This is a genomic window from Mesorhizobium sp. AR02 (genome assembly GCF_024746835.1).
In the GTDB taxonomy this organism is placed as follows: Bacteria; Pseudomonadota; Alphaproteobacteria; order Rhizobiales; family Rhizobiaceae; genus Mesorhizobium.
Genome location: NZ_CP080531.1, coordinates 3121687 through 3179357 on the forward strand (window position 1 = coordinate 3121687; position 57671 = coordinate 3179357).

A 57671-nucleotide genomic window follows, 5' to 3' on the forward strand; every position below is an offset into this window, starting at 1 on the left:
CAATGAAGCCCTGGACGCCCTTCTGGTCGATGCGCTTGCACTGCACTTGCTGCGGGCCGCCGATCAGCGGCGAACCGAGCAGGTCGTTGACGCGCAGCGAATGGCTGAAGCGTGCCGAAGAAGTGTCGTTGATGGTGGCGGTCGAGTGCGCGGCGGTGGCTCGGGCCAGCGGCCGGAATTCGGCGGCGCCATAGGTGTCGATGCCGGCATTGACGATGTAGTGCTGGCGGCCGGACGACAGTTCGAAGGCGAGGCAGCCGGCATGTGCGGCGTTGGAAACGTCGACCGGCGGCGGCAGGCCGGTGTCGGCGATGACGGTGACGCCGCCCATCGACAGCCGCTCATAGCCCGAATGCGGCGCGTGTAGCAGCGGCGCGCCGGCGGTGTCGTCATGGCGCAATATGGTGGCGATGCGGTCATGGATGGTGGCGCCCATGCCGTTGAAGCGGGCGAGGCTGCCGTCCTGGTGGCGGAAGAAGCGCAGCGCCGGCAGCATGCGGTCGATGGCGCCGATCAGCGCCTGCGGCGGGGTTTCCGCCTGGTTGGCATAGGTCTGGCGCAGCGGCAAAAGGTCGGCGAGGATTTCCAGCACCGCCATCGGATTGCGTGAGATATGGCCGCCATCGGCGAGAATCTGGCGGTTGAGTTCCTCGGCCAGGTTGCGGGTGGCACCGCGCAGCGCCGAAGCCGGCGCCGGCAGGGACAGGGCGGCGAAGGCCAGTGCGATGCGGGCACGCAGCCGGTCCTTGCCGTCCGGCATTTCGCGCGCCATCGACCTGAGGTAGCGGATCTGGACGGCCAGCGATTTCAGGAAGGCGCGATAGAAGGGGAACTCGGCGCCCTGCAGCACGACGGAGGAATGCTGCAGCCAGGCGATGATGCGCTTGGCCGTCGTGCCAGGTTCCCAGCCGATGCCGGCAATGTTGTTGCCATGCATGGCGATCCAGTCCGAAACCAGGGCACGCGCATTGGCGGCGGCAAGCTCGGTGCCGGCGGCGCGCATGTGACGCAGCCAGCGGAAGCCGTGCAGCGTCTTCTGCCAGCCATGATTGGGGACGTTGATCTGGAACGGCGACTTGCCACCGGTTTCGACCAGGTGCCCCGACAGGGGATAGCGGCCGTAATAGATCTCGAGCGCGATCTGCGGGTCGGCGAGGCGCAGGTCCGGCGGTGCGATCAGCACACGTTCCGGCGTGCGGCCGGAATAGCGCCAGCGGTAGACCGGCCCGGCACGCAGGCGCCGGCGCGTCTTGCGCCAGAACTCCTTCGCGACAAGCGTCCACAGACGCGTCGTGTTGCTGGCAGCCAGTGCCAAAAGCCCTCCTGGTCGTCCTCTACCCCGGCGCAGAGTTTACATGATTGAACGAGTCGTGCGAAGGCGAATTCCTGGGAATGGGTCCGGTGCCCCATACCCTCCCTAAAAAAGTCAGCAAATCCGGGTGGTTAAGTCAAATAGCGCCGCACCGGCCGGTCGGATGCGACGCGATTTGTTTTTGTTCTATGCATGTCGTTACCCCAAAACCGCTACGCACTTTTGGGCGACATGCATTAGCCGGCTCGGCGCATGCGGGCGGCGAAGAAGCCGTCCAGGCCCGAGCGCTCCGGCGCGCCGAGGTCGAGATCGGTGGGCGTGGTGCGCAGCGTGCCTTGTTGCGTCAGGAACGAATCGATGCCGGCGATCTCGCCTTGCCGCAGCGGATCGTCGACGGCATCAGGCGTTTCCTTCAGAAAAGCGCGATAGAGATCCTCGCCTTCGAGCGGGTCGAGCGAACAGTTGGAAAAGACGATCCGGCCGCCAGGTTTGACCAGCGTGATGGCGCGGGCGAGCAACCGCCTTTGCAGGTCGGCGAGCTTTTCGACATCGGCGGCCGTCTTGGTCCATGGCACGTCGGGATGCCGGCGCACCGTGCCGGTCGACGAGCACGGTGCGTCGAGCAGCACGGCGTCGAACAGTTCTTCCGGCTCGTATTTGATGAGGTCGGCCTGGACGATGTTGGCCGACAGGCCGAGGCGGTCGAGATTCTGCGCCAGCCGCGCCAGCCGGTTCTTCGAGGTGTCGACGGCGGTGACCCTGGCGCCGGCCAGGATCAGCTGGGCGGTCTTGCCGCCGGGCGCGGCGCAGAGATCGGCAACACGCAATCCGCTGACATCGCCGAACAGCCGAGCCGGCAAGCTGGCCGCGGCATCCTGGACCCACCAGGCGCCTTCCGCGAAGCCGGGCAGTTCGGTAACGGCACCGACAAGGTTTTCCACGCGCACCGTGCCGGTGGGCAGGACGATGCCGCCGAGCTTTTCGGCCCAGAGTTCGGGATCGGCCTTGACCGAGAAGTCGACGGGCGCCTCAACGCGATGGGCTTCGAGGATCTGTCGGGCCTTGTCAGCGCCATAGGCGGCCTTCAGCCGGTCGGAAAACCATTTTGGCGCTTCGTCGGTGGCGGCAAGGGCGGCGGGCAGTTCTGTGTCCTTGGCGCGCGCCAGCGTGCGCAGCACGCCATTGACCAGTCCGGAAAAGCGCTGGGTGCGCGGATCGGACTTGGCGTGGGTGACCGCCAGGTCGACAGCGGCGCTGTCGGGAATATCGAGGAACAGGATTTGCGCCGCCGCCACATGCAGTATGTGGGACAAAGCGGTGGCGTTGGGCGGCAGCGGCTTTTCCAGGCGCCGCGCCAGCAGCCCAGTAATGGTCATGCGGAAGCGCAGCGCGGTGACCAGGATGGCCCGCACCAGGCCTCGGTCGCGCAAATCGAGTGCCTTGTATTGCGGGTGGCCGTTCTCGTGGTCGGTCAAACCGTCGAGCGGCGTACGGGCGTCGATGACCGCGGCAAGCAGGCGCGCCGCCGCCTTGCGGGCGGCGAGACCGGCGACGAATTCGCCGCCGTCTTTATGATCCTGATCGCCTGAACCTGTGCGCCGAGGTGCTGCCACGCTCACGACCATCGGCCCTTGGGCCCGGTCGGGTTACGACCCCATGGATTGGACTTCGGCTTCTCAGGCTCCGCCGGTAACTCAGGTTGCGCGACCTGGCCCCACGGGCCGGACGGCTGTTGGCCCTCGGCCTGCCGAGGCGCCGGTGCCTGGTGTGGCGCAGCCTGGGTGTCGCCGCCTGCCATCTGCCGTGCCATCTCTTGCAACGCGGCGATGCGGTTGTCGGTGCTCGGGTGGGTGGAGAACAGATTGTCCATGCGCTCGCCGTGCAGGGGATTGATGATGAAGAGATGCGCCATCGCCGGATTGCGCTCCGCATCGGGGTTGGGGATGCGTTCTGCTCCACGGGCGATCTTGTCAAGCGCGGATGCCAGCCACAGCGGGTGTCCACAGATTTCGGCGCCGCGCCGGTCGGCCTCGTATTCGCGGGTGCGGCTGACCGCCATCTGCACGATCATGGCGGCAAACGGCGCCACGATCATCGCCGCCAGCACGCCGACAAAGCCGAACGGGTTGTTGTTGCGGTTGCCGCCGAGGAAAAAAGCGAAATTGCCGAGCATCGAGATGGCGCCGGCAAAGGTGGCGACGATGGTCATGGTCAGCGTGTCGCGGTGCTGGACGTGCGCGAGCTCGTGCGCCATGACAGCCGCGACTTCTTCATGGGTCAGCCGCTGCAACAGGCCGGTGGAGGCGGCGACCGCCGCGTTCTGTGGGTTGCGGCCGGTGGCGAAGGCGTTCGGCTGCGGATTGTCGATCAGATAGGTTTTCGGCATCGGCAGCCCGGCCTGCTTGGCCAGCGCCTGGACGATGGCGTAATATTCCGGCGCATTCTTCTCGTCGACCTCGACGGCACGGTTCATCGACAGCACCATCTTGTCGGCGTTCCAGTAGCTGAACAGATTGGTGCCAGCGGCGATCACAAAGGCGATCATCATGCCGCCCGAACCGCCGATCAGGAAGCCGACGCCCATGAACAGTGCCGTCATCGCGGCAAGAAGCATGGCGGTGCGAATGGTGTTCATCGTCTGCTCCTATCGTGTCGCTGGCAAAAAGGGGTCGATCGTCTTGGTTTCATGGCTATATGATGGGAAACGCCTGCCGCTGTTTCAATCCGCGGGGAATATCGCATGACCGACGAAACCAGTAAAACGCCCGCCGGCCCGGATGACGATGCGCCGCCGAAAGAACTGACGCCTGCCGCGCGGCGGGCACTGGCCGAGGCCGAGGCGCGGCGCACCGAATATCGCGAGAAGGAAGCCGCGCTGCCTCGGGAAATCGGTGGCCGCGGCGGCAAGGAACCCGGCCGCTATGGCGACTGGGAAGTCAAAGGCCTGACCAGCGACTTCTAGATCATGACCTACGCGGCGCTGCGTTGCGCCTCAAGCGCCAGCCAGCCGCGCTCGTCGATGGTGATGCCGACAGTGTCGTAGCTCGCAATCGCGGCATGCTGTGTCGGCAACGGATGCGCGTGTGTGGCGTTGATCACCATGACCGAAGCTTGCGCCGCCTCGGCCGCCGCGATGCCGGCCGGGGCATCCTCGAACACCAGGCAGTCGCGCGCATCGACGCCGAGTCGTTCCGCGCCAAGCCGAAAACAATCGGGCGCCGGCTTGCCACGGGAAACGTCTTCGGCCGCAACGATGACCGCGGGGACAGGAATGCCAGCAGCCTGCATGCGTGCAAGCGCCAAAGAGCGTGGCGCCGAGGTGACGATCGCCCAGCTCTCGCCTGGCAGCGCCTTGAGAAAGGCCACGGCGCCGGGGATCGGGACGATGCCGTCCAGATCGGCGGCCTCGACCTTCAGCAGCAAGTCGGCCTCATGCGCCGGATCGACGCCTGGAAGGGCAAGGTTGGTGATGGTCTCGATCGCCCGCACGCCGTGGATCGTCGGCAGGAAGGCGGCGACGTCGAGGCCGTGCCGGCGTGCCCAATCGCTCCACACCCGCTCCGCCGAGGCGATGGAATTGATGAGGGTGCCGTCCATGTCGAAAAGGAAGGCGGCGAATTTTCTGCCAGCAAACATGATTTTCCTTGAAATCCGGGGAGCGTATCGAGGGAGGGCGCAACCGTAACGTCAAGGCGCGGACATGGAAAGGCACGAGGGTGTATTTTGGAGCGGTCCAGGGAACCACAGCCACCTTGCGACGTTTCAACGGCATTGTTTTTCACGACGATCAAAGGGGACCTGCGATGCTGATCCGGCTCGGCTACGAAATCTCCATTGAATGCATCGAGGCCACTCCGGTGATTTCGCTGCTCGAGATCCACAAGGACAGGCAGGCCGACATCAAGCGGCAGACGCGGGTGCTGACATCGCCTTCGGTGCCGACCAAGCTCTACCATGACCTGCATGGCAATGGTTGCCGCCGCTTCACCGCGCCAGCCGGCACCTTTCGCATCCTCTACGATGCGGTCATCGAGGACAGCGGCGAGACGGACGAGGTCAATACGCTGGCGAGGGAAGTGCCGGTGGCCGAATTGCCGGACGAGGTGCTCGGTTACCTCCTTGGCAGCCGCTATTGCGAGACCGATCACCTCAGCAACCTCGCCTGGCAGCTGTTCGGTCATCTTCCCTCCGGCTGGGCGCGGGTGCAGGCGATCGTCGACTATGTCCACAACCGGCTGTCGTTCGGCTACGGCTATGCGCGTTCGACCCGCACGGCGGCGCAGGCGCATGAGGAACGGGTCGGCGTCTGCCGCGACTTCGCCCATCTGGCGATCACGCTCTGCCGCTGCATGAACATTCCGGCGCGTTATGTGAACGGCTATCTCGGCGACATCGGCGTGCCGGTCGATCCGGCGCCGATGGATTTCTCGGCCTGGATGGAAGTGTTCCTCGACGGCAAGTGGTACACGTTCGATCCACGCCACAACCGGCCCCGGACCGGCCGCGTCGTCATCGCGCGCGGCCGCGACGCCACCGACGTGCCCTTGCTGCACAGCTTTGGCCCGCACCGGCTCAGCCTGTTCAAGGTGTGGACCTATGAACAGGAAGGCAATCTGTTCAATCCGCCCTATCACGGCATCGACAGGACGGTCAGCGCGCAGATGCTTGCCTAGTCCTCGATGGCGTTTTGCGTCCGCAATCTCGGAACAGTTGCTCCGCTTCGGCACATAGACCCTGTGCCGCAACAGGACGGCGCGGAGCATTCCCCGATTGCCTGGATTTGAGCATGGTAAGCGGTCCGTAAACACGGCCGAAGCCGCGTTTTCCCGTTTACCGGTCGTTCACCTTTGCAAAGGGCGAAATCCAACAAAAACAACAGGTTGATGGTTCGCGACTCGGTTTTGGCGCTCGACGAGCGGCTTCCGGCTGGAATCCTGCATTGCCCTCATTGCGGCGACGAGGCCGAGGCATGCGGAGGCTGTTGGATGCGAAATTACGGGGGTCTTGTTCACGCGGTCGGCGGGTTCGCCAGACATCGCGGTGGAAATTTCGCGGTCCTGTTCGGCTTTGCTGCCTCGGTCTTGGCGCTAGCGGGCGGCTTCTCGGTCAACATCTCGCAGCTCTACAACGCCAGATCGAGCCTGCAGGGCGTGGTCGACGCCGCGGTGACATCGACGGCGCGCGACCTGACGACCGGGGTCATCAAGGAAGCCGATGCCAACAAGGCGGTGAAAGCTTTTCTCGACGCCAACGGCACCGCCGGAATTCTGCAGGCGGGCCAGGTCGCCCTTGACCGGCTGATCGTCGACAAGACCGCTAAAACGGTCCAGGTGGACGCCCACGTCGATGTCGCCTTGTTCTTCCCGGTTTTCGGCATGGGCGACACGAAACGCGTCACAGCGTCTACGACATCGCTCTATTCGGACAAGACCATCGAAGTGGCGATGATGCTCGATGTGACCGGATCGATGGCCGGTCAGAAAATCAAGGACCTGAAGACCGCCGCGGCCAATGCGGTGGACAGTTTCCTGGGTAGCCAGGATCCGAACAGGCCACGGGTGCGCGTTTCGATCGTGCCCTATGCCAATTCGGTCAATGCCGGTCAGCTTGCCGCCAGCAGCGTCTACGTCGAAGCCAATGCCAGTGAGCGCAAGCAGGCGCCCGGCAATGCAAGCGCTCAGTCTGCCTCGGCATCGCCGCGCCCGGACAATTGCGCCACCGAACGCAAAGGGGCCGATCAGTACTCGGACGCGGGTCCTGACTCCAGTATGGTCAACCGCGACTATCTGCTGTCGGGCTTTGCAGCGAACACACGCACCGCCGCTTGCCCGGTCGCGGCGCTCGTGCCTTTGACGGCCGACGCCGCCACGCTCAAGAATGTCATCAAAGATCTTGTCGCCTCGGGCGGCACCGCCGGCCATATCGGCGTCCAGTGGACGTGGTACATGCTTTCGGAAAGCTGGGGCAGCGTGCTCAATGCTTCGCAGCGGCCTGCCAGGTTCGATCCGAAGAAAGTTGGCAAGTACGCAATCCTTATGACGGACGGCGAATTCAACCTGTCCTATTTCGACGCCACCGGCGTTGACGGGGTTTACAACGACGCCGGCAAGGAAACGACCCGCACGGCGGCGACAAAACTCTGCGCGGCGATGCGCAACAAAGGCATAGAAATCTTCACGATCGGCTTCAAACTCGATGAGGCGAATGCAGTCACGACGCTGCAGACCTGTGCCAGCCCCGATACGGGTTCAGTCAAGCACTTCTACCAGGCCGCCGACGGCATCGAATTGGATACGGCCTTTCAGACGATCGCCCGCAACATCGAAACCCTTGCGTTGACGAAATAGGGGCTCGGCCCAAAAGGAAAAGGCCGCCGCTTCTTTCGAAGCCGGCGGCCTTCCGTGTTTCCGTCCATGGCGCGGCCTGTGGCGGCAACCTATGAGGTCGCCAGCCGCGCATCTCGCGCCTTAACGGGAAGACTGCTTCCCGAAAGTGCAATCCGCTGAGGCCACGTTCTGGAAAACGAAATCACTCGACATCGGATCACCTCCTTTCGATTTGTTGAACACATCCTCATGATGGGGTGCGTTGCAGCAAATGACAAGTGCCATGCTGAAAAAGGCGCCAAGCCGGGAAAAGCCGCCTAATGCGCGTCGCGTTGAAACGGATTCATACGATGCGCTTTAAGCTTCTGTCGTTATGCATGTCGTCTCCCCAAAACCGAGGTTCACTTTTAGGCGACATATATTAGCAGATCAGCGGGCTTCGGCTTGCGATCCACGGCCCAAACGGACAACATGGCGTTATCGGGTCACGGGAGGGGACCATGGATGCCACCGAAAGAGCCGCGCGCATCGTTCGAACGGTGATCGAGGCGCTGAAGCCGGGCTTTGCCGTCAGGCTGTGGACCGGGGAACGGATTGGTCCCGCCAGCGGTCCGGTGCTTGCCATCAACGATCAGGACATCGTCTGGCAGTTGGCCCGCCGGCCGAATTTCTCGACGCTGCTGGAGATGTGGATTTCCAGGACCATCGACGTCGAGGATGGATCGCTGTTCGATCTCTACGCGTTGCCTTCAAAGGGCAAGCTGAGGTTGAAGGCGCTGCCGAAGCTGGCGATCCTGCGCGACCTGCCCGCCGTCCTGTTCTCGCGACGACAGATGACGAAACGGGCCGATCTGGCCGGGCGCAATCCTTTCGTCAGCGGCTCGAACAAGCAGGCGATCGAACATCACTACGACATTTCGAACGCCTTCTACCGGCTCTTCCTCGACGAGCGCATGGTCTACACCTGCGCCTATTTCACCGATTTCGCCAATGGCATCGACCAGGCGCAGCAGGACAAGCTCGACCATATCTGCCGCAAGCTCAGGCTGAAGCCCGGCGACCGGCTGCTCGACATTGGTTGCGGCTGGGGCGCGATGCTGATCCATGCCGCCAAGCACTATGGCGCCATCGGCCATGGCGTCTCGCTGTCCGAGGAGCAGACCCGGCTGGCGCGCGAGCGCATCCGCGCCGAGGGGCTGGAGGACAAGATCACCATCGACATCAAGTCCTACACCGAACTCGACGGCAGTTACGACAAGATCTCGTCCATCGGCATGTTCGAGGCCGTCGGCCTCGCCAACCACGCCACCTACTTCTCGACCGTCCACCGGCTGCTGAAGCCGGGCGGCATCTATCTGCACCACGCCATCACAAGGCGCGGCAAGGGCGGCACGCGCAAGACGCTGCGCAAGGGTGCGGAATACAAGGCGCTGATCAAATACATCTTTCCCGGCGGCGAGGTCGACACGATCGGCATGACGCTCGGCAATCTCGAGGCGCATGGTTTTCTCGTCGCCGACGTCGAGAATCTGCGCGAGCACTATGCCCGCACCTGCTGGCTATGGGCCGAGCGCCTGCAGGCCCGCTTCGACGAGGCGATCGCCGAGGTCGGCGAACCCAAGGCGCGGCTCTGGCTGCTTTACCTCACCGGCTGTTCGATCACCTTCGATCGCGGCTCGGCGCAGATTTTTCAGACCGTCGTCACCAAGCGCGCGCGGGGGCCAAGCGGCCTGCCGCCGACGCGGGCGGATCTTTATCGGTAGCGCGAGCCGCTCGCGCCTTACTCGGCGATGCCAAGCGAGGCGATGTAAGCCGCCGAGGCGGGGATCTTGGACTTGTCCCTGATCTCGATGATGAGGCGCGGATTGCTTTCGAGTTTCGCCAGCGCGGCAAAGACCGAGCGCCATTGGATCGTGCCTTCACCCAGGCTCCAGTGACGATCGGCGTAGCCGTCGGCATCCTGCAGGTGGATGTGCTGCAGGCGGTTGCCGGCAGCATGCACATAATAATCGACCGGCGGAGCACCGGTCGAGCCATGGGCATAGTAGGCGTGGCCAGTGTCTATCGAGACGGCGACCGCGGGGGAGTTGAAGCTGTTGGCCAACGCCACGCGGATATGCGGATCCTTGTCCTCGATATTCTCCAGGACCATCGTGCAACCGATGTCCTCGGCCCGCCTGACGGCGTCGCGTAAGGTGAGCTGGCAATACCCGACGATTTTCTCGCGCTCGCCGGGATTGTTGTCGAGATTGTTATAGGACCAGGTCGTATAGGGGCTGTGAACAACCATCTGCGTCGCACCGATGGCGGCGCAGACCTCGATACCCTGGACCAGCCGTTTGCTCACGACATCGCGAATATCGGGGTCCTGCGAGGCAATGGTGAAACCCCAGAAAGGCCCGTGAATTCCGAGGCGCCCCTTATGTCCGTCGAGAAGTTTTCTGGCGCGGGCGGCGAGTGGTGCCCAGTCGCCGTTGAGAACACTGGCCTCGGCAAAGCTCTGCAATTCCAGGTCACGCTGTTTTTCGAAGAGCCAGTCGCGATGGATTTCGAGGTCGGCGAGCGTCATGGCAGCGCCAAGAACGGGTAAGGAAGTCATCGGTACTCCGATCGGTGAGATTTCAAGGTGTCGGGCAGCAAGACGGATCGCGCCGAGGGGTTGTATGACGCCGTTTTCTGTCATGCGTATTACACGCTGCGCCAAGCCTGCCGCGAGGTGCCAGGATTATGCGGCCGCCATGTGGCCTGGCGTTGGTGGTATGATCTAGACGAAGCGCATCGGCGCGCCGATCTCGACGCGGGCCGGCTGGTCGACCGTGCAATAGACGCCGAGATTATGGGCGTTGTGGCGGACCAGGTTGCGCAGGATACCGGGATCGTGCTCGAAGCCGTCCTGGGCGATGATGGTGAAGCCGCAGCGGCGGCACGGTTCGGAAATCGTCAGCAGCAATTCGCCGATTGCCAGCTTGCGGCCGATCCATTCCGTTTCGGGAAACGAGCCTTCGACCGCCGCCATGTCGACGACGATGTTGGGGCGGAAACGGCGCGGGTCAGCGGCACCATCCGGATGCAGCGCCTTCAGCCGCGCCAGCGAGGCCGTGGTCAAGAGATGGATCGGCGCCTTGGTATAGCGGGCCGCGGTGACCGGACCGGCATAGGCCGGTGGCGCATTCTCCCGGCCGAACGGCCGGATAGAGGCAGCGAAGCCGAGATAGGCCGATATGGCGCGGTCGCATTCCACACTGGGTGCGCTCAGCCAGTCGCCGTCAGGGACGGCGACCTCCAGGTCGCGATCATTGGCCAGGCGGGTACGAATGCGCGGCACCTTGTGCCATTTCGCCTCGCGATCGGGCCGCGCAATCTCGTTGTCCGAGATATCTACGAGGCCGAACATGCGATCGCCCGCCATGCCCGCCGGCCCGACCAGGATGGCGTCCAGGCGCTCGCCGGCGAGCGAACTCGCCGGATAGCGCCAGAGCTGGCTGACAGAACCCATTGCCGCTTCGCCTGCCATCAGCCCTTCTTGTTCTGCCGGTTGGCGATGAGGTCATCGACCACCGCCGGGTCGGCCAGCGTCGAGGTGTCGCCAAGGGTGGCGAAATCGTCCTCGGCGATCTTGCGCAAGATGCGGCGCATGATCTTGCCGGAACGGGTCTTGGGCAGGCCCGGCGAGAACTGGATCTTGTCGGGTGAGGCGATGGCGCCGATTTCCTTGCGGACATGGGCGATGAGCTCCTTGCGCAGTTCCTCGGTCGACTCGACGCCCTTCATCAAGGTGACGTAGCTGTAGATGCCCTGGCCCTTGATGTCGTGGGGATAGCCGACGACGGCGGCCTCCGAGACCTTGTCATGGCTGACCAGCGCCGATTCGACTTCGGCCGTGCCCATGCGGTGGCCGGAGACGTTGATGACGTCGTCGACGCGGCCGGTGATCCAGTAATAGCCGTCGGCGTCGCGGCGGCAGCCATCGCCGGTGAAGTACTTGCCCTTGTAGGTGGAGAAATAGGTCTGCACGAAACGGTCATGGTCGCCATAGACGGTGCGCATCTGGCCGGGCCAGGAATCGGTGATGCAGAGATTGCCGTCGGCCGCACCCTCCAGCACCTTGCCTTCGCCGTCGACCAGCTGCGGCTTGACGCCGAAGAAGGGGCGCGTCGCCGAGCCTGCCTTGAGATCAGTGGCGCCCGGCAGCGGCGTGATCAGGATGCCGCCGGTCTCGGTCTGCCACCATGTGTCGACGATCGGCACCTTGCCGTTGCCGACGACGTTGAAATACCACTCCCAGGCCTCCGGGTTGATCGGCTCGCCGACCGAGCCCAGCACCCGCAGCGACTTGCGCGAGGTCTTCTTCACCGGGTCGTTGCCGGCGCCCATCAGCGCCCGCAGCGCCGTCGGTGCGGTGTAGAAGATGTTGACCTTGTGCTTGTCGATGACTTCCCAGAAGCGCGACTGCGACGGGTAGTTGGGCACGCCCTCGAACATCAGCGTGGTGGCGCCATTGGTGAGCGGGCCATAGACGATGTAGCTGTGGCCGGTGACCCAGCCGACATCGGCGGTGCACCAGTAGATGTCGCCGTCATGGTAGTCGAAGACATATTGGTGCGTCATCGAGGCGTAGACGAGGTAGCCGGCGGTGGTGTGCAGCACGCCCTTCGGCTTGCCGGTCGAGCCTGAGGTGTAGAGGATGAACAGCGGATCCTCCGCCTTCATCTTTTCAGGCTTGCACTCGGCCTTCACCGTCGCGACTTCATCGTGGTACCAGAGGTCGCGGCCGGGCGCCCGGCCGATCTTGCCGCCGGTGCGGCGCACGACAATGACGTTCTTGACCATCACATGTTGCCTGGCGGCGATGTCGATGGCCTTGTCGGTGTTCTCCTTCAGCGGGATCGGCTTGCCGCCGCGTAGGCCCTCATCTGCGGTGATGACGAAGGTCGATTCGCAGTCGACGATGCGTCCGGCCAGTGCATCGGGCGAGAAGCCGCCGAAGACGATCGAATGGATGGCGCCGATACGCGTGCAGGCGAGCATCGCATAGGCGGCTTCCGGGATCATCGGCATGTAGATGGTGACGCGGTCGCCTTTCTTGACGCCGTGCTTCTTCATCACATTGGCAAGCCGGCAGACATGCTCGTAGAGCTCGTTGTAGCTGATCTTCTTGTCGTCGTAGGGGTTGTCGCCTTCCCAGATGATGGCGGTCTGGTCGCCACGCTTCTTCAGGTGGCGATCGATGCAGTTGTAGGAAACATTGGTCAGCCCGTCCTCGAACCATTTGATCGAGACCTTGCCGTCGAAGGAGGTGTTCTTGACCTTGCTGAAGGGCTTGAACCAGTCGATGCGCTTGCCGTGCTTGCCCCAGAATTTGTCCGGGTTCTTGATGCTGTCGGCATACCATTTGAGATAGGTGTCATTGTCGATCAGCGCGTTTTTCTTCCACGCCGGCTGGACGCGATGGACATGAACCTCGGACATTCCTGACTTTCCTCCCGAACCAATCCGTCGGCTTGAAACGCCGGCGGGATCGCGGCGAAGCAGCCGCGAATTCGGCGGCATTATTACCAGTTCCGCCGAGACGGCAACATTAGACGTTGGATTCGCGCGGCTGGATGCCGCAGGGGCACCGCCAAGTGCTGTCAGCACTCGGGCAGGTCCGCTGCTAACTGTATGTTTTCGCGTCGAAAAGCCTATTTCGATCAGGAAAAATCAATAGACAGTTAAGCAACCGCGCGCACACTCTGACGTTGGGAGGACAGGAGAATCAATTTGGGGACCGCCATGCGCGACCATTCCGAAATGGACCTGATGCTCAAAGGGTATGGCCTGACCACGGCCAAGATTCTGTATCACTTTCCCGACCACCCGCATCTGCTGCAGAGCTTCATCTGGCAGGACTACGATCTGGCCCCGAAGTTTCCGGTGCTGATCAAATTCATCGAATTCTGGAAGGCCGAGCTCGACGGGCCGCTGCACTCGGTTGTCTACACGCACCAGAAGCTGATCGCGCCGAATGAATGGCGCAAGGTGGACGGCGAGTTCGTCCTGCACTGACGCTGCTGCAGACGATCTGTTTCCATTCTTGTGCGGCGACAGCAATGCGGCCGTCGGCTATCCTTTGCGGGCGGCGCGGCAAGGCAGGGTGCCCAGGGCGGCGTCCGCGATCGGGAGAACGGACATGACCGCTTTCGACTATGCCGCGCTGCTGCTTCGTCTCAGTGTCGGCGGCCTGTTTCTTGCCCATGCCTATCTGAAATACGCCATCTTCACGCCGAAAGGCACAACCGACTATTTCCAGTCGCTCGGCGTGCCCGGTTATTTCGGCTTGATCGCCATCGCCGCCGAAACGGCCGGCGGTCTCGGCCTGATCTTCGGCGTCGCCACGCGGCTGGCGGCGATCTTGCTCATTCCCCTGATGCTGGGCACGATCGTGCTCGTGCACGGCAAGAATGGTTTCTGGTTCACCAATGCAGGCGGTGGCTGGGAATATCCGGCGCTGTGGATCGTCTGCCTGATCGTCATCGCTCTGATCGGCAGCGGCCAGCCGGCACTTTGGCCGATCTGGGGATAGGGCACTCCGGGGCCTGGGCCGTGCGCCGCACGACCCAGGCGGGAGATGTCACACCGCCGGCGGGTTGAGCCTGGCGAAACCTTCCTGGCGGCGATAGGGGAAATACGGGTAGGGCGCGGTGACTTCGCTTGCCGCGTCGAGTTTTTTCACCTGTTCCGGCGTCAGCGACCAGCCGACGGCGCCGAGGTTCTGGCGCAATTGTTCCTCGTTGCGGGCGCCGATGATGACGGAGGAAACGGTTGGGCGTTGCAACAGCCAGTTGATGGCGATCTGCGGCACGGTCTTGCCGGTTTCCCCGGCCACCGCGTCAAGCGCATCCATCACCCGGTAGAGATGCTCGTCCTCGACCGGCGGGCCGAAGCTTGCCGTGTCATGCAGCCGGCTCTTTTCCGGCAGAGGCTGGCCACGGCGGATCTTGCCGGTCAGGCGACCCCAGCCGAGTGGGCTCCACACCAGCGCGCCAACGCCCTGGTCGAGGCCGAGCGGCATAAGTTCCCACTCATAGTCGCGGCCAAGCAGCGAGTAGTAGACCTGATGCGCAGCGTAGCGCGGGTAGCCGTGCTTGTCGGCTTCCGCCAGCGACTTCATCACTTGCCAGCCGGAGAAGTTGGAGACGCCGACATAGCGCAGCTTGCCGGCGCGCACGAGCTCGCCCAGCGTCGACAAAACCTCCTCGATCGGGGTGCCGGCATCGAAGGCGTGCAGCTGCAACAGGTCGATGTAGTCGGTGCCGAGGCGCTTCAGCGCGGCGTCGACGGATTTGATCAGCCGTGAACGCGATGAGCCGTAGTCGGCCGGGCCGTCACCCATCGGCAGCGAGGTCTTGGTCGAGATCAGCACGGCGTCGCGGCGGCCTTTTATCGCTTCGCCGAGCACCTCTTCCGAAGCGCCGTTCGAATAGACGTCGGCGGTGTCGAAGAGATTGACGCCGGCTTCAAGGCAAATGTCGATCAGCCGCCGCGCTTCGACGGCGTCGCTGTTGCCCCAGGCGCCGAACAGCGGGCCGGAGCCGCCAAAGGTTCCCGCGCCGAATGAGAGTGCGGGCACTTTCAGGCCCGAAGTGCCGAGACGTCGATAATCCATGGTTTTATCCTTTCAATTGCAATTCTAAGTCAGGTGCCGGTCTGCTCAGTTCCCGATCCGTTGGCCAAGATCGATGGCCTCGGCCATGGCCCGGTTTCCCTTGTCACCGGGATGCAGATGGTCGCCGGAATCGAATTCCGGCAGCAGGCGTGCCGGATGTGCGGGATCGCGGAGCAACGCATCGAAGTCGACGACGGCGTCAAAGGCGCCACTGGTTCTGATCCAGTCGTTGACTTTCTGGCGCAACGCCTCCTTCTCCGGCGTGTAGTAACCCTCGAGCGGCGTGCCGCTCAGCGCGCCCTCGAAAGGTGTCAGCGTACCGCCGAGGATGATGAGATTGTGGGCGTGCGCCTGGGCGGCGAGCTGCAGATAGCCGTCGGTGAGTGCCGCCAACGATGGCAGGGATTTTCCAGACACAAAGGGCGTGCCTGGCCAGCTGATGTCGTTGATGCCGATAAGCAGCACCACAGCCTTGGCGCCGGGCTGGGCCAGCACGTCACGGTCGAAGCGCGCCGATGCTTTGACGCCCATCGCGTCATCCGGGAGCCTGGCTCCGGATATGCCCGCATTGAGCACCGCAATATGGTTCGAAGCGAGACGCTTTGCCAGGAAGTCCGGCCAGCGATTGTCGGCGTCCAGCGTGGCGCCATTGCCGTCGGTGATCGAATCGCCGATCGCGATCACCGCGCCATGATTTGCCGGCGCGTCGATGAGAACTTCGCTGACCAGGATGCGCGCATCGGTGGTTTGCGCGGCGGCGATTGTGTCGGAAGCCGTCTGATTGCCGTCGCCGATATAGGCGGTCTGTTTGCCGTCCCAATGGAAGGTGGAGATCGGCGTCGCCCGAGGCAGATAGATCGATATGGACAGGTGACTCAAGGCGTCGAGGGGCAGGTCCACCGGATCGCTGACCAGAGGCGCGCCCGCCGGAACTATCGCCTTGGTCTGGCCGCCGAAGGTAACGACGTGGTCGGTGCCGGCGACGATTTTGGAACCCTCGCCAGCAATCGCGGCATGCGCTTCACCGATCTGAATCGGTGCGTTGGTATATTCGTTCGACAGCACGATGCGGAATTGCTTGCCGCCAATGCTGGTGCGGATCGTCTGGCGTATCGTCTGGTTCTCGAGCTTCGGCGCTATCTTCACCGGCAAGGCGAAGTCGGGACCCCATGTCGGTTGCGGGCTGGCAGTCCAGGTGCCGACCCAGTCCTGCTTCTCGCCTGACATCGCGGGGTTGACGATCAACGTAGCCGCCAAGGCGAGCGCGGCGAGGGTCAGGCGCTTTGTCGCAAGGGCGACGATGGTGCGGCGGACAAGATGTGGCATAGGTGTCTCCTCTCTGGTTTTGATCTCATGGCGTCTGTCGGGATGGATTCCGAAGGTCACTCTATGGATGCGGGGCGCGCGGCAGCCGGGACCAGCCGCTCTTCATGTCTGTCGAGACGCAGTGCCAATCCCGCCACGCCGAGCGCTGCGACCGGCAGCAAGGCGGCGACCCAGGTGAGTGAACCCAGCCCCAGGCCATGGGCGATGACCGCGCCACCAAGCCAGGCACCGGCGGCGTTGCCGAGATTGAAGGCGGCGATGTTGAAGGACGAGGCAAGGCTCTGGCCGGCGCCTTGCGCCTTGTCCAGCACCCACATCTGCAGCGGAGCCACGGTAGCGAAGGCGGCGGCCCCGAGCAGGCCGACATAGATGACGGCCATGACCTGGCTGTGGATGGCGAAGCTCATGGTGGCGAGCACCAGCACTAGCACCACAAGGCTGCCCAGCACGGCCGGCACCAGCCAGCGGTCGGCGACCTTGCCGCCGGCGAGATTGCCGGCGATGAGACCGCCACCGAAGACGAGCAGGATCGGCGACACGGCGGCTTCCTTGAAGCCGCTGATCTCCGTCAGCAGCGGGGCAATGTAGGTGAAGACGGCGAAGACGCCGGCATAGCCGAGCACGGTGGTGGCGAGGCCGAGCAGGACGGGCGTACGGCGCAGCACGGCGAGATCGGCGCGCAAATCGCTCTTCTCGGGTGCCTCTTGGCTGCGTGGCACCAGAGCCAGGATGACGGCGAAGGCCGCCAGGCCGACCAGGGTCACTGCCCAGAAGGTGGCGCGCCAGCCAAAGGCCTGGCCGAGCCAGGTGCCGAAGGGCACGCCGAGGATGTTGGCGATGGTGAGCCCGGTGAACATCAATGCGATCGCCGAAGCCTTCTTGTTGGGCGCGACCAGGCCGGTGGCGACCACCGAGCCGACGCCGAAGAAAGTACCGTGGGCAAAGGCGGTGATGATGCGGGCGCCCATCAGCGTCCAGTAGTCGGGCGCCAGCGCACAGGCGAGATTGCCAAGCGTGAAGATCGCCATCAGCACCAGAAGCACGGTCTTGCGCGGCCAGCTGCCGGTGGCGATGGTCAGCAGCGGCGCGCCAATGACGACGCCCAGCGCATAGCCCGAAATCAGCTGGCCGGCGGCCGAGATCGAGACGCCGAGATCCTTGCTGACATCGAGCAGCAGACCCATGATGACGAATTCGGTGACACCGATGCCGAAGGCGCCGGCGGCGAGGGCGTAGAGACCAAGAGGCATGGCGGTTTCCACTTCCAAGACGGGCCGTTAAGGCGACGAGCGCCTTGTCCAACCCGCGCCCCGACCCGAAAGATCGTGTCGCCATGCACTGTGAACCAGACTTGCGCCGGGCACATTGTCTGTGAAATAGATTCACAGATGGCCAGACCCGACATCAATCGCTCCGGCGAGATCGAAGTCTTCGTGCGCGTCGTCGAGGCGGGCAGCTTTTCGGCCGCGGCACGCGCGTTGCGCATGACCCCGTCGGCCGTCAGCAAGCTGATCGCGAGGCTGGAAGCCCGGCTTGGCGCGCGGCTGGTCAGCCGGTCGACACGCAAGCTGCAGCTGACACCGGAAGGAACAGCATTCTACGACAGCGGGCTGCGCATCCTCGCCGACATGGCGGCGGCCGAGCGCGAGGCAGCGGCGGGTGCCGCACCGCGCGGGCGGCTGCGCGTCAACACCTATGTGCCGTTCGGGGTGCACCGGCTGATCCCGCTGCTGCCGCGCTTCCTCGAACGCTACCCCGAGATCTCGGTCGATCTGGTGCTGACCGATAGCGTCATCGACCTAATGGCCGAGCGTGCCGATGTCGCCATCCGGGCTGGGCCGCTCGGCGAATCACGGCTAGTGGCGCGCAAGCTCGGGCAGAGCCCGGTGGTGGTGGTTGCGGCTCCCTCCTATCTCGAAACGCAGGGCATACCGTTGACGCCAGCCGATCTCGAAAGCCACAATCGCATGGGCTTCGGCTTCGTCAGGCATATCGACGGCTGGCCGTTCCGCGACGCCGAGGGCCGCGCCATCATGATCCCGATCACCGGCAACACGCTGGTCAGCGACGGCGAAGCGATGCGGCTGATGACGCTGGCCGGGGCCGGTATCTCCAGGCTGGCGCGCTGGCACGTGGCGGCCGATATTGCCGCCGGCCGCTTGGTGGCGCTGCTGGAGGATTTCAATCCGGGCGATGAAGAGGCCACGCACGCCGTCTATGTCGGCCAGGGCCGCCATCTGCCGGCGCGGGTGCGGGCTTTTCTCGATTTCCTGGCCGAGACTGTGCGGCTCTGACGAAGCGCGGCTTTCAAGGTCTGTTCGACAACCCAGCGGGGGCAGGATATGAAATCCCATCCGTCGTCGCAGGCGCCTCGCGCCAAGGCACCCGGAGCGTTGGCAATTCAGGAGGCGTGAATTGGTCCGCTTGTCCTTGGCCACGGCATCGCTGCTTGCCATCGCGACATTGCTGCATGCTCCAACGATCTCCGAGGCAGCCGAGGTCTCGACGGCTGCGGTGCCCGCTCCAAACGCCCAACCGGATGACGTCAAGCAGCTCCTTTCCGTGGCTTTGGCTGAAACCGAGGATTTCTGGGGCGCCACCTTCAAAGCCGGCGGATTGAAATATGAGGAGCCCAAGCTGGTGCTGTATACCGGCACTATCGCCACCGCATGCGGCCCTGTTGCAGGGACATCATACTGCGCGAGCGACCATAGAATTTATCTCGATCCGGCGTTCCCCGAGCTTCGAGAGATTGGCTTGACCGGCGATTTCGCCAAGGCGTTGATTGTCGCCCGAGAGGTTGGGCACCATGTGCAGAACATCTCGGACGTTCCGCACCCTGATGTAACCGACGGGAACCAGGAAGCCGCTATCATCCGATCGGAACAGGTGGAGCTCCAGGCCGATTGTTTTGCCGGCCTATGGAGCCGCTATGTTCAGGACAAGGGGTTGCTGGAAGACACCGATCTGACTGAGGCCAGGCAACTGCTTCGATCTCTCGGAGATGATCAGGCGGCAAATGCCTCCAAAGACCCGAACGCAAAAAGGTACGGCACATCGCAACAGCGTATCCGCTGGTTTGACCGGGGCCTTGCTGGAAAGACGATCGCGGATTGCGATACCTCCAGCAATCCGCTTTGATGCCGAGCCCGGCCTGTCGGATGAGTGATTACTCGCCGATAGACTTCAGTGCTTTCCTGATCTGTTCAATGACGGTGCCGATGTCCGATCGCCCGGATGTGTATTCTCCATCCGGGTCATAATATGCGTCCCGCAGCCGCTCCAAACGAGAAATGACGGCGGCTGCGTAGTCATGCGCCGTACCAGCGACGACGACCTTTTCGAATTCGGCTTGCGCGGCACTGACCGCACCGACGCAGACTTTCCAATCGTAAGGGCTGGCAGAAGCCGCAGCTTGGCGATCAGCCATGATCGCGACAATCCGGTCTCGAAATTCATCGGCGGATGATGCCATCATCGCCCCTGACATCCCGGTATGTTGCTCCGTCGTCATGATGGTAGCTGTGAACACGCGTCCGGTTCAAGGCGACCCGTGCGGCCTTGTCGAAGCGAGAAAAAGCCGCACGCTCTAGAGCCCCATCCCGATTGAATCGGGATGGGGCTCTATCTCTTTGTTTGAGCATGATCTTTTCCGAAAACCGGCACCCACTTTTCGGGATCATGCTCTAAGGGACACGCGGCTTTCCGGAAAATCGCGTGGAGCCCGTTAGGCCTTCGGCGTGAACGGCGCCGGGCGCCGGCCTGCCGCCTGGCGCTCCAGCATCCAGCCGGGGTATTCGGCCGGCAGCGCGCTGACCTCGTCCAGTTTGGCGAGATCGTCGGTGTCTAGCTTCACTTCAGTCGCGGCAAGGTTCTGTTCGAGCTGCTCCATGCGGCTGGCGCCGATGATGACGCTCATCACGAAAGGCTTGGCCAGGACATAGCCAAGCGCCACCGTGGCGACGCTGACATCATGCTTCTTGGCGATCTCGCGCATGACGGCGACGGCCGCCCAGGCACGATCCTCGTTGACCGGCGGGAAGTTGAAGGAAGCGCGGCGGCCCTCGCCATTGCCGGGCGCGCCGGGGCCGTATTTGCCGGAGAGCAGGCCGCCGGCCATCGGCGACCACACCATCAGCCCGAGTTTCTCCTCGTTGATGAGCGGTACGATCTCGCGTTCGAGGCCGCGGCCGGCGATCGAATAATAGGACTGGATGGTCTCGAAACGGGCAAAGCCCTTGCGGTCGGCAATGCCGAGCGCCTTGGCGATGCGCCATGCTGCCCAGTTGGAGACGCCGACGTAACGAACCTTGCCGCTGGCAACCAGATCATCGAGCGCCCGCTGCGTCTCGTCGATCGGCGTCACCGTGTCGGTGCCGTGCAGCTGATAGAGATCGATATGGTCGAGCTGCAGCCGTTCGAGGCTGGCATCGACCGAATCCATGATGTGGCCGCGCGACGAGCCGCGCTGGTTCGGCCCTTCGCCCATGGCGCCGTGCACCTTGGTGGCGATGACCACGTTCTGCCTGTCGACGCCGAGGTCTTTCAGCGACTGGCCGAGCAGCCGTTCGGATTGGCCAAAGGAATAGACGTCGGCCGTGTCGAAGAAATTGACGCCGGCGGCGAGCGAGCGGCCGACGATCTCGTTGACGCCCTTCTGATCGAGGCTGGCGATCAGGCCCCATTGGGCATTCTGGCCGGCGGCGCCGAAGGTCATGGTGCCGAGGCACAGTTCGGAGACGAACATCCCCGTATTGCCAAGCTGGTTGTAGCGCATGGTGAAGGCTCCAGGAGAATTGTGATGACACAAAACAAATAGGAACGGAACGTTTCGTTTCCAGTGGTGGTGCAATGATGGACCAGTGCTGGCTCAAAACCGTCGCCAATCCCCAACACCGGGTCACCAGCATCGTTGCGGTAGGGGCAGGCTTCCCAGGGATTAGGATCGAGTGTCGAAGGTGTCGAGTTTCAGCCGCGCGGCATGGTTTTCAGACCAACGAATAATCTCGTCGAAAACGGGGCGAAGGGCGAGTGCAACGGATGTGAGTTCATACTCCACACGCGGCGGCACTTCGGCGTAGCAGGTGCGGATCAAAAGACCGTTTTGCTCGAGATCGCGCAACTGTGCGGTGAGCATGTGTTGCGTGATGCCTGGTATTGCTCGTCGCAACTCGCCGAAGCGCCGCTTGCCGTGAACGAGCTGCCAGAGAATCTCGCCTTTCCACTTCCCCGTCAGAATCCGCATCGCGACGTGGAAGCGCTCCATTGGCTGTCCGCGACACTCTTCGGCAGGCGCTGAAGCCTTCATTTCCTTAATAGTCTGCATTTTCATCCTATACCATAAAAATCATCCTACTTGCCAATTCAATATTAGATCACAAAATTTGCAGCGGTAAAGGGATTGGCCCTGCCGTCCTCATTTAACGAGCGAACAGGTGAAAGACGTGAGCGTGGAAGTGGCAAACGAAGAGCGTGTCGGGGAGCGAAAGGTTGGTGACGTCGTCATTTACGGGGGCGGCATTGCCGGAGCTCTCCTCGCGCGGCAATTGTCCGCCACTGCCAAGGTGATCCTGGTCGATCCGCTCGATTATTTCGAAGTGTCGATGGCTGCACCGCGCAATCTGGTAAAGCCCGACTTCTCCAGGCAGTCCATCATGCCCTTTGCAAAGGCTCTTCCTCGAGTCGATCATGTCGCCGCTCGCCTGACGGAGCTTACCAGCGAGGGCGGTATCGTCGAAGACGCTTCCGGCCGGAGGCTTCTCGTCACTGGGAAGGCTGCCGTCCTGGCCACGGGGAACCGCTTCGCCAACGAACTGGTGCGCGGCCAGGAGGGGAGCGGCGCTGACCGCCATGCGTTCTATCAGCGGTTCCATGACCGCCTTGCAGGCGCCGAGCGCATTCTTCTAATCGGCGGCGGGCCTATTGGTGTCGAAGTCGCCGGTGAGATTACCGAAGCATGGCCGCACAAGCATGTCACATTGGTCGAGTCCCAGCCACGCATCTTGCGAGGCACTTCCGAAGCCGCCGCTGCTCGCGCCGCTTCAATTCTGGAAAAGCGGGGTGTGACGATCCTGACCGGACAGCGCATCGATGGGCTTTTGTCCAATTTGCAAGACGTGTTTGCTGGCAGTGGCGAGGTTACCACCGACGCCGGTCAGGTCATCGCTTACGACCTCGCAATACTATGCATTGGAGGGCGGCCGAACACCGCCTTCATGAAGCAAAACTTTGCCAGCCGGCTCACACCAGACGGCCATGTCAAGGTGGCAGCGGACCTCCGGGTGAAAGGAGAAAGAACCATCTTTGCGCTCGGCGACATTACCGATCTTGCTGAAAACAAGATGGCGTTTCACATCAGGGGACACGTCAAGGTCGCAGCCACCAATATTCGCTCCATTCTGGCTGGCAAGTCACCCTCTCTGTCCTACAAACCACGAACCGGCGATCCGACGATGGTAGTAACGCGAGGTAGCCGAACCGGCGTTGCGCACCTTCCCCTGTTTGGCCACACGCGGTGGTCATGGCTTGTCCGCAAAGTAAAAGCCGAGCACATGCTGGTGCCGAATTATGCGAAAATATTCTCGCTCTAACGCGATCTACCGACTACCAAAAATCGCCGAGCCGACGCGGACGCTGGTGGCGCCGAAGGCGATGGCCGTCTCGTAGTCGCCGGACATGCCCATCGACAGTTTTGCGACGCCGGCCTCGTGCCCAAGCTTTTCCAGCAAGGCGAAGTGCGGGCCGGGGTTTTCATCGGCCGGCGGGATGCACATCAGGCCTTCGATGGCGAGGCCATGGACATCGCGGCAGCGGGCGACAAAACCCACCGCGTCGCGCGGCTCGATGCCGGCCTTCTGCGGCTCGGAGCCGGTGTTGACCTGGACATAGAGTTTTGGGGCGCGGCCTTGCCTTGAGATTTCCTTGGCGAGTTCGGCGGCGATCTTGTCGCGGTCGACCGTCTCGATGACGTCGAACAGCGCCACCGCCTCCTTCGCCTTGTTCGATTGCAGCGGGCCGATCAAATGCAGTTCGATATCGGCAAAGGCCTGCTTCAGATCAGGCCATTTGCCTTGCGCCTCCTGCACGCGGTTCTCGCCGAAGACGCGTTGGCCGGCCTCGATCACCGGCTGGATGTCGGCGGCGTCAAAAGTCTTGGAGACGGCCACCAGCGTCACCGCGCCAGCCGCACGGCGGGCTTCCTGCTCTACGGCGGCGATCTTCGCCTTGACCGCGAAAAACTGCTGAACGGTGTCACCCATATGCAAATCCCGCTGTTTTGACTCGCGTTTTTAGCCGCCGCGATGCCCATATGGTTGACGGGTTTGCCAAACCATGGTGAACACCCGGACCACATTCCCTGAACCGCCGAGCCAGTCGCCCGCGGTTCGCGCCTGCTTTTAAGTGAAAAACGTCCCATGGCAACCGAACGATACAATCCGCGCGCGTCAGAGCCCAAATGGCAGAAGGCCTGGGCCGACAAGAAGCTGTTCGAAGCGCACAATGACGATCCGAAGCCGAAATACTACGTACTTGAGATGTTTCCCTACCCGTCGGGGCGCATCCATATCGGCCATACCCGTAACTACACGATGGGCGACGTGGTGGCGCGCTACAAGCGGGCCAAGGGGTTCAATGTGCTGCACCCGATGGGCTGGGACGCCTTCGGCATGCCGGCAGAGAACGCGGCGATGCAAAACAAGGTCCATCCCAAGGAATGGACTTATCAGAACATCGCCACCATGCGCGAGCAGCTCAAGGTCATGGGCCTGTCGCTGGATTGGGCGCGCGAATTCGCCACCTGCGATGTCGATTACTACCACCGCCAGCAGATGCTGTTCCTCGATTTCGTCGAGAAGGGGCTGGTGACGCGCAAATCCTCCAAGGTCAACTGGGATCCGGAGGACATGACGGTGCTCGCCAACGAGCAGGTCATCGACGGGCGCGGCTGGCGCTCGGGCGCGCTGGTCGAACAGCGTGAGCTGACGCAGTGGTTCTTCAAGATCACCGATTTTGCGCAGGACCTGCTGGATTCACTCGACGGCCTCGACGAATGGCCCGAAAAAGTGAAGCTGATGCAGCAGAACTGGATCGGCCGTTCGGAAGGCCTGCTGATCCGCTGGCCGCTGGCCTCGGACATTGCTGGCGAGCATGAGCTGGAAGTCTACACGACGCGGCCCGACACCATTTTCGGCGCGTCCTTCATGGCGATCGCCGCCGACCACCCGCTGGCCAAGAAAGCCGCCGAGACCAATCCGGCGCTGGCGAAGTTCATCGACGAGGTGCGCCATATGGGCACCTCGGTGGCGGCGCTGGAGACGGCCGAGAAGAAGGGTTTCGACACCGGCATTCGCGTCGTTCATCCGTTCGACGACAGCTGGACGCTGCCTGTCTATGTCGCCAATTTCGTGCTGATGGAATACGGCACCGGCGCCATTTTCGGCTGCCCGGCGCACGACCAGCGCGACCTCGACTTCGCCAACAAATACGGCCTGACGGTGGTGCCGGTGGTGATGCCGGAGGGCGAGAATCAAGCGACCTTCCAGATCATCGACGTGGCGTATGGCGACGATGGCGCGATGATCAATTCGCGTTTCCTCGATGGCATGAAGCCGACCCAGGCTTTCGACGAGGTGGCGAAGCTGCTGGAGCAGAAGACGATCGGCAACCGGCCGATGGCCGAGCGCAAGGTGAATTTCCGCCTGCGCGACTGGGGCATTTCGCGCCAGCGCTACTGGGGCTGCCCGATCCCGATGATCCATTGCGAGGCTTGCGGCGTGGTGCCGGTGCCGAAGGCCGACCTGCCGGTCAAGCTGCCCGACGACGTCGATTTCGACCGGCCGGGCAATCCGCTCGACCGGCATCCGACCTGGCGGCATGTGAAGTGCCCGCAATGCGGTGGCGATGCGCGGCGCGAAACCGACACCATGGACACGTTCGTCGATTCGTCGTGGTATTTCGCCCGCTTCACCGCACCTCATGCGCATGAGCCGACCGATCCCAAGGCGGCCAATGAATGGCTGCCGGTCGACCAGTATATTGGCGGCATCGAGCACGCGATCCTGCATCTGCTCTATTCGCGCTTCTTCACCCGCGCCATGCGCGAGACCGGCCATGTCGACCTGGCCGAGCCGTTCAAGGGCCTGTTCACGCAAGGCATGGTGGTGCACGAGACGTATCGCGTCGGCGGCGCGTCGAACAATGGCCGCTGGCTGTCGCCGGCTGAGGTCAGGATCGAGGATGCCGGCGGCAAGCGCCGCGCCATCGAGATTGCCACCGGCGAAGAGGCGGCGATCGGTTCGCTCGAAAAGATGTCGAAATCGAAGAAGAACACGGTGAGCCCGGAAGACATCACCGATGGCTATGGCGCCGACACGGCGCGCTGGTGCATGCTGTCGGATTCGCCGCCCGAGGGCGACGTCGAATGGACCGACGATGGCGCCGCCGGCGCGCATCGCTTCATCCAGCGCATCTGGCGCCTGGTGTCGATCGCCGCCGAGACACTGGCAGGCGTCAAGCCGGTCGCGGCCGACGCCGGTGAGGCGGGAGCGGTGTCGAAGGCCACGCACAAGATCCTGAAGGCGATCGGCGAGGACATCGAAAAACTCGGCTTCAACCGCGCCATCGCCCGCATCTATGAACTGGCCAACGTGCTGACCACGCCGCTCAACGCGGTGGCGGAAGGCAAGGCCGATCCAGCACTCAAAGGCGCCTGCCGCCAGGCAGTGGAGATGCTGGTGCATCTGGTCGCACCGGTCATGCCGCATCTGGCCGAAGAGTGTTGGGAGACGCTCGGCGGCACCGATCTGGTCGCCGAACGGCCGTGGCCGGTCTTCGATCCGGCACTGGTCGTCGACAATGAAGTGACCTATCCGGTGCAGGTCAACGGCAAGAAGCGGGGGGATTTGACAATTGCCCGCGACGCGGACCAAGGTGCGGTCGAAAAAGCGGTATTGGCTCTCGACTTCGTGCAGAAAGCGCTCGAAGGTAAGGCTCCGCGCAAGGTGATCATCGTGCCGCAGAGGATCGTCAATGTCGTTGCCTGATCGGGAAAAGACAGAGCTGAGCCGTTTGCTGCGCCGCGCCGCGCTTGCCGGCCTTGTCGGCTCGCTGGCGCTGGTTTCGGCCTGCACGGTGCGGCCGCTCTATTCCAACGCGCCGTTGTCGACGGGCTCGACCGCCAATGCCGAACTGGCGTCGATCGCCATCAAGCCGGTCAAGACGCGGTATGCCCAGCAGGTGCGCAACAATCTGATCTTCGGCTTTGGGCGCGGTGCCGGCGAACCGGCCTCGCCGCTTTATTCGCTCGATCTCACCGTGACCGAAGCCGTCGATTCGGCGGCGCTCGTGCAGGTTGGAACCGACGAAGACGAGCCGACCGCCGGTTCGGTGACGCTGAACGCCAGCTATACGCTGACCGATATGAAAACCGGCGCCGTCATCACGGTCGGCAAGCGCGCGATCACCTCGTCCTTCGACAGGCCGCGCCAGGAATTCGCTTCGTACCGGGCGCAGATCGACGCTGAAAATCGCGCCGCGCGCGAACTGGCCGAAGCCCTGCAACTGTCCGTAGCCCAGGATCTGGTCCGGCACGGCAAGGCGGCTGGCTAGCGCCGTTTTTCGTTTCACGGAAGACGCCCTCTCGATCGTTGCGTCCGGCCGCCTCGCAGCGGTCGGGTACCCTATTTTCAGCTCACCTTTTTAGCTCGACGCATTGGATGTGCGGGTGATCGCCGAATGACGATCAGCTGCTCGAATCCGGATCCCACACATCGCTGCGAAAGATACATTTCGGTCGCTCCAACGGCGCTGACGGGAAGCAACTGTTAACCACTCGCTCCCTATTGCTCAACTGACGGTTCAGCGTGAGTCTTGAGAATGGAATCCAAGCGTTTTCCTCGGGTCAATTCATTGACAGTTTCGCCCGATAATCCCGAGGGTGAGCGTTTGAACAACAAGGCGGATGGCCAGCGGGCCGGCGCGGCCAGGCCCGGCAATTCCCCGCCATCCGTCGATCTCGGTGGCAACGAAAGCCCGGCCTGGCAGGACTATTTCTTCCTGGCGCCCAATGTGCGGTTTACGCGCACGCCGGACTATGAAGCCAGCACGCGCCATCCGCGCCAGATCACCCCCGAGCAAGGCGAACCGCCGGCGCCGCCGGCGCGGCAAGCAGTCGCACAGCCTGCCGCGGCTGCGACGTCGTCTGGAGTCTCGTCCTCGTCATTGTCGGCGGCGATGAAAAGCCGGAGCGCCGCTTCGCACACCGCGCTGCCGCCCGCCGGCAACAAAGCCGTGACGCATGAAAGATCGCCGGCCTCGGCATCGGTTCCGCCAAGGCATGCCAGCGAAACGGCGCGGGCTGTTGCGCCGGCGGGTCCGAGGACAGCAGTGACAGCACGCGCATCCACACCGGCAGCGTCTGCCAAGGCAATGGCGGCGCCGGTCAAAACACCAGGCCGCGACACTGTGCGCTGGCCCTATCTGTCGGATCACGTCTTCTTCGAACTCATGGCGCCCTACATGATCGAAGCTCCATCGCCGGCGCCGCGGGCCGTCGCGGCTCCGCGCGCCGTCGCGCCGGTTGCCACCGGGAGGGTCGATGTCCGCGCCGCGCCTACGGCCGATCCCACCGCATTGTTCCGTGTGATCGACTGCCTTCCAGGCCAGCAGGCTCCGTCGGCTCTGCCGGAAGTCCGGCCGGCCAACTCGAACGAAGCCGTGGTTCAGCCGGCGGCGAGCAGCGCACCGCAACGGGCCCAGGCGCGGGTTGCAGTCCCTGCCGCTGTGGGCAATGCCGCTCCGGCCCAGATCGGGCAAGGCGCGGAGGAGACCGCGCAGGTTCCGGCCATGCGCGTGTCTTCGCCACTGCCTCTGGTCGGCAAGATCGTGCCGGCCACGACAGGCGAGGCGTATGAACTTCCCTCGGAAGAGCTGCTGCAGCAGCCGCCGGAAGGGCAGGGCTTCTACATGTCGCAGGAGCGGCTCGAGCAGAATGCCGATCTCCTGGAAAGCGTGCTCGAGGATTTCGGCGTGCGCGGCGAGATCATCCACGTCCGCCCGGGTCCGGTCGTCACGCTCTATGAGTTCGAGCCGGCGCCGGGCGTCAAATCCTCTCGCGTCATCGGCCTTGCCGACGACATCGCCCGCTCCATGTCGGCGATCTCGGCGCGCGTTGCCGTCGTGCCCGGCCGCAACGTCATCGGCATCGAGCTTCCGAACGAGACCCGCGAGACCGTCTATTTCCGTGAGCTGATCGAATCGCAGGGTTTTCGCAAGACCAGCTGCAAGCTGGCGCTTTGCCTCGGCAAGACGATCGGCGGCGAGCCTGTCATCGCCGAACTGGCGAAGATGCCGCATCTGCTCGTCGCAGGCACCACCGGCTCCGGCAAGTCGGTCGCCATCAACACGATGATCCTGTCGCTGCTCTACCGGCTGAAGCCGGAAGAGTGCCGGCTGATCATGGTCGATCCCAAGATGCTCGAGCTCTCCGTCTATGACGGCATCCCGCATCTTCTGACCCCCGTCGTTACCGATCCCAAGAAAGCGGTCACCGCGCTCAAATGGGCGGTGCGCGAGATGGAGGACCGCTATCGCAAGATGGCGCGGCTCGGCGTGCGCAACATCGACGGCTACAATGAGCGCGCCGCCCAAGCCCGCGACAAGGGCGAGGCGGTGGTCATGACGGTGCAGGCCGGTTTCGAAAAGGGCACTGGCGAGCCGCTGTTCGAGCAGCAGGAAATCGATCTTGCGCCGATGCCCTATATCGTCGTCATCGTCGACGAGATGGCCGACCTGATGATGGTCGCCGGCAAGGAGATCGAAGGCGCCATCCAGCGCCTGGCGCAGATGGCGCGCGCGGCCGGCATCCACCTGATCATGGCGACGCAGCGCCCTTCGGTCGATGTCATCACCGGTACGATCAAGGCCAACTTCCCGACCCGCATCTCCTTCCAGGTCACTTCCAAGATCGACAGCCGCACCATCCTGGGCGAGCAGGGCGCCGAACAGCTGCTTGGCCAGGGCGACATGCTGCACATGATGGGTGGCGGACGCATTTCGCGCGTGCACGGCCCCTTCGTGTCGGATGCGGAGGTGGAGCATGTCGTGGCGCATCTGAAGGCGCAGGGCCGTCCGGAATACCTGGAAACCGTGACAGCCGACGAGGACGAGGAAGAGGTCGAAGACGACCAGGGCGCGGTCTTCGACAAGGGATCGGTCGCGGCCGAGGACAGCGATTCCAGCTATGACGAAGCGGTCAAGGTGGTGGTGCGCGACAAGAAGTGTTCGACGTCCTACATCCAGCGCCGCCTAGGCATTGGCTACAACCGCGCCGCTTCCCTGGTCGAACGCATGGAGAAGGAAGGGCTGGTCGGCGCGCCCAACCATGTCGGCAAGCGCGAGATCATCATGGGCCGGCGCCCGCAGGCAGCCGCGCCAGACGATGAGAGCACGGATTGATCGTCAGCCCTTACGGCGATCGGGCCTTTTCCGACACGTAATAAAAAAGGCCGGTCGCCCGGCCTTTTCTCATAGAAGCAGGGCGGCCTCAGCCGATCTTCTGGCCGGTCTTGGCCCAATCGGCGAGGAACTGTTCCAGGCCCTTGTCGGTCAGCGGGTGCTTGACCAGCGCCTTCAGCGTTGCCGGCGGCGCCGTGATGACGTCGGCGCCGATGAGGGCCGCCTGCTTGACGTGGTTCACCGTGCGCACCGATGCGGTCAGGATCTCGGTCGGGAAATCGTAATTGTCGTAGATCTGCCGGATTTCCTGGATCAGCTCCATGCCGTCCGAGCCGGTGTCGTCGATGCGGCCGACGAAGGGCGAGATGAACGAAGCGCCGGCCTTGGCGGCGAGCAGCGCCTGGTTGGCCGAGAAGCACAGCGTGACGTTGACCATGCGGTTCATCTGGGTGCGGATCGTCTTGCAGGCCTTCAACCCGTCCAGCGTCAGCGGCACCTTGATGCAGACATTGGGCGCGATCTTGGCCAGCACCTCGGCCTCCGCCATCATGTCCTTGTACTCGGTCGCCACGACTTCGGCCGAGACCGGGCCGGCGACGATGTCGCAGATCTGCTTGGTGACGTCGGCGATCTTGCCGCCGGATTTAAGGATCAGCGACGGATTGGTGGTGACGCCGTCGAGCAGCCCCAGATCGTTCAGCTCACGGATATCCTTGATGTCGGCGGTGTCGACAAAAAATTTCATGGCGGGTCTCCTGACGAGTTCGTCGTGCTTGGGAAGGCACGTTCAGCGTTGCTCTTTGATCTAGACCAAAGTCGGGGCAAGGTCACGCCTCATGATCGAAGATTCGCCCTTTGTCGCAGCCGCACCGGTGCTGGTGCCGATGCCTGCCGAACGCCCCTACACTTATGCCGTGCCGGCCGGCATGCGCGTTGTGCCGGGGTCGATCGTGCGCGTGCCGCTTGGGCCCCGCCAGGTCGCCGGCATCGTCTGGGACGGCACGGTCGAGAATATCGACGCGAAAAAGCTGCGCCCGATCGAACAGGTCTTCGACTGCCCGCCGATCGACCGCGCCATGCGCCGTTTCGTCGACTGGGTGGCGCAATACACGCTGTCGGCGCCGGGCATGGTGGCGCGCATGCTGCTCAGAGCGCCGGAGGCCTTTGACCCGGAACCGTGGATCGAGGGGCTGCAGCGAACGCTCCTCGTTCCCGACCGGATGACGGATGCGCGGGCCCGCGTGCTGGAGACGGCCGAAGGCGGGCTGGCCTGGACACGATCTGGCTTGGCGCATGCCGCCGGTGTGTCGTCGACGGTGATCGAGGGGCTGAAGGCGCAGGGCGTGTTCGAGACGGTGATGATCCCGCCGCGCCCGGTGGTGGCCGCGCCTGACTCCAGCTACGCCATACCGGAACTGATGCCGGACCAGAGCGACGCGGCGCTGATGCTGCGCGCCAATGTCGCGGCCGGCGTGTTCAATGTCGCGCTGCTCGACGGCGTCACCGGGTCGGGCAAGACGGAGGTTTATTTCGAGGCGGTGGCGGCCGCGCTCGACCAGGGAAAGCAGGTGCTGATCCTGCTGCCGGAAATCGCGCTGACCCACGCTTTTCTCGAACGTTTCCAGCAGCGCTTCGGCGCCAAGCCGGGCGAATGGCATTCCGATCTGCCGCCCAGGATGCGCGAAAAAGTCTGGCGGCAAGTGGCGGAAGGCGGCGTGCGCGTCGTTGCCGGCGCCCGCTCGGCGCTGTTCCTGCCGTTCAAGGAGCTTGGCCTGATCGTCGTCGATGAGGAGCACGACCCCGCCTACAAGCAGGAAGACCGTGTCTTCTACAATGCGCGCGACATGGCCGTGGTGCGCGGCCATATTGGTGGCTTTCCGGTGGTGCTGGCGTCGGCGACACCATCGGTCGAGAGCCGGGTCAATGCGAGCCAAGGCAAATACAACAGAGCCATTCTCTCCGCCCGCTTCGCCGAGGCCGCACTTCCGCAGCTGAAGTCGATCGACATGCGGCGCGCGCCGCCGGCGCGGGGCGGCTTCCTGTCGCCGGTGTTGATCGACCATATGCGCAAAACGCTGGAAAGGAAGGAGCAGTCGCTCCTGTTCCTCAACCGGCGCGGCTATGCGCCGCTGACGCTGTGCCGGGTCTGCGGCCACCGTTTCGGCTGCCCGGTCTGCTCGGCCTGGCTGGTCGAGCACCGTTTTCGCGGGCAGCTGGTCTGCCATCATTGCGGGCACAATGAGCGCCGCCCCGAAGCCTGCCCGGAATGCGGCACGCTCGATCATCTGGTCGCTTGCGGGCCGGGCGTCGAGCGCATCGCCGAGGAGGTCGTCTCGCATTTTCCCGATGCGCGCACCATCGTTTTGTCGTCCGACCTGATGGGCGGCGTGCGGCGACTACGGCTGGAACTGGAGGCGATCGCCGATGGGGAGGCCGACATCGTCATCGGCACGCAACTCGTCGCCAAGGGGCATAACTTTCCCAACATGACGCTGGTCGGCGTCGTCGATGCCGATCTCGGCCTTGCCAATGGCGATCCGCGCGCTGCCGAGCGCACCTTCCAATTGCTCAGCCAGGTGACCGGCCGCGCCGGCCGCACCGGCAAGAAGAGCCTTGGTCTGCTGCAGACTTTTCAGCCTGACCATCCGGTGATGCGGGCGATCGTCTCCGGCGATGCCGAGGCTTTTTACGAGCGTGAGATCGCCGAGCGTGAACGGGCGGCCTTGCCGCCGTTCGGCCGGCTGGCCGGCGTCATTGTCAGCGCGGTGACGCGGGCCGAAGCAGAAGGCCATGCGCGCGGCCTGCGCCGCGCCGCGCCCGAAGCCAGCGACCTGTTTGTACTAGGGCCGGCCGAGGCGCCGCTTTCCCTGCTCGGCGGCCGCCATCGCTTCCGCTTGCTGATCCAGGGCGAACGGCGCGCCGACATGCAAGGTTTTATCCGTGCCATGTTGGCCAACGGGCCGAAGCAGCGCGGCTCGGTCAGGGTGCAGGTCGACATCGATCCGCAGAGCTTTTTGTAAGGGCGCGATACCGGCGATACGATGCAGGCCAGCGAGAAACGGACGATCACATGAAAACCCTTGGCCTTCTGGGCGGCATGAGCTGGGAATCGACCGCCATCTATTATCGGCTGTTGAACGAGATCGTGCGCGAGCGCCTCGGCGGGCTGCATTCGGCGAAATTGCTGCTCTGGTCGTTCGACTTCGCCGAGATCGCCGAGCGGCAGCATCACGGCGACTGGGACGGCGCCGGCGTGCTTCTCGTCGAAGCAGCGCGCAAGCTCGAGGCAGGTGGCGCGCAAGGCCTGCTTTTGTGCACCAACACCATGCACAAACTTGCCGACCAGGTGCAGACGTCCGTCTCCATCCCGCTGATCCATATCGCCGACGCCACCGCGGCAGTGATCAAGCGCGCCGGCATGCAGCGCCCGGCATTGCTGGCGACGCGCTTCACCATGGAGCAGGATTTCTACAAGGGCCGGCTCGCCGACAAATACGGCCTCTCGCCAGTGGTGCCCGATGCGGCCGGGCGCGACATGGTGCATCGCGTCATCTATGACGAGCTGTGCCAGGGCATCGTCACCGACGCTTCGAAGGCGGCTTATATAGAAGAGGCCGAACGCCTGCGCCGGGAAGAGGCTGCCGACAGTATCATTATGGGCTGCACCGAGATCACCATGCTGATCGGACAGCGCGATTTCGATATTCCGGTCTTCGACACGACGCGCATCCACGCCGATGCGGCGGTGGAATTCGCGCTCGGTTGATGCGCTGTTCCTAAAGTGCCGGAGCCATCTGGCGCGGCGGTTTTCCTCCGCTAGAATGCCCGCGATTTCAAAACAGGCATTTCGAGGGGACAAGATGGATTTTGCGCTTCCGTGGCCGACGAGCCAGGGCGAATGGCTGGCCTGGTCGAGCGCCGTCGTCACCGTGCTGCTTGGCCTGCTGTTTTTCCTGGCACCTGGCCTCGCCTTCCGCATCCTGCGCCTGCAGGCCAAGCCTGAGAAAGCGGCGGCGATCGCCGAGGGGCGGGGCAGGATGTCGGGGTTTTATCTCGGCGTCGGTCTGTGCTGCATCCTCCTGGCGCAGCCGCTGGTTTACATGGCGCTCGGCTTCTCCTGGCTGTTCACCGCCTTCGGCCGGCTGCTGTCGATGATGTCGGATGGCGCCAACACACCTTTCAATTGGGTTTCCATTGTGGTGGAATTGGCCCTGGCGGCGTTGCCGCTCGCCTTTGCCTTCGGCTTTGTGCCCTGAATCCTTAGCTATTCGGGCGCGCAAGACGGCACTCTTTTGCCGGATGCGACAATAGTGCCTGAAAACCATGCGGAACGACGCATTGCGGTCTTAAAATGCCTGTGCTAGACGGCAATCGACTTTCGGCCGGGGATAGCGGAAGCCGCGCCTCCGTGCTTGGAAAAATGCAGTAAGGTCAAAGATTTAGCCAGAGTTTTTGCTCGCGCCAACAATCTGCGGCCTGTCAGACAAGAGAAAAGACGGTCCGTGGCTCAATCGTCATCGCCAATCTCAGGTGTTGCAGAACGCTATGCGGGTTCGCTGTTCGAACTCGCACGGCAGGCAAATTCGGTCGCCAAGGTCGAGGCCGACCTCAACAGTTTCGAAGCCATGCTCGAAGGCAGCGCTGACCTGACCCGCCTGATCAACAGCCCGGTGTTCTCCAGCGAGGACCAGGCCAAGGCTATCGCTGCGATCGCCGACAAGGCTGGGATCGCCGGCCTCGCCGGGAATTTCCTGCGCGTCGTCGCCCAGAACCGGCGGCTGTTCGCCATTCCCGGCATGATCAAGGCGTTCCGTCAGATTGCTGCCGAAGCTCGTGGCGAGACCACTGCTGATGTCACGTCGGCTCATGAGCTGACGGCGGCCCAGCAAACAGAACTCAAGGCCGCGCTGAAAAGCGTTGCCGGCAAGGACGTGGCCATCTCCGTCACCGTCGATCCGTCGCTGCTCGGCGGGCTGGTGGTCAAGATGGGCTCGCGCCAGATCGATACGTCGCTCAAAACCAAACTCAATTCGCTCAAGCTTGCACTGAAAGAGGTCGGCTGATGGACATCCGCGCCGCGGAAATTTCCGCAATTCTGAAAGACCAGATCAAGAATTTCGGCAAGGAGGCTGAGGTCTCCGAAGTTGGACAGGTGCTGTCCGTCGGTGACGGTATTGCCCGTGTCTACGGCCTCGACAATGTCCAGGCCGGCGAGATGGTCGAATTCCCCGGCGGCATCCGCGGCATGGCGCTGAACCTCGAAGCCGACAATGTCGGCGTCGTCATCTTCGGCGCCGACCGCGACATCAAGGAAGGCGACATCGTCAAGCGTACCGGCGCCATCGTCGACGTTCCGGTCGGTCCGGGCCTGCTCGGTCGCGTCGTCGACGCGCTCGGCAACCCGATCGACGGCAAGGGCCCGATCAAGGCGACCGAACGCAAGCGTGTCGACGTCAAGGCACCCGGCATCATCCCACGCAAGTCGGTGAACGAGCCGATGTCGACCGGCCTCAAGGCCATCGATGCGCTGATCCCGGTCGGCCGCGGCCAGCGCGAGCTGGTCATCGGCGATCGCCAGACCGGCAAGACCGCCATCATCCTCGACACGATGCTCAACCAGAAGTCGGTGCACGACAACGGTCCCGAGAAGGAAAAGCTCTACTGCGTCTACGTCGCCGTCGGCCAGAAGCGCTCGACCGTCGCGCAGTTCGTCAAGGTTCTGGAAGAGCGCGGCGCGCTCGAATACTCGATCATCATCGCCGCCACCGCTTCCGATCCGGCGCCGATGCAGTTCCTGGCGCCATTCGCCGGCTGCACCATGGGTGAATATTTCCGCGACAACGGCATGCATGCGCTGATCAGCTACGACGATCTGTCGAAGCAGGCCGTCGCCTATCGTCAGATGTCGCTGTTGCTGCGCCGCCCGCCGGGCCGCGAAGCCTATCCGGGCGACGTCTTCTATCTGCACTCGCGCCTGCTCGAGCGCGCCGCCAAGCTCAACGACGATCTGGGCGGCGGATCGCTGACCGCTCTGCCGATCATCGAAACGCAGGCCAACGACGTGTCGGCCTACATCCCGACCAACGTGATCTCGATCACCGATGGCCAGATCTTCCTCGAAACCAACCTGTTCTTCCAGGGCATCCGTCCGGCCGTCAACGTCGGCCTGTCGGTCAGCCGCGTCGGCTCGGCCGCGCAGATCAAGGCGATGAAGCAGGTTGCCGGCTCGATCAAGGGCGAGCTCGCGCAGTACCGCGAAATGGCGGCCTTCGCGCAGTTCGGCTCCGATCTCGACGCCGCCACGCAGCGCCTGCTCAACCGCGGATCGCGCCTGACCGAACTCCTGAAGCAGCCGCAGTTCTCGCCGCTGAAGACGGAAGAGCAGGTCGCGGTGATCTTCGCCGGCGTCAACGGCTATCTCGACAAGCTGCCGGTCAACCAGGTCGGCAAGTTCGAGCACGGCCTGCTCAGCCACATGCGTGCGGCCGGCAAGGACGTTCTCGACGCCATCCGCAAGGAAAAGGCGCTGTCGGACGATCTGCGCGCCAAGCTGAAGGCCGAGATCGACGCATTCGCCAAGACCTTCGCCTGAGCAAAAGCGACAAGACGGGATCAGGTTTGAAGCATGCCTTCATTAAAAGACCTTCGTAACCGTATCGCCTCGGTCAAGGCGACGCAGAAGATCACCAAGGCGATGCAGATGGTCGCCGCGGCGAAGCTGCGCCGTGCGCAAGAGGCCGCGGAAGCGGCGCGCCCCTATTCGGAGCGCATGGGGTCCGTGCTGGCCAACATCACCCAGGCGATCGGCGGCGGCGGCGATGCCCCGGCGCTGATGACCGGCACCGGCAAGGATGCCGTGCATCTGCTCGTCGTCTGCACCGCCGAGCGCGGCCTGTGCGGCGGCTTCAATTCGCAGATCGCCCGTCTGGCCCGCGACCACATCCGCCGGCTTCTGGCCGACGGCAAGCAGGTGAAGATCATCTGCGTCGGCAAGAAGGGTTTCGACATCCTGCGGCGCGACTACGCATCGATGATCATCGACCGTGTCGACCTGCGTGAGGTCAAGACGCTCGGCTTCGTCAATGCCGACGCGATCGCCAAGAAGGTCATCCACCTCTTCAACGAGAGCGGTTTCGACATCTGCACGCTGTTCTATTCGCAGTTCAAGTCGGTGATCAGCCAGATCCCGACCGCGCAGCAGATCATCCCGGCCGGCGTCGCTTCGGCTCCGGCAGCAGTGGTGGATGGCGGCAATGCCGTCTACGAGTACGAACCGGAGCCGGGCGAGATCCTCTCCGACCTCATCCCGCGCAACATCTCCGTGCAGGTTTTCCGGGCGCTGCTCGAAAACGCGGCCGGTGAAATGGGCGCCAAGATGAGCGCCATGGACAATGCGACGCGCAACGCCGGCGAGATGATCAACAAGCTGTCGATCACCTATAACCGCCAGCGGCAGGCGCAGATCACCAAGGAACTGATCGAAATCATTTCGGGCGCCGAAGCGCTCTAGGCGCGGTCCGCGGGTCATCGACCCGCGATCGGACCGCGTGAGAAACAAAGGACGAAAAAGGGTAAAGACGATGGCGAAAGCAGCGACCCCCAAGACGGCGGCCCCCAAGGCAGCAGCGCCCGCGAAGGCGGCAAAGGCTCCGGCAGCAGCCGCGAAGGCAGCTCCGGCAAAGACGGCGGCAGCGCCGGCCAAGGCCGCGGCAGCCAAGACTTCGGCTGTTGCCACCAAGGCAACTGGCGTTGTCGGCAAGGTCCGCCAGGTCATCGGCGCCGTCGTCGACGTGCAGTTCGGCGATCACCTGCCGGCGATCCTGAACGCGCTCGAGACGACCAATGTCGGCAACCGCCTGGTGCTCGAAGTTGCCCAGCATCTCGGTGAAAACACCGTGCGCTGCATCGCCATGGACTCCACCGAAGGTCTGGTGCGCGGCCAGGAAGTGCGCGACACCGGCGCGCCGATCACCGTTCCGGTCGGCCCGGGCATGCTTGGCCGCATCATCAACGTCATCGGCGAGCCGGTCGACGAAGAAGGCCCGGTCGACGCGATCGAGATGCGCTCCATCCACCAGCCGGCTCCGACCTATGTCGAGCAGTCGACGGAAGCTCAGATCCTGATCACCGGCATCAAGGTGCTCGACCTGCTGGCACCTTACGCCAAGGGCGGCAAGATCGGCCTGTTCGGCGGCGCCGGCGTCGGCAAGACCGTGCTGATCCAGGAACTGATCAACAACATCGCCAAGGCGCATGGCGGCTATTCGGTGTTCGCCGGCGTCGGCGAGCGCACCCGCGAGGGCAACGATCTCTACCACGAGTTCATCGAATCCGGCGTCAACAAGAAGGGCGGCGGCGAAGGCTCCAAGGCCGCGCTCGTCTATGGCCAGATGAACGAGCCGCCGGGCGCGCGCGCCCGCGTCGGCCTGACCGGATTGACCGTTGCTGAATATTTCCGCGACCAGGGCCAGGACGTGCTGTTCTTCGTCGACAACATCTTCCGCTTCACGCAGGCGGGTTCGGAAGTGTCGGCTCTGCTTGGCCGTATCCCGTCGGCCGTCGGCTATCAGCCGACGCTCGCCACCGACATGGGCGCGCTGCAGGAACGCATCACCACCACCACCAAGGGCTCGATCACCTCGGTGCAGGCCATTTACGTGCCGGCCGACGACTTGACCGACCCGGCGCCGGCAACCTCGTTCGCTCACCTTGACGCGACCACGACGCTGAACCGCGCCATCGCCGAAAAGGGCATCTACCCGGCTGTCGATCCGCTGGATTCGACCTCGCGCATGCTCGACCCGCTGGTCGTCGGCGACGAGCACTATGGCGTCGCGCGCCAGGTGCAGTCGATCCTCCAGCGCTACAAGTCGCTGCAGGACATCATCGCCATCCTGGGCATGGACGAGCTGTCGGAAGAGGACAAGCAGACGGTCGCCCGCGCCCGCAAGATCGAGCGCTTCCTGTCGCAGCCCTTCTTCGTCGCTGAAGTGTTCACCGGCGCGCCAGGCAAGCTGGTCGACCTCGCCGACACCATCAAGGGCTTCAAGGGCCTCTGCAACGGCGACTACGATCACCTGCCGGAAGCCGCCTTCTACATGGTCGGCGGTATCGAGGAAGCGGTCGAGAAGGCACAGCGCCTGGCGGCTGAAGCGGCTTAATCTAGGGAATAGGGAGTAGTCAGTAGTCAGTAGTGAATGGCAGCTGGGTGACCGGGGCAATTGCCCTTTCTCCCTACTTCCCTACTCACTATTCCCTACTCACTAAATTGACATGGCTGAAGCTTTCAAATTCGAACTGGTCTCGCCGGAGCGGCTGCTGGTTTCCGAGCAGGTCGAATCCGTCGTCATTCCGGGCGCCGAAGGCGAGATGACCGTGATGGCGCATCACGCGCCGGTCATGACCACGATCAAGCCTGGTGTCGTCACGGTGAAGACCGCCTCCGGTGGCGAGGAACGTTATGTCGTGTTCGGCGGCTTCGCCGACATCGTTCCGGCCGGCTGCACGCTGCTGGCGGAATCGGCTGTGGCGGTGAAGGATGTCGACCGTGCCGATCTCGCGCGCCGCATCCAGGAAGCCAGGGAAGATGCCGCCGACGCCAAGGACGACCAGGCCCGCAGCAAGGCGGAACAGTTCCTTAGCCAGCTCACGACGCTGGAAGGCGCCATCCTGCCAGCCTGAAGTTCACGTCAAATCACCGATCAAAAAGCGGGGCATTGCCTCGCTTTTTTGTTTAGATGCCAAGCGCGGCGAAGGCCAGAACTGGGCCATCCCGTCGCAGGTGGACGAGATGCACGGCCACGAGTTCGATCAGTGTCTGACGCTCGGCATGATCCCTGGCGAAGCCGGCAAGGTCGAACACCGCTGCCACGGTCTCATTCGCTGGTAGCTGCTGGCTCAGAAGCGCCGTCAACGCTGCATCGAGCGGATCGGTGAAATGGCCTTCGGGCAAGGTTTTTCCGCGCGCGGCGCAGGCGGCGATCCAGGCGGCAACCACCAGCGTGAGATGGACCATCTCAGTACCGGCTTCGAGGCATTCGATGGCGGATGCAATGATGCGCTGCGGCAGTTTCTGGCTGCCATCATTGGCGATCTGCGCGGTGCGGTGGGCGAGCGCGGTGTTTGAAAAACGCTCGGCAAGCTCGGCTGTGTAGGTTGATGTATCGAGTCCGGCATCGTCCGGCAATGTCGATATGGCCTCTCCCCATAGCGCATCGACGAATTGCCGGATCGCCGGATCGGCAAAGGAGCGGTCGACGGTGGCGTGGCCGCTGAGCAGGCCGAGATAGGCGATGGCCGAATGCGCGCCGTTGAGCAGCCTGAGCTTCATGTCCTCGAACGGGCCGACATCGCCGACCATGGTGACGCCGAATCTTTCCCAGGCCGGCCGGCCCCCCGGAAAATTGTCTTCGACCACCCATTGGCGGAAGGGCTCGGTCATCACGGGCCAGGCATCCTCGACGCCAAGCTCACCGGCGATCCGCGCCCGGTCGGCATCGGTGGTCGCCGGCACGATGCGGTCGACCATGCTCGACGGAAAGGCGACCTGGTTTGCGATGTGGCCGGCGATGGCGGTATCGCCCGTTGAGCCGCGCTCGGCATCGCGCAACGCGGCGAATTCGGTCAGCAGCCGATGCAGTGTGGCGCCATTGGCCGGCAGGTTGTCACAGCAGAGCACGGTGAAGGGCGGGGTGCCGGCGGCCAGTCTCCGGGCAAGCGCCTCGGCGAGAAAGCCATGCGCGGTCTTCGGCAGCCGCGGATTTGCCAGATCGTGGACGATGTCGGGATGGGTGGCGTCCAGTCCGCCGCCCGCGGCCCTGAGATAGGCCTTCTCCGTGATGGTCAGCGTGACGATCCGGGTGCGCGGATCGGTCAGTGCGGCCAGCACCGCGTTGGGGTCTTCCGGCGCCACAAGCAGCGACTGAATCGAGCCGATGACGCGCAGCTCCTCCTCGCCGCTGCTGCGGACCGCCAGCGTGTAAAGCCCGCCCTGCGGCGCCAGCGCGTCGCGCGTATCGGGGCTGCGCAAGGAGACGCCGATGATGCCCCACTCCATCTCGCCTGCAGCCAGGCAGTCATCGACATAGGCAGCCTGATGCGCGCGATGGAAGGCGCCGACACCGAGATGAACAATGCCTGATGCAACCCTGCCGCGATCATATGCAGGGATTTTGGCCCCGGCAGGCAACTGTTGTAGCGTGGCGTCGGACAGATGGCTTCTGGTCATCGTCATACCGGGGCTGAGGGGCGGTGAATGACAGGCGGCGTAACACCTGTTTGCGCCTGCCGCAAGGATGCCGCTTTGCCAGCACACATTGACTTCGCCTTGGCCCGAACGTACCGGTATCCAGACTGGAGGAGCCGCTTTCCCATGGTCGCGCTGACCGATCCGGACCTGCTGTTTCCGTCCGAAGCGCATTCGCGCTCGCTTGCCCGCGACCTCTACGCCGGCGTCAAGAACCTGCCCATCGTCAGCCCGCATGGCCACACCGATCCGCGCTGGTATGCGCTGAACGAGCCGTTCCCGGATCCGGCGCAACTGCTGATCGTGCCCGACCACTACATTTTCCGCATGCTGTTCAGCCAGGGCGTGCGGCTGGAAGATCTCGGCGTGGCGACCCTTGACGGCGCGCCGATAGAGACCGACGGCAGGACGATCTGGCGGCGCTTTGCCGAGCACTATTACCTGTTTCGCGGCGCACCGACCCGGCTGTGGTTCGACCATGTGCTGGCGCATCTGTTCGGCATCGAAGAGCCGCTGAATGCCACGACAGCCGACCGCCATTACGACACGATCGCGACGGTGCTGCAGTGGGAGAATTTCCGCCCCCGCGCCTTGTTCGAGCGGTTCAACATCGAGGTCATCGCCACGACCGAAGGCGCGCTCGACGATCTCAAATGGCATAAGATGATCCGCGACAGCGGCTGGGAGGGCCGCGTTGTCACCGCCTATCGTCCAGACGCGGTTGTCGATCCCGATTTCGAAGGTTTTTTGGCCAATCTCGACCGGCTCGGCGAGATCACCGGCTGCGACACTGGCAACTGGGCCGGCTATCTCGACGCGCATCGCCAGCGCCGCGCCTTCTTCAAGAGTTTTGGCGCGACTTCGTCCGACCACGGCCATCCGACGGCCGAGACCGCCAATCTCTCTGATGCGGCGGCGCAGGAACTGTTCAACCGCATCCGCCGCGGTTCGGAAGATGAGCGCGAGCGCAAACTGTTCCGCGCCCAGATGCTCACCGAAATGGCCAAGATGAGCCGGGATGACGGGCTGGTGCTGCAGATCCATCCCGGCTCGTGGCGCAACCATTCGCCTGACGTTTTCCGAAAGTTTGGTCGCGACAAGGGCTTCGATATCCCGACGCGGACCGACTATGTGACGGCGCTGAAGCCGCTGCTCGACTGCGTCGGGCTGGAGCGTGACCTGACCGTCATCCTCTTCACGCTCGACGAAACCAGCTATGCGCGCGAACTGGCGCCGCTGGCCGGCGTTTATCCGGCGCTGAAGCTCGGCCCCGCCTGGTGGTTCCACGACAGTCCGGAAGGCATGCGCAGGTTCCGCGAGATGACGACGGAGACGGCCGGCTTCTACAACACTGTCGGCTTCAACGACGACACGCGCGCCTTTCCCTCGATCCCGGCCCGCCACGACGTGGCGCGCCGCGTCGACTGCGCCTTCCTCGCGCGCCTCGTCGCCGAACACCGGCTGCGCGAGGACGAGGCGCATGAGCTGGCAGGGGAATTGGCCTATACGCTGGCGAAGAAAGCCTACCGGCTCTGACGCATGCGTCCGCGATGAGGAGATGACGATGACGAAGATCTTCGCGCATGCCGGCGAGGCCGCGTGGACGCCGACGCCAGACGGCAACCGCCGCCGCGTTCTCCTCTCCACCGATGAGCTGATGCTGGTCGAATTCGGCTTTGACAAGGGCGGCGTCGGTGCCCTGCATTCGCACCCGCATGTCCAGTCAAGCTACGTTGCCGAAGGCCGTTTCGAGGTGACCAACGGGCGGACTGAGATCCTCGAGGCCGGCGGCAGCTTTATCGTGCCGTCCGGTCTGGTGCACGGCGTCAAGGCACTGGAAGCGGGGCGGCTGGTCGACAGTTTTACGCCGCACCGGGCCGATTTTCTTGCCTGAGGGCGAGCCGCGGCCGATTTTGCGACCATTTCCGAAAATGAAAACCCGCGCCCTCAGAGAAGGCGCGGGCGGTTGCCTGGGCGCTTGTCGCGCCGCGGTACTCGAGACATCACCGCAGGATCGAAAGCCTGCCGGATCATAGTGAACATAAACTTAATGCGCGGAGGTCATGGCGCTTGATCAGGTGATCCGGTGAAGCAAGCCGAAAAGCCGCTCGAACGTCTTGCCATAGGGTGGGCGCAGCAGAGCGCCGGCGCTCAAGCGCGACTGCAGGAAAACCGGCTTCTCCTTGCTGAAGGTGCGGAACCCCCATTCGCCGTGATAGGCGCCCATACCGCTGGCACCGACACCGCCGAAGGGTTGGTTCTCCTGCACCAGATGCAGCATGCAGTCGTTGATGGTGACGCCGCCGGCGACGGTCTCGCGCAGGATGCGCTGGCGATTGCCGCCGTCGTTGCCGAACCAGTACAGCGCCAGTGGCCGGTCCGCCCGGTTCACATGGTCGATCGCGTCGTCGACGGTGGCATATTCGACGATCGGCAGCACCGGACCGAAAATCTCTTCGCGCATCAGCCGCAGGTCCGGGCCGGCATTGCTGACCAGGGTTGGCAAAAGCTTCCGGCTCGTGTCGCTGAGGTCTTCGCCGGCCGGGTTGATTTCGACAATTTCGGCGCCGGCGTCGCGGGCTTCCGCGATCATGGCGCGCAGGCGCTGAAAGTGCCGGTCGCTGATGATGGCGGTATAATCGGGATTGTCGCGCAGCGTTGGGTAGAGCCGCGCCACCGCGGCTGCAAGCTTGGCGGCGACCGAACCGGCCTGTCCCTTGGGCACCAGCAGATAGTCCGGTGCGATACAGGTCTGCCCGGCATTGAGCAGCTTGCCGTAGGCGATGCTGGCTGTTGCCGCATCGAGATCGCAGGAGGGGTCGAAGATCGCCGGCGACTTGCCGCCGAGCTCGAGCGTGACCGGGGTCAGATTGGCGGCAGCGGCGAGCGCGACCTGGCGGCCGACCGCCGTCGAGCCGGTGAACAGCAGATGATCGAACGGCATCGACACGAAGGCCTTGCCCATCTCGGCATCGCCGGTGATGACGCCGAGCTCATCCGGGGCGAAGTGCTCGCCGGCGAGTTTTGCGAGCAGTTCCGAGAAAGCCGGCGTCAGTTCGGACGGCTTGACCAGCACGCGGTTGCCGGCGGCGAGTGCTGCCGTGACCGGCGCGACGGCGAGCTGGAACGGGTAATTCCAGGGCGATACGATGCCGACGACACCGAGCGGCTGCGGCAGCAGGCGATTTCGGCCCGGCAGGAACGGCAAGGTGGTGGCGATACGACGCTCCCGCATCCAGCCTTTCAGATGGGACAGCGTGTGGCGGATGCCGGCGCGCACGACAAACAGCTCGGCAAGACGCGTCTCATGCGCCGAGCGGCTGCCAAAGTCGGCGTTGATCGCGGCGCAGATCTCCGCCTCATGCTGTTCAGTCAGCGCCAGCAGGCGCTTCAGGCGGTCTTTCCGCACGCTCAGGTCGGGAAAGGGTTGCTTCTCGAAGGCGGCGCGCTGCAGCTGGAACCGTTCGCCGAGGACGTCCTGTCTCACCTGCAGCATCGTGCCCTCCCTGGCTCGTCTGGCCAAGCTTACATCCTAGCGCGTGAAGGAATCCAGCGGGGGTGCAGGTGTCGCTGGGGAAGGTATGCCTTCGCCAGGCACGGCCAATCAGTCCGCCAAATAAATTCCTGCCGTCAACAGCGGACGACTGTTCCGGTTGTGTTCCGAGAACGGCTGCGCTACTCCAAGACGTCACGCGGAGAGTCTCTTGATCGCTTCCCACATCCTCTCCAATTCCCGAAAATTCGCTTCCGGTTCGGTGTCCGTCTGATGTCGGCGCAGGCAGCGAGCATTCGGGCCGAGGATCCCAAGCGGCGCGTCCTGAAGGACGTGTTCGGCTTCGACGATTTCCGCCCCGGCCAGGCCGATGTCATGGACGCGCTGCTCGGCGGGCGCCATGTGCTGGCCGTCATGCCGACAGGTGCTGGCAAGTCGCTCTGCTACCAGGTTCCGGCGCTGGTTATGGGCGGGCTCACCCTCGTTGTTTCGCCGCTGGTGGCGCTGATGCAGGATCAGGTCGCCGCCTTGCGGCTGGCCGGAGTGGCTGCCGATACGATCAATTCCTCGCTCGACCGCGAGGCCAATGTTGCTGCCTGGCGCCGCGTGGCATCAGGCCAGACGCGCCTGCTCTATCTGGCGCCGGAGCGGCTGATGACCGAGCGCATGCTCGAGGCGCTCTCGAGGCTCGAAATCAGCCTGATCGCCATCGACGAGGCACATTGCATCTCGCAATGGGGACCGGCGTTCCGGCCTGAGTATGAGGACCTGTCGCGGTTGCGGCACATCTTCCCCAACGCGCCGATCATCGCGGTGACGGCGACGGCGGATGAGAGCACGCGCAGCGATATCGAGGCGCGGCTGTTCGCCGAACGGGTCGAAACGCTGGTGCTGGGGTTCGACCGACCCAACATCAAGCTCGCCATCGAATCCAAGCAGGACAGCAAGCGGCAATTGCTGCGTTTCATCGAGCGCCACCCAGGCAAGAGCGGCATCGTCTACTGCCTGTCGCGCAAGAAGACGGAGGAGATGGCGGCCTTCCTCGAGAAGAACGGCGTCACCGCGCTCGCCTATCATGCCGGCATGAGCAAGGAGGCGCGTGAGGCCAATCAAAACGCTTTCATGACGCTCTCCGGTGTCGTCATGGTGGCGACCATCGCCTTCGGCATGGGCATCGACAAGCCTGATGTCGCCTATGTCTTCCATACCGATATGCCGGGCAGCCTGGAGGCCTATTACCAGGAGATCGGCCGCGCTGGCCGTGACGGGCGCAATGCCGAGGCGCACATGCTTTACGGCCTTGGCGACATCCGCATGCGCAGGCTGTTCATCGATGACGAGGATGCAGCGGTGGAGCATAAGAGGCGTGCGCACCGCCGGCTCGATACGCTGATCGGCTACTGCGAAACGGCGCAGTGCCGGCGCCAGGTGCTGCTTGGCTATTTCGGCGAGGAAGCCGAGCCTTGCGGCAATTGCGACAACTGCGTCGACCAGGTGCCGCGTGCGGATGGCGCTGCCGAGGCGCGCATCATCCTGGCGGCGGTGGCGCAGAGCGGCGAGCGCTTCGGTGCCGCCCATGTCATCGACATCCTGCTCGGCCATGAGACCGAGAAGATCCTCGCCCGCGGTCACCAAAAGCTCGCGAGCTTCGGCACCGGCGCGGCGCACAAGAAGGATCTCTGGCTGTCGTTGATCCGGCAGCTCGTCGCGAACGGTTTCCTGGAGCCGGATCCGAGCGGCCATGGCGGCCTCGCCATCGCGGAGAAGGGCCATGCGCTTGGCCGGGGCGAGATCCCGTTCCACTACCGTGTCGAGATGCGCAGCCGCGCCTTGCGCAAGATGCGAGCGGCCGAGGGTTCGGGTGCCGAAGGCGTCGATGCTTCGCTGCTGGCCACACTCAAATCCCTGCGGCTGCGTCTCGCCAAGGAGCGCCAGGTGCCGGCCTATGTGGTGTTCTCCGATCGCACGCTGATCGACATGGCCGAACGCCGCCCGCGCGACCTCGACGCCTTCGCCGAAGTCAACGGTGTGGGCGCTGCCAAGCTCAAGGAGTTTGGCCAGGTCTTTCTGAGCGCAATCGCCGCGCACCGGTCGAACGGCTCGGCCTGAAGGCCGTCCGCGCAATCGTCACATCTGTATCGACATGCCGCCATCGACGGTCAGGACATGCCCGTTGACGAAAGACGCCGCGTCGCTGGCGAGGAAAAGCGCGGCGCCGGCGATCTCTTGGGGCCGCCCCCAGCGCTGCAGCGGAACCCGCTGGCGGGCGAAGGCAACCAAATCAGGGTTTGCCGCCATCGCGGCATTGGTCTCGGTGGCAAACATTCCCGGCGCGATGGCGTTGCTGGTCACGCCGTGGGCGCCATATTCGACGGCGATGCTGCGCATCAGCCCGGTCAGGCCCTGCTTGGCCGCGGGATAGATGGCGTCGCCGGGCCGCGCCATCTCGCCGACGATCGAGGTCACCGCGATCAGCCGGCCATGGCCCTGGGCCTTCATGATCTCCGCCGCATCGCGTGACAGCGAGATCGCCGACAAAAGATCCGTCCTGATCAGATCGAGGATGTCGTCGTCGTTGAACGCGGCGAGCGGCCGCCTGTCGCGGGCGCCGACATTGTTGACAAGGATATCGAGCCGGCCGCGGGTCTTGCTGATTTCGGCGATCATTGCGCGGCCCGCCCCGATGTCGGCCACGTCGAAGACCGCAGCCTGCGCACTGCCGCCATTTCCGGTAATGGCGGCGACAGCGCGGTCGAGTGTCGCGGCGGTGCGTCCGGTCACCACGACATGGGCTCCGGCTTCGGCGAAGGCGCGCGCAATCTCGAAACCGAGGCCGCGTCCGCCGCCGGTGATCAGGGCCACACGCCCCTCCAGGGAAAATCGATCGAAAATGCTCAAAGCAGACGGCCTCTGCACGCATGGGACGGGAACCGATCCCATGCGGCAATCGGCGGCTTATTCTCAAGCCTACCGTTCAATCGAAGCCGGTCAAATGAACTTAATGCGCGGGCGAATGCGTTTTGTCTGGAAGTACTGGTCTATGTGTTGGTCTGCGGCCGCGCGCTGACCGACATGGCCGAGCCACCCGACGTCAATGGCGCTTGTATTGCCAGGCTCAAGGCGTTGGGCGAGGTTTTTCCGGGCGCGATCGCGGCGCATGAATCCGAAGCCCGACGGCGCTATTTTTTGCAGACTGTGCCGTTTTTTTATGCACTACTTGAATCGTCTGCTCGGTTACTTCTGTGATCCTGTTGCCGGCAAGCAACAAGCCAAGATGAAAAGCCCGCGGCGCGAATGCCGCTCTTGCTCTCCGAGATGTCTGGCCTCTCTACTGCAAACGGCGCACGGATTCTCGTTCAAAGCCTTCATAATCATGATGAGACACGCCTTGGGTCGTTGCAGTCGGCGCATCCGGCCGATGTTGTTGTGCCGATAGGGCGCGCGACGGGTCTTTTTTGAGGGCAAGGCATGTCTGGCGTGACATTTCCGGGCGCGGCTCGTCGATCGGGCCGTGCGAGCGTTCTTCTTGCCACAACGGCCATGGCGGCCGTCCTGTTGGCCGTACTGCCAGCGGCAGCCGATAGTCTGCTGGTCGGCAGCGGCGGCGACGGCGGCACCAGCAGCTGGGGCAATGGCGGCGGCGGTGGCATCGGCGGTGGCGGTGGCGGCGTTGGGGACCAATTTTCGGGTGGCACTGGCGGCGGTATCAGCGGCGTCGGAGGCGGTGGCGCAACGGCTGCCGCGGGCGGCGGCGGCGGTGCGTTTGGCGGTGCAGGCGGTACCGGCGGGCACCCTGCCGGCGGCGCGGGCCCTGCTACCGTCAACCCCGGTGGCGCTGCTGGCGTCAACCCGGATGGATCGGGAGCCGACGGTGCTGGCGGCGGCCTTGGCGGTCTCTTGGGTGGCGGCGGTGGTGCAAATAACAGCGGCGGCGGCGGCGGCGGCAAAGTGGTCGATGGTGACGGCAACGACATCTCGGGCAAGACGCCGGATGCCGGCGCGAGTGGCCCCTCTTCGCTTATTCTGACCAACAGCGGAAGCTACGAATTCGTCGGCGTGGGCGGCGGCGGCGGCGGTAGCTGGGACCACGTTGGCGGTGACGGATCCGCGGGTGACCTTACCGTCTTTGGTGTCTCGCTGACCGTGAACCGCTCGATTCTGGTTGGCGGCGGCGGCGGCGGCGCGGGCGCCTTCGGTGTCGGCGGGGTTGGTGGGGCCGGCACGGTTTTGCTGGAGGACGGCGCCAGCCTTTCTGTAGGCGAAACGCTGCTGGTCGGCGGGATGGGCGGCAGCGGCGCTTCATCTTACACTGCGGTAGCCGGGGGCGGAGCGGGCGGCAGCGGTGCCGTTACAGTCGACTCCACCACATCCATCGCCATCGGTAGTGGGGGCGCAATTATCCTGGGTGGCACCGGAGTTCCGGGAGTTCTCGTCGGTTCATATCTTGGACCCAGTGGCGCCGGTGGTGCAGGCACGCTGAACCTCGCGGGTGCGTTGAATTTCCAGAGCGGCGGCAGCTTTACCGTCAATGCCACAGGCACGTTCAATCTCGGCAATGCGGTTGCGAATGGGACTGTCGCCGGGACGATTTCGGGCCTGTCCAGCCTGACCAATAACGGCGCGATCAATTTCAACCAATCGAACGCCGTCACGTTCTCACCCGCCATAAGCGGCGACGGCACGGTCACCCAGAACAGCGGCGGCACCGTTCTTGATGGTGCCAACACCTACACCGGCGCGACGACGGTGAATGGTGGCGTCCTGTCGGTGAACGGGTCGATTGCATCGTCCGTGCTGACGACGGTCAACAGTGGCGGCACGCTGGGGGGTACCGGCACGGTTGGCAACACAACGATCGTGGGCGGCGTTCTGGCGCCGGGTAACTCGATCGGCACCATCACGGTCGCGGGCGATCTGACGTTCGGCGCTGGCTCCACATACAGCGTCGAGGTTTCGCCTGTTACGGCCGACCGCACCAACGTTACCGGCACGGCCGACCTCTCGGGCGGCACGGTGGCGGTGATTTACCTGCCGGGCACTTTCGTGGCCAAGAGCTATACCATCCTCCATGCCGACGGGGGACTAGGCGGCACTGCATTCGCGGGCATCGACGCCCCGACATTGCCGGGCCTTACAAGCAGCCTCGTCTATGACTACACCGCGAACGACGTTTATCTGCGGACGACTGCCGAGCCGACCATTGGCACCGGGCTCAACGAGAACCAGAAGAGCGTCGATACGGCACTCCTCGATTTTTTCGACCGGACCGGCTCGTTGCCCGGCGCGTTTGCCGGGCTTGACGCGAACGGGCTTTCCCAGGTGTCGGGCGAGGTCGCGGCCGGTGCTGCCAATGCCGGCATCGACAGCGCCGACCAGTTCATCAACGCGCTCGATGCCCAGGCAGGTCAGGGCGAGGCGGCACCGGCTGGTGGCGGCACGGCGACGGCTTATGCCGAAGACGGGGCGGGCGGCGACAAGGACCAGTTTGCCCCGCTCGGCATCAAGGCCAGTCACAATGCCGACCTTGTGGGGTCTGTCTTCGCCAGCCGCTGGCAGGCATGGGGCGCCGTCTATGGCGGTTCGCAGAAGATCGGCGGAGATGCCGGCGTCGGCTCGCACGACACGAATTCGGACATTTTTGGCGTCGCCGGCGGCATCGTCCGGAACTGGGGCGACAGCCGTCTCGGCGTCGCGATGGGCGGCGGCTCGTCCAGCTTCTCGCTGTCGGACGGTCTCGGCTCCGGCCATGCCAACACTTTCAATGTCGGCGTGTTCGGCCGGCAGGGTTTTGGCGATGCCTATATCGGCGGCGTGCTGGCCTACGGGTTCAACGACACCAACACCAGCCGGGCGGTGCCGGGCGACACGCTGGAGGCGTCCTTCAACGCGCAGACCTGGTCGGGACGCGTCGAAGGCGGCTACCGGTTCGCGACGCCGGTTGCGGTGCTGACCCCCTATGCCGCCTTCCAGGCCACGGCCTATCACCTGCCGGGTTATGCCGAGACCAGCGCCGGTTCCGGTGTCTTTGCGCTCGGCTACGGATCCCAGACGACCACGGCGACGCGCTTCGAACTGGGCCTCAACCTCGACAAGGACATCCTCTTGCAGGATGGCGCGAAGCTGACGCTGTCGGGCCGCGCCGCCTGGGCGATCAACGGCAGCACCGGCCGCAAGGTGACAGCGACGTTCCAGGATCTGCCGGGCGCGACATTCACCATCGACGGGGCTGAGCCGGACACCAACGCAGCTCTCCTCAATGCCAGCGCGACATACACATCGAGCTCCGGCCTGTTTGCGTCGCTCGGCTTCCAGGGTGAATTCTCGGGCAATGTCCAGAGCTATGCAGGCAAGGCAAAGATCGGGATCAGCTGGTAGCGATCGGGATCAGCTGGTAGCAGAGGGGTTGTCCGCACCCAGGATCGAGCTTGGGGAATGGGCTGGCTGAGCCAAGCCTCACGGGCATGAGCGCACCATTGCTGGCGTCGAACGCCAGGCGATCAGCGGCAACGCCAGCAATAGCCCCGCTGATCGTGCCTTGTTCAGGTCGCGATGCCGAAGCCGCTGCTATGCTTGCACTGCAGCCACAAGCAGCTGCTCGCCCGTTACAGGAAGGCCGCCCCGTTTGAGCCCGTCACCGATGGTATTGCCACGAAGAAGGCTGCCGTGATCGGAAACAGGAAGCCGATCAACGACCCCGGAACGATGCTTCATCCGCGCCTGTATAAGATCATGCCGGCATGATGCAGCATATCGTCGATGAACTCGCCATCGGCCGTGAAGCCGATGTCGTCCCAATAGTCGATGTGGTTGCCCGTGCCGGCATAGCGCCCCTGATACGCCCTCTCGCCCATTCCCCGGGCCTCGACATAGCGGTCGTTCGGCGGGAGTTCGTGGCATATGTGGCCGTTACCGAAGGTGGTCCGAGGACTTGATTATAGGTCCCCTTGCTCGATTGCCGGGCCCCGTGCTTCGTCAGGGCATGTTGGATAGGCTATGTGCCTCTGCCGCCTCCAGAGTACCGGTAAAGTGACAACTCGGTTGCCGAAATGGCGAGGTCACTTGTTGAAATTCGCGATAAACTGCCCGAATTGCTGAGTGGGGGGGCGCGCGAACATCTCCTTTGGTTCACCCACCGAATCCACCTCGCCCTTGTGAAGGAACATCACCTTGCTCGATACGTCGCGGGCAAAACTCATTTCGTGCGTGACCACCAACATGGTGCGCCCCTCCTCCGCAAGCGAGCGCATGACCCGCAGCACCTCGCCAACCAGTTCCGGATCAAGCGCGGATGTCGGCTCGTCAAACAGCATTACCTTGGGATTCATCGCCAGGGCGCGCGCTATGGCGGCGCGCTGTTGCTGGCCGCCTGACATGTGAGGGGGATAGTAGTTGCGACGCTCCCATATCCCGACGCGCTTCAGCAATGCCTCGGCCTGCTCCAGGCATTCGGCGCGCGGGCGCTTCAGCACATGCGTCGGCGCGGCGACAAGGTTCTCGAGCACGGTCATGTGCGACCAAAGATTGAAACTCTGGAAGACCATGGCGAGATTGGCCCGAATCCGTTCGACCTGGCGCATATCGGCCGGCGCTTGATGACCGTCGCGGCTTTGCTTCATCTTGATGAGCTCGCCGTCGACCCGCACTTCGCCGGAGTCCGGGGTCTCCAGGAGGTTGATGCAGCGAAGCATCGTGCTCTTGCCCGAGCCCGAAGAGCCGAGGATAGAAATGACGTCGCCCTTATGGGCTTCGAGCGAAATGCCCTTGAGCACCTCATGATCGCCAAAGCACTTGCGCATGTCTTTGACGCTGATGGCTGACTTGTCGTCCGGGGACGGTGCTGCTTTCGCGGCAGCGGCGACATTTGCCGACATCACAACACCTCCGGGACTGGTTTGATTTGCTGGCTCTGCTCGGGCGGGGGACGCAGATGCGGTGAAAGCAGGTATTCAACCCAGGCAAACAGCCGGGCGATCGACAGGTTGAGCAGCAGATAGATGACACCGGCGCAAGTCAGCACCTCGATCGGCCGGAACGTGTCGTGCTGGATTTTCTGTGCCGTTCCCATCATCTCCATGATCGTCACCACGGAAGCGAGCGCGGTCGCCTTCGTCATCAGGATGATCTCGGTCGAATAGGCCGGCAAGGCCAGGCGGAGCGCTATGGGCAATGTCACAATGCGGAACCGTGTAAACGCGGACATGCCGAAGGCCTTGGCCGCCTCGATCTGCCCGACCGGCACGGCCCGGAGCGCGCCGCGGAAAATCTCGCTCTCATAAGCGGCGGTGTTGAGCGCCATCGCGACGATCGTGCAATACATGGGGTCCCGCAGGATCGGCCAAAGAATCGGGCTGTGGCGAACAAAATCGAACTGGGAAAGGCCGAAATAGATCAGATAGAGCTGCACCAGCAGCGGCGACCCACGGAAGACAAAGACATAGGCCCGGGTGAAATATTCGCCGGATTTGTAGCCCGATGCCCGCAACCAGGTCAGGCCGGTGGCGATAACCAGACCGATGGCAACACCGAAGAACCAGATCTCAAGCGTCAGCGGCAGTGCTTTCAGCACGCTCCACATGGTCGAAAGGTAGAAGTTGTAATCCACCGCCACCTCTTATTTCGGACGCAGAAAGCTGCGTGAGGTGTAACGCTCGGCCTTGTCGAAGATCGGCGTCGAGATCGAGGTCATCACGAGGTAGAGGATGCCGGCGACCGTGTAGAAAAGCAGCGAATGGTGCGTCGAGCGCGCCGCTTTGTTCGCCGTCAGCATCAGTTCGGCGACGCCGGTGACCGAGATCAAAGCCGAATCCTTGATGGTCAATTGCCACACATTGCCCAGTCCCGGCACCGCCAGACGCAGCACCTGGGGCATGATCACGAGGCGAAAACGCAGCCAGGCCGACATGCCATAGGCGCGCGCCGCTTCCAGCTCGCCGCGATGGATTGCCAGGAACGACCCGCGGAAGACCTCGGCCTGGTAGGCGCCGGAAATGATGCCGACCGCGAGCACGCCGCCCAGGAAGCTCGGCATGTTCAAGATGTCGGTCGAACCGATCGATCCGGTGGACCTAGCCACGCCTGTCAGGATCTGCGTGCCGCCATAGTAGAAAAGGTAGATGACCAGAAGCTCTGGCTCACCGCGGAACACGGTCGTGTAGCTCTCGCCGATGAATCTCAGTCCGCCGCGATGCGAAAGCTTGGCCGCCGCCACGAGCGAGCCCAGCATGGCGCCGATCATCATCGAAACGACAGTGACCGCCAGGGTCCAGCCAATGCCCCAGAGCAGCTGCAAGCCCCAGCCGGCCGCCAACAGCTCATAGGCCGTCGACAGCTGATCCTCGAGACTGTTGAGAAAGTCCACCTACGCCTCCCCGGGCGTCGAGATGATGCATCGAAGGGTCGCCCGCCTCAATGCAAAAAAGGGAGCAGCCTTTACTGCTCCCTTTGCGACATTACTTGGTAATGTCGATCTTGAACCACTGCATCGAGTATTTCGACACCGAGCCGTCATCGAGAGCGGCCTTGAGTGCCTTGTTGTAGATATCCTGCAGGTCTTTGTCGGTCTTGCGGAAAGCAGCACCGATGCCCGGTCCAAGGATCGGGCCGCCCTTGAACTGCGGCCCGACGAATTCGAGATCCTTGGCGTCGGGCTTGGCCAGCGTGCCGAGGAAGTAGGTGGTGTCGGCGAAGGCCACGTCGAGGCGCCCGGCCATCAGGTCGAGATCATGCTCGTCGGTGGTCTTGTATTCATGGACGTTGGCGACATCCTTGAGATATTTGTCGGCAAACGTCGCCTCCGTGGTCGAAACCTGCAGTCCGACATTTTTGCCGGTCAGCTCCTTGCGCAGCGTGTCGAGCGCCGCCTTGGACTCGGCGTCGTCCTTGGAAAGATCGATCATCTTGCCGCTGTTGGACAGCTGCGCCAGCGGCCCATTCTTGTCGGCAAGGAAAGCCACGGGCGATGAGGCATAGGGGATCGAGAAGTCGATGGTCTTCAGGCGCTCATCGGTGATCGACATGCCGTCCATGACAATGTCGAACTTGCCCGCGGTGAGGCCGGGAATAACGCCGTCCCAGTCCTGCGCCTGGATCTTGCATTCGAGCTTCGCGCGGGCGCAGACGTCGTTGAGGATGTCCACTTCGAAGCCGACGATCTTGCCGCTGGCATCGGTCTGGTTCCACGGGGCGTAGGAGCCCTCCATGGCAACCGTCACTGTCTTCCAGTCCTTGGCCAAAGCCGGGGTCGAACAGGTCAGCGCCAGCGCGGCAAGCGCAATCCAACGTGATGATGTCACGATACTTTCTCCCATATTTTTGTTCTTAGAACCCTCAGATACCAATTGCTTAGCCTAGCCCCCATTCGCCGACAAGTGCTGTTTTCCGCTCCTGGAGCGGTTCCGCGTAACGATGAATCGCTCTGGTGGCCATCATTAACGCTTCAGTCTGCTTGCTGAAATTCAGAGCGGACGAAGAGATTCGAATCCTCGACCCAACCTTGGCAGATATATACAGCGTCTCCCAACATGGAGGCGGCGGTTGCGACGGGTTCGGGTTCCCAAAGCTTGTGGTAGCTAATCCCGTAGCTGGACTTGATGTTTACCGAAAGCTGCATCTTGGTGGCCGCGCTGCTGCGGCTGGCGAGGATGGAGGTGACGGCCCTGTCTATGCATGACGGGGGGATGGTGCAGGCGCGTTGCAATGAGGCCGCGCAAGAAGTGAGGGAGATCGTGGCGGAGAGGGAGGGACACTCTCCTCCAAGGGTATGAACCCCTTGCATGCCTTGACTTCTGGCCTTTGAGGACCCACCTGTGGGGCACCAGCGTGGGGCACCGGGGGCGAAATGGCAAACCAGAGGCAATATCTCGAATGGCACGGACAACAGTGGCGGGTCCGCGTCAAGGTGCCCGCTCGGGTCCGAGATTTGATCGGGCGAGGCAAGCTAACTCATCCCCTCCACACCGCCGACCTCAAGGACGCGGATGTCCGCAAATGGCCCATCGTGTCCCGGCTCAAAGGTATCATTGCGGCAGCCGAGAAGGCGTTCGCGACGAATGATCCCTTGGAGGCGGAGGCGCTGCGACATCGGCTTTCGATGGACGATGAGGGCACTCAATACGCAATCAACTTGCGGGCTCATCAGATTGAAGAGACCAACGGTCTGGACACGGCCAAAGCATTCTTCGCGCTCGCCAGCGGGCAGGTCACGCCGCTTGACCACCACGCAACCGAGTTCCTCAAACACCAAGGCTACCGCCTCAAGTCCGAAGGAGACTTCCGGCGAGTGCTAGGGTGGCTCGGTGACTGGTTACGGGATAGCCGGCTCCCTGTGGCTCTTGAAGCCGTTAGACGGGTGGATGCCGGCAAGTTCCTCTCTGAGTCGTTGCTCGTCGGAAGAGGCCGCCAGAAGGCCACAGCCTACCTCGGCTTCATTAGGCAGTACTGGACCTGGCTTCTCGACAAGGGGCACCTGCCAGCCAGCGAGAACCCATGGGCAGGCCAAAGACTCCCCGCAGAGCGACGGCAGGCACGTGATGCGGAGACTGATAGGGGCAAGCGCCCATTTACGGACACTGAGATGACCAAGCTGCTCAATGGCGACGGCGGCCCACTGCTCAATGACCTGATGCCAATCGGAGCGCTAAGCGGAATGCGGATCGAAGAGATTTGCCAGCTCCACGCTTCCGATTGCCGAGATGAGATGTTCAGCGTGTGGGCAGGGAAGACCGATAACGCCCGCCGTACCGTCCCGATCCACAGTGGCCTTAAGGAAATCGTCAGGCGGCGTACGGAGGGCAAGAAGGACACGGACTATCTGTTTGCCGACCTGCCGCCGATCCCAAAGTCTCGCGAGACCCGCTCCGATCCTGCCGCCAAGCAGTTCACCCGGTACCGCCGTAAGGTAGGGGTGGATGAGCGCCCGAACGATAAGGCCAAGAGCAATGTGGACTTCCACTCGTTCCGCCGCTGGTTCATCCGCAAGGCACGTGATGCCAAGCTTGCCGGAGCAGAGGGCTTTGACGAGTGGACTATCACGTGGGTGGTCGGACATACGGACAGCGACCGCGCGAAAAGCCTTGACCTAAGCCAGCACGGTTACGCGGGGATGGACCGGGAGGAGGCGAAGAGAGCGCTTGTGGAGGCCGTGAAGTTGCCGCTTGAAAATCTAGCGCCTATACCGGACTAACGGACTATTGGAGGGCGGGATTGATTGGGCAACGCATCGACGAAAATAGGTATCTTAATCGCCGAAGGCGTCAAGTTCAACTATAGGACTTTCGCCGACTTTGGTGCGGGTGGCTATCCATCTGCATACACTCCCGAATGGCTTACCTGGACAACTAGAGTTGGCAGTGCAGTCAAAGAGCTTTTTGCAAAAACCTCGGCACCGACTCGAATCCTTCAATCTGCGCAACTCGTACAGCTTCTTGGGAACGGTGAAGATAGTTTTAGACAAGCCAAAGCGTTCTACATGGGTGCGCTTGAGGCAGCAAAAAAAATCCTCGATGAAGACACCTTTGATGAGTTGCTTGCAACAACCCGCGCTGTCGCCCCCAGAGACCTCACGAATAAAGTCTTCATTGTGCACGGGCGCGACGATGCGGCCAAGGCCGAGCTAGAGATTATTCTGGCCGAGATGGGCTTGGAGCCCGTGGTTCTCCATCGGCAGGCAGACGGCGGCAACACGGTCATTGAAAAATTTGAGAAGCACGCTGACGTAGGCTTTGCGTTCATCCTCCTTACTCCTGATGAAGTCGCCTATCTCGCGAGCGAAGAGGCTAAGCCAGATGCCGAACGAGAGAAGGAGCGTCGGGCAAGACCGAACGTTATCTTCGAGTTCGGCTATTTTGTCGGTCGCCTTGGCCGAGCCAGGA

At 63.4% G+C, this 57671-nt stretch carries 49 protein-coding genes and 1 pseudogene (2 of these 50 only partly in view); 27 read left to right on the forward strand and 23 right to left on the reverse strand.

All coding sequences use genetic code 11. The features are described 5' to 3' along the window. The 3 genes from DBIPINDM_RS19195 to htpX form a co-directional block, all read right to left on the reverse strand. Positions 1–1315: the 5' portion of a heparinase II/III family protein gene (locus DBIPINDM_RS19195; protein ID WP_258588704.1), read on the reverse strand. The gene continues 410 nt to the left of window position 1, outside the view; 1315 of the gene's 1725 nt are visible here — the first part of the coding sequence; it begins with the start codon at positions 1313–1315; its stop codon lies beyond the left edge, outside the window. A 233-nt stretch (positions 1316–1548) separates the two neighbouring features. Next, positions 1549–2937 (reverse strand): RsmB/NOP family class I SAM-dependent RNA methyltransferase, encoded by a 1389-nt coding sequence (locus DBIPINDM_RS19200; RefSeq protein ID WP_258588705.1) that lies wholly within the window; start codon positions 2935–2937, stop codon positions 1549–1551. Then, positions 2928–3947: a zinc metalloprotease HtpX gene (gene htpX, locus DBIPINDM_RS19205; protein WP_258588706.1), complete on the reverse strand. Its 1020-nt coding sequence runs from the start codon at positions 3945–3947 to the stop codon at positions 2928–2930. The genes DBIPINDM_RS19200 and htpX overlap by 10 nt, the downstream gene beginning before the upstream one ends. A 105-nt stretch (positions 3948–4052) precedes the next feature. On the opposite strand from htpX, the gene DBIPINDM_RS19210 reads away from it, so the two are divergent. After that, positions 4053–4274, forward strand: coding sequence for a DUF1674 domain-containing protein (locus DBIPINDM_RS19210; RefSeq protein WP_258588707.1), 222 nt, complete (start codon positions 4053–4055; stop codon positions 4272–4274). Positions 4275–4282: 8 nt separating this feature from the next. Here the strand turns inward: DBIPINDM_RS19210 and DBIPINDM_RS19215 are convergent, their stop codons facing one another. Continuing rightward, on the reverse strand, positions 4283–4948 hold the full coding sequence (locus DBIPINDM_RS19215; protein WP_258588708.1) for an HAD-IA family hydrolase: 666 nt from the start codon (positions 4946–4948) through the stop codon (positions 4283–4285). Positions 4949–5115: 167 nt separating this feature from the next. Here DBIPINDM_RS19215 and DBIPINDM_RS19220 point away from each other — a divergent pair, with 167 nt between their 5' ends. From DBIPINDM_RS19220 to DBIPINDM_RS19230, 3 genes are all read left to right on the forward strand, one after another. Beyond that, positions 5116–5985 (forward strand): transglutaminase-like domain-containing protein, encoded by an 870-nt coding sequence (locus tag DBIPINDM_RS19220; protein ID WP_258588709.1) that lies wholly within the window; start codon positions 5116–5118, stop codon positions 5983–5985. Positions 5986–6297: 312 nt separating this feature from the next. Then, the gene (locus DBIPINDM_RS19225; protein ID WP_258588710.1) at positions 6298–7659 is read left to right on the forward strand and encodes a pilus assembly protein; all 1362 of its coding nucleotides are present in this window, start codon (positions 6298–6300) and stop codon (positions 7657–7659) included. Positions 7660–8138: 479 nt separating this feature from the next. Then, positions 8139–9401 carry an SAM-dependent methyltransferase gene (locus DBIPINDM_RS19230; RefSeq protein WP_258588711.1) on the forward strand — a complete coding sequence of 421 codons (1263 nt, stop codon included), beginning with the start codon at positions 8139–8141 and terminating at the stop codon, positions 9399–9401. Positions 9402–9418: 17 nt separating this feature from the next. Here the strand turns inward: DBIPINDM_RS19230 and DBIPINDM_RS19235 are convergent, their stop codons facing one another. The 3 genes from DBIPINDM_RS19235 to acs all read right to left on the reverse strand — a co-directional run bounded on the left by DBIPINDM_RS19235 (position 9419) and on the right by acs (position 13107). Continuing rightward, entirely contained in the window at positions 9419–10237 is an 819-nt protein-coding gene (locus DBIPINDM_RS19235; protein WP_258588712.1) for a sugar phosphate isomerase/epimerase family protein, read from the reverse strand. Between the two features lie 165 nt (positions 10238–10402). Beyond that, a complete protein-coding gene (locus DBIPINDM_RS19240; RefSeq protein WP_258588713.1) occupies positions 10403–11152 on the reverse strand; it encodes an MOSC domain-containing protein in 750 nt (249 codons plus the stop codon). Beyond that, positions 11152–13107 carry an acetate--CoA ligase gene (gene acs / locus DBIPINDM_RS19245; protein ID WP_258588714.1) on the reverse strand — a complete coding sequence of 652 codons (1956 nt, stop codon included), beginning with the start codon at positions 13105–13107 and terminating at the stop codon, positions 11152–11154. The genes DBIPINDM_RS19240 and acs overlap by 1 nt, the downstream gene beginning before the upstream one ends. Positions 13108–13410: 303 nt before the next feature. Here acs and DBIPINDM_RS19250 point away from each other — a divergent pair, with 303 nt between their 5' ends. Then, on the forward strand, positions 13411–13683 hold the full coding sequence (locus DBIPINDM_RS19250; RefSeq protein WP_258588715.1) for an usg protein: 273 nt from the start codon (positions 13411–13413) through the stop codon (positions 13681–13683). A 124-nt stretch (positions 13684–13807) separates the two neighbouring features. Further along, positions 13808–14200, forward strand: coding sequence for a DoxX family protein (locus DBIPINDM_RS19255; protein ID WP_258588716.1), 393 nt, complete (start codon positions 13808–13810; stop codon positions 14198–14200). Between the two features lie 48 nt (positions 14201–14248). On the opposite strand, the gene DBIPINDM_RS19260 is transcribed toward DBIPINDM_RS19255, so the two are convergent. From DBIPINDM_RS19260 to DBIPINDM_RS19270, 3 genes are read right to left on the reverse strand one after another with little or no spacing between them, the layout of a single operon-like run. After that, positions 14249–15283, reverse strand: coding sequence for an aldo/keto reductase (locus tag DBIPINDM_RS19260; protein WP_258588717.1), 1035 nt, complete (start codon positions 15281–15283; stop codon positions 14249–14251). A 45-nt stretch (positions 15284–15328) separates the two neighbouring features. Then, complete coding sequence (locus DBIPINDM_RS19265) at positions 15329–16609, reverse strand: SGNH/GDSL hydrolase family protein (protein ID WP_258588718.1); 1281 nt, start codon at positions 16607–16609, stop codon at positions 15329–15331. Between the two features lie 56 nt (positions 16610–16665). Next, positions 16666–17859 carry an MFS transporter gene (locus DBIPINDM_RS19270; protein WP_258588719.1) on the reverse strand — a complete coding sequence of 398 codons (1194 nt, stop codon included), beginning with the start codon at positions 17857–17859 and terminating at the stop codon, positions 16666–16668. Positions 17860–17997: 138 nt separating this feature from the next. Between DBIPINDM_RS19270 and DBIPINDM_RS19275 the strand changes: the two genes are divergently transcribed. Further along, positions 17998–18903 carry a LysR family transcriptional regulator gene (locus tag DBIPINDM_RS19275; protein WP_258588720.1) on the forward strand — a complete coding sequence of 302 codons (906 nt, stop codon included), beginning with the start codon at positions 17998–18000 and terminating at the stop codon, positions 18901–18903. 121 nt (positions 18904–19024) lie between these two features. Continuing rightward, complete coding sequence (locus tag DBIPINDM_RS19280; protein WP_258588721.1) at positions 19025–19750, forward strand: neutral zinc metallopeptidase; 726 nt, start codon at positions 19025–19027, stop codon at positions 19748–19750. Positions 19751–19778: 28 nt separating this feature from the next. On the opposite strand, the gene DBIPINDM_RS19285 is transcribed toward DBIPINDM_RS19280, so the two are convergent. From DBIPINDM_RS19285 to DBIPINDM_RS19295, 3 genes are all read right to left on the reverse strand, one after another. Further along, positions 19779–20123 carry a hypothetical protein gene (locus DBIPINDM_RS19285; RefSeq protein ID WP_258588722.1) on the reverse strand — a complete coding sequence of 115 codons (345 nt, stop codon included), beginning with the start codon at positions 20121–20123 and terminating at the stop codon, positions 19779–19781. A gap of 213 nt (positions 20124–20336) precedes the next feature. Beyond that, a complete protein-coding gene (locus DBIPINDM_RS19290; protein WP_258588723.1) occupies positions 20337–21386 on the reverse strand; it encodes an aldo/keto reductase in 1050 nt (349 codons plus the stop codon). A gap of 162 nt (positions 21387–21548) precedes the next feature. Further along, positions 21549–21935: a winged helix-turn-helix transcriptional regulator gene (locus tag DBIPINDM_RS19295; protein ID WP_416361765.1), complete on the reverse strand. Its 387-nt coding sequence runs from the start codon at positions 21933–21935 to the stop codon at positions 21549–21551. 109 nt (positions 21936–22044) lie between these two features. Here DBIPINDM_RS19295 and DBIPINDM_RS19300 point away from each other — a divergent pair, with 109 nt between their 5' ends. Then, the gene (locus tag DBIPINDM_RS19300) at positions 22045–23199 is read left to right on the forward strand and encodes an NAD(P)/FAD-dependent oxidoreductase (RefSeq protein ID WP_258588724.1); all 1155 of its coding nucleotides are present in this window, start codon (positions 22045–22047) and stop codon (positions 23197–23199) included. A 6-nt stretch (positions 23200–23205) separates the two neighbouring features. Here DBIPINDM_RS19300 and DBIPINDM_RS19305 read toward each other — a convergent pair whose 3' ends face one another. Next, positions 23206–23868, reverse strand: coding sequence for a YggS family pyridoxal phosphate-dependent enzyme (locus DBIPINDM_RS19305; RefSeq protein ID WP_258588725.1), 663 nt, complete (start codon positions 23866–23868; stop codon positions 23206–23208). Positions 23869–24024: 156 nt separating this feature from the next. Between DBIPINDM_RS19305 and leuS the strand changes: the two genes are divergently transcribed. The 3 genes from leuS to DBIPINDM_RS19320 all read left to right on the forward strand — a co-directional run bounded on the left by leuS (position 24025) and on the right by DBIPINDM_RS19320 (position 30064). Beyond that, positions 24025–26652, forward strand: a complete 2628-nt coding sequence (gene leuS / locus DBIPINDM_RS19310; RefSeq protein ID WP_258588726.1) for a leucine--tRNA ligase — start codon at positions 24025–24027, stop codon at positions 26650–26652. Then, entirely contained in the window at positions 26639–27217 is a 579-nt protein-coding gene (gene lptE, locus DBIPINDM_RS19315; protein ID WP_258588727.1) for an LPS assembly lipoprotein LptE, read from the forward strand. The genes leuS and lptE overlap by 14 nt, the downstream gene beginning before the upstream one ends. Before the next feature lie 267 nt (positions 27218–27484). Next, positions 27485–30064 carry a DNA translocase FtsK gene (locus DBIPINDM_RS19320; RefSeq protein WP_258588728.1) on the forward strand — a complete coding sequence of 860 codons (2580 nt, stop codon included), beginning with the start codon at positions 27485–27487 and terminating at the stop codon, positions 30062–30064. An 88-nt stretch (positions 30065–30152) separates the two neighbouring features. Here DBIPINDM_RS19320 and fsa read toward each other — a convergent pair whose 3' ends face one another. Continuing rightward, entirely contained in the window at positions 30153–30809 is a 657-nt protein-coding gene (fsa, locus tag DBIPINDM_RS19325) for a fructose-6-phosphate aldolase (protein ID WP_258588729.1), read from the reverse strand. Positions 30810–30900: 91 nt separating this feature from the next. On the opposite strand from fsa, the gene DBIPINDM_RS19330 reads away from it, so the two are divergent. The 8 genes from DBIPINDM_RS19330 to DBIPINDM_RS19365 all read left to right on the forward strand — a co-directional run bounded on the left by DBIPINDM_RS19330 (position 30901) and on the right by DBIPINDM_RS19365 (position 39745). Further along, positions 30901–33084, forward strand: a complete 2184-nt coding sequence (locus DBIPINDM_RS19330; protein ID WP_258588730.1) for a primosomal protein N' — start codon at positions 30901–30903, stop codon at positions 33082–33084. A 50-nt stretch (positions 33085–33134) separates the two neighbouring features. Beyond that, positions 33135–33830, forward strand: a complete 696-nt coding sequence (locus tag DBIPINDM_RS19335; protein ID WP_258588731.1) for an aspartate/glutamate racemase family protein — start codon at positions 33135–33137, stop codon at positions 33828–33830. Between the two features lie 94 nt (positions 33831–33924). After that, positions 33925–34320: a DUF4345 family protein gene (locus DBIPINDM_RS19340; RefSeq protein WP_258588732.1), complete on the forward strand. Its 396-nt coding sequence runs from the start codon at positions 33925–33927 to the stop codon at positions 34318–34320. Between the two features lie 246 nt (positions 34321–34566). Then, positions 34567–35127 carry a F0F1 ATP synthase subunit delta gene (locus DBIPINDM_RS19345; protein WP_258588733.1) on the forward strand — a complete coding sequence of 187 codons (561 nt, stop codon included), beginning with the start codon at positions 34567–34569 and terminating at the stop codon, positions 35125–35127. Next, entirely contained in the window at positions 35127–36656 is a 1530-nt protein-coding gene (gene atpA / locus DBIPINDM_RS19350) for a F0F1 ATP synthase subunit alpha (RefSeq protein WP_015315171.1), read from the forward strand. Before DBIPINDM_RS19345 ends, atpA begins: the two co-directional genes overlap by 1 nt. Before the next feature lie 33 nt (positions 36657–36689). Further along, the gene (locus DBIPINDM_RS19355) at positions 36690–37574 is read left to right on the forward strand and encodes a F0F1 ATP synthase subunit gamma (protein ID WP_258588734.1); all 885 of its coding nucleotides are present in this window, start codon (positions 36690–36692) and stop codon (positions 37572–37574) included. 70 nt (positions 37575–37644) lie between these two features. Beyond that, on the forward strand, positions 37645–39225 hold the full coding sequence (atpD, locus tag DBIPINDM_RS19360) for a F0F1 ATP synthase subunit beta (RefSeq protein ID WP_258588735.1): 1581 nt from the start codon (positions 37645–37647) through the stop codon (positions 39223–39225). A gap of 112 nt (positions 39226–39337) precedes the next feature. Further along, positions 39338–39745 carry a F0F1 ATP synthase subunit epsilon gene (locus tag DBIPINDM_RS19365; protein ID WP_183447452.1) on the forward strand — a complete coding sequence of 136 codons (408 nt, stop codon included), beginning with the start codon at positions 39338–39340 and terminating at the stop codon, positions 39743–39745. Between the two features lie 52 nt (positions 39746–39797). Here DBIPINDM_RS19365 and DBIPINDM_RS19370 read toward each other — a convergent pair whose 3' ends face one another. Continuing rightward, complete coding sequence (locus DBIPINDM_RS19370) at positions 39798–41297, reverse strand: mannitol dehydrogenase family protein (RefSeq protein ID WP_416361766.1); 1500 nt, start codon at positions 41295–41297, stop codon at positions 39798–39800. A gap of 138 nt (positions 41298–41435) precedes the next feature. Between DBIPINDM_RS19370 and uxaC the strand changes: the two genes are divergently transcribed. Together uxaC and DBIPINDM_RS19380 are read left to right on the forward strand one after the other, a co-directional pair. Then, positions 41436–42845, forward strand: coding sequence for a glucuronate isomerase (gene uxaC, locus DBIPINDM_RS19375; RefSeq protein ID WP_258588737.1), 1410 nt, complete (start codon positions 41436–41438; stop codon positions 42843–42845). A gap of 22 nt (positions 42846–42867) precedes the next feature. Then, complete coding sequence (locus tag DBIPINDM_RS19380; RefSeq protein WP_258588738.1) at positions 42868–43203, forward strand: cupin domain-containing protein; 336 nt, start codon at positions 42868–42870, stop codon at positions 43201–43203. A gap of 180 nt (positions 43204–43383) precedes the next feature. On the opposite strand, the gene DBIPINDM_RS19385 is transcribed toward DBIPINDM_RS19380, so the two are convergent. Next, the gene (locus tag DBIPINDM_RS19385; RefSeq protein ID WP_258588739.1) at positions 43384–44805 is read right to left on the reverse strand and encodes a coniferyl aldehyde dehydrogenase; all 1422 of its coding nucleotides are present in this window, start codon (positions 44803–44805) and stop codon (positions 43384–43386) included. Between the two features lie 270 nt (positions 44806–45075). Here DBIPINDM_RS19385 and recQ point away from each other — a divergent pair, with 270 nt between their 5' ends. Then, on the forward strand, positions 45076–46911 hold the full coding sequence (gene recQ / locus DBIPINDM_RS19390; protein ID WP_258588740.1) for a DNA helicase RecQ: 1836 nt from the start codon (positions 45076–45078) through the stop codon (positions 46909–46911). 18 nt (positions 46912–46929) lie between these two features. Here the strand turns inward: recQ and DBIPINDM_RS19395 are convergent, their stop codons facing one another. Then, entirely contained in the window at positions 46930–47700 is a 771-nt protein-coding gene (locus DBIPINDM_RS19395) for an SDR family oxidoreductase (RefSeq protein ID WP_258588741.1), read from the reverse strand. A 174-nt stretch (positions 47701–47874) separates the two neighbouring features. Between DBIPINDM_RS19395 and DBIPINDM_RS19400 the strand changes: the two genes are divergently transcribed. Further along, the gene (locus DBIPINDM_RS19400) at positions 47875–48048 is read left to right on the forward strand and encodes a hypothetical protein (protein ID WP_258588742.1); all 174 of its coding nucleotides are present in this window, start codon (positions 47875–47877) and stop codon (positions 48046–48048) included. A 309-nt stretch (positions 48049–48357) separates the two neighbouring features. Beyond that, a complete protein-coding gene (locus DBIPINDM_RS19405) occupies positions 48358–51177 on the forward strand; it encodes an autotransporter outer membrane beta-barrel domain-containing protein (protein ID WP_263013272.1) in 2820 nt (939 codons plus the stop codon). Between the two features lie 332 nt (positions 51178–51509). Here DBIPINDM_RS19405 and DBIPINDM_RS19410 read toward each other — a convergent pair. From DBIPINDM_RS19410 to DBIPINDM_RS19430, 5 genes and pseudogenes are all read right to left on the reverse strand, one after another. After that, positions 51510–51710 (reverse strand): annotated as a pseudogene (locus DBIPINDM_RS19410) (Atu4866 domain-containing protein); the annotation flags it as partial. Positions 51711–51857: 147 nt separating this feature from the next. Beyond that, positions 51858–52673: an ABC transporter ATP-binding protein gene (locus DBIPINDM_RS19415; protein ID WP_318036943.1), complete on the reverse strand. Its 816-nt coding sequence runs from the start codon at positions 52671–52673 to the stop codon at positions 51858–51860. Continuing rightward, positions 52673–53404 (reverse strand): ABC transporter permease, encoded by a 732-nt coding sequence (locus tag DBIPINDM_RS19420; protein WP_258588743.1) that lies wholly within the window; start codon positions 53402–53404, stop codon positions 52673–52675. The genes DBIPINDM_RS19415 and DBIPINDM_RS19420 overlap by 1 nt, the downstream gene beginning before the upstream one ends. A gap of 9 nt (positions 53405–53413) precedes the next feature. Continuing rightward, entirely contained in the window at positions 53414–54160 is a 747-nt protein-coding gene (locus DBIPINDM_RS19425; RefSeq protein WP_258588744.1) for an ABC transporter permease, read from the reverse strand. Between the two features lie 91 nt (positions 54161–54251). Then, positions 54252–55094 carry a transporter substrate-binding domain-containing protein gene (locus DBIPINDM_RS19430; protein ID WP_258588745.1) on the reverse strand — a complete coding sequence of 281 codons (843 nt, stop codon included), beginning with the start codon at positions 55092–55094 and terminating at the stop codon, positions 54252–54254. Positions 55095–55639: 545 nt separating this feature from the next. Here DBIPINDM_RS19430 and DBIPINDM_RS19435 point away from each other — a divergent pair. Further along, positions 55640–56983: a tyrosine-type recombinase/integrase gene (locus tag DBIPINDM_RS19435; protein ID WP_258588746.1), complete on the forward strand. Its 1344-nt coding sequence runs from the start codon at positions 55640–55642 to the stop codon at positions 56981–56983. 24 nt (positions 56984–57007) lie between these two features. After that, positions 57008–57671, forward strand: partial view of a nucleotide-binding protein gene (locus tag DBIPINDM_RS19440; RefSeq protein ID WP_258588747.1) — the 5' portion only. Its footprint extends 140 nt past the window's final position; the window shows 664 of its 804 coding nt (coding positions 1–664); the start codon lies at positions 57008–57010; the stop codon falls past the right edge of the window.

Excerpts from the sequence above, each read along its gene's own strand:
- DBIPINDM_RS19320 (WP_258588728.1), top strand. The coding sequence starts at position 27,485 with ATGGAATCCAAGCGTTTTCCTCGGGTCAATTCATTGACAGTTTCGCCC.
- DBIPINDM_RS19235 (WP_258588712.1), bottom strand. The coding sequence starts at position 10,237 with ATGACTTCCTTACCCGTTCTTGGCGCTGCCATGACGCTCGCCGACCTC.
- DBIPINDM_RS19415 (WP_318036943.1), bottom strand. The coding sequence starts at position 52,673 with ATGTCGGCAAATGTCGCCGCTGCCGCGAAAGCAGCACCGTCCCCGGAC.
- DBIPINDM_RS19230 (WP_258588711.1), top strand. The coding sequence starts at position 8,139 with ATGGATGCCACCGAAAGAGCCGCGCGCATCGTTCGAACGGTGATCGAG.
- DBIPINDM_RS19380 (WP_258588738.1), top strand. The coding sequence starts at position 42,868 with ATGACGATGACGAAGATCTTCGCGCATGCCGGCGAGGCCGCGTGGACG.
- DBIPINDM_RS19385 (WP_258588739.1), bottom strand. The coding sequence starts at position 44,805 with ATGCTGCAGGTGAGACAGGACGTCCTCGGCGAACGGTTCCAGCTGCAG.
- DBIPINDM_RS19330 (WP_258588730.1), top strand. The coding sequence starts at position 30,901 with ATGATCGAAGATTCGCCCTTTGTCGCAGCCGCACCGGTGCTGGTGCCG.
- DBIPINDM_RS19355 (WP_258588734.1), top strand. The coding sequence starts at position 36,690 with ATGCCTTCATTAAAAGACCTTCGTAACCGTATCGCCTCGGTCAAGGCG.
- DBIPINDM_RS19370 (WP_416361766.1), bottom strand. The coding sequence starts at position 41,297 with ATGACGATGACCAGAAGCCATCTGTCCGACGCCACGCTACAACAGTTG.
- DBIPINDM_RS19275 (WP_258588720.1), top strand. The coding sequence starts at position 17,998 with ATGGCCAGACCCGACATCAATCGCTCCGGCGAGATCGAAGTCTTCGTG.
- DBIPINDM_RS19215 (WP_258588708.1), bottom strand. The coding sequence starts at position 4,948 with ATGTTTGCTGGCAGAAAATTCGCCGCCTTCCTTTTCGACATGGACGGC.
- lptE (WP_258588727.1), top strand. The coding sequence starts at position 26,639 with ATGTCGTTGCCTGATCGGGAAAAGACAGAGCTGAGCCGTTTGCTGCGC.
- fsa (WP_258588729.1), bottom strand. The coding sequence starts at position 30,809 with ATGAAATTTTTTGTCGACACCGCCGACATCAAGGATATCCGTGAGCTG.
- DBIPINDM_RS19240 (WP_258588713.1), bottom strand. The coding sequence starts at position 11,152 with ATGGCAGGCGAAGCGGCAATGGGTTCTGTCAGCCAGCTCTGGCGCTAT.
- DBIPINDM_RS19255 (WP_258588716.1), top strand. The coding sequence starts at position 13,808 with ATGACCGCTTTCGACTATGCCGCGCTGCTGCTTCGTCTCAGTGTCGGC.
- DBIPINDM_RS19250 (WP_258588715.1), top strand. The coding sequence starts at position 13,411 with ATGCGCGACCATTCCGAAATGGACCTGATGCTCAAAGGGTATGGCCTG.
- DBIPINDM_RS19210 (WP_258588707.1), top strand. The coding sequence starts at position 4,053 with ATGACCGACGAAACCAGTAAAACGCCCGCCGGCCCGGATGACGATGCG.
- DBIPINDM_RS19365 (WP_183447452.1), top strand. The coding sequence starts at position 39,338 with ATGGCTGAAGCTTTCAAATTCGAACTGGTCTCGCCGGAGCGGCTGCTG.
- DBIPINDM_RS19225 (WP_258588710.1), top strand. The coding sequence starts at position 6,298 with ATGCGAAATTACGGGGGTCTTGTTCACGCGGTCGGCGGGTTCGCCAGA.
- atpA (WP_015315171.1), top strand. The coding sequence starts at position 35,127 with ATGGACATCCGCGCCGCGGAAATTTCCGCAATTCTGAAAGACCAGATC.
- acs (WP_258588714.1), bottom strand. The coding sequence starts at position 13,107 with ATGTCCGAGGTTCATGTCCATCGCGTCCAGCCGGCGTGGAAGAAAAAC.
- DBIPINDM_RS19400 (WP_258588742.1), top strand. The coding sequence starts at position 47,875 with ATGGCCGAGCCACCCGACGTCAATGGCGCTTGTATTGCCAGGCTCAAG.
- htpX (WP_258588706.1), bottom strand. The coding sequence starts at position 3,947 with ATGAACACCATTCGCACCGCCATGCTTCTTGCCGCGATGACGGCACTG.
- DBIPINDM_RS19335 (WP_258588731.1), top strand. The coding sequence starts at position 33,135 with ATGAAAACCCTTGGCCTTCTGGGCGGCATGAGCTGGGAATCGACCGCC.
- atpD (WP_258588735.1), top strand. The coding sequence starts at position 37,645 with ATGGCGAAAGCAGCGACCCCCAAGACGGCGGCCCCCAAGGCAGCAGCG.
- leuS (WP_258588726.1), top strand. The coding sequence starts at position 24,025 with ATGGCAACCGAACGATACAATCCGCGCGCGTCAGAGCCCAAATGGCAG.
- DBIPINDM_RS19305 (WP_258588725.1), bottom strand. The coding sequence starts at position 23,868 with ATGGGTGACACCGTTCAGCAGTTTTTCGCGGTCAAGGCGAAGATCGCC.
- recQ (WP_258588740.1), top strand. The coding sequence starts at position 45,076 with ATGTCGGCGCAGGCAGCGAGCATTCGGGCCGAGGATCCCAAGCGGCGC.
- uxaC (WP_258588737.1), top strand. The coding sequence starts at position 41,436 with ATGGTCGCGCTGACCGATCCGGACCTGCTGTTTCCGTCCGAAGCGCAT.
- DBIPINDM_RS19435 (WP_258588746.1), top strand. The coding sequence starts at position 55,640 with ATGGCAAACCAGAGGCAATATCTCGAATGGCACGGACAACAGTGGCGG.
- DBIPINDM_RS19220 (WP_258588709.1), top strand. The coding sequence starts at position 5,116 with ATGCTGATCCGGCTCGGCTACGAAATCTCCATTGAATGCATCGAGGCC.
- DBIPINDM_RS19290 (WP_258588723.1), bottom strand. The coding sequence starts at position 21,386 with ATGCGCTACAACCAGCTTGGCAATACGGGGATGTTCGTCTCCGAACTG.
- DBIPINDM_RS19285 (WP_258588722.1), bottom strand. The coding sequence starts at position 20,123 with ATGACGACGGAGCAACATACCGGGATGTCAGGGGCGATGATGGCATCA.
- DBIPINDM_RS19270 (WP_258588719.1), bottom strand. The coding sequence starts at position 17,859 with ATGCCTCTTGGTCTCTACGCCCTCGCCGCCGGCGCCTTCGGCATCGGT.
- DBIPINDM_RS19200 (WP_258588705.1), bottom strand. The coding sequence starts at position 2,937 with ATGGTCGTGAGCGTGGCAGCACCTCGGCGCACAGGTTCAGGCGATCAG.
- DBIPINDM_RS19295 (WP_416361765.1), bottom strand. The coding sequence starts at position 21,935 with ATGCAGACTATTAAGGAAATGAAGGCTTCAGCGCCTGCCGAAGAGTGT.
- DBIPINDM_RS19260 (WP_258588717.1), bottom strand. The coding sequence starts at position 15,283 with ATGGATTATCGACGTCTCGGCACTTCGGGCCTGAAAGTGCCCGCACTC.
- DBIPINDM_RS19265 (WP_258588718.1), bottom strand. The coding sequence starts at position 16,609 with ATGCCACATCTTGTCCGCCGCACCATCGTCGCCCTTGCGACAAAGCGC.
- DBIPINDM_RS19340 (WP_258588732.1), top strand. The coding sequence starts at position 33,925 with ATGGATTTTGCGCTTCCGTGGCCGACGAGCCAGGGCGAATGGCTGGCC.